General features: G+C 26.6%; 41 protein-coding genes and 1 other annotated feature. Of the genes, 35 read left to right on the top strand and 6 right to left on the bottom strand.

What is annotated here, in order from left to right; genetic code table 11:
• The first annotated feature begins 291 nt into the window (after nucleotides 1–291).
• The 5 genes from Q0Y03_RS09695 (at nucleotide 292) to pheT (ending at nucleotide 6875) form a co-directional block, all read left to right on the top strand.
• The gene (locus tag Q0Y03_RS09695; RefSeq protein WP_297713656.1) at nucleotides 292–1638 is read left to right on the top strand and encodes a TrkH family potassium uptake protein; all 1347 of its coding nucleotides are present in this window, start codon (nucleotides 292–294) and stop codon (nucleotides 1636–1638) included.
• A 10-nt stretch (nucleotides 1639–1648) separates the two neighbouring features.
• A complete protein-coding gene (locus Q0Y03_RS09700) occupies nucleotides 1649–2320 on the top strand; it encodes a TrkA family potassium uptake protein (protein ID WP_297713623.1) in 672 nt (223 codons plus the stop codon).
• A gap of 11 nt (nucleotides 2321–2331) precedes the next feature.
• A complete protein-coding gene (locus Q0Y03_RS09705) occupies nucleotides 2332–3108 on the top strand; it encodes an RNA methyltransferase (RefSeq protein WP_297713624.1) in 777 nt (258 codons plus the stop codon).
• Nucleotides 3109–3175: 67 nt separating this feature from the next.
• Nucleotides 3176–3398 (top strand) — a binding site (T-box leader).
• Between the two features lie 61 nt (nucleotides 3399–3459).
• The gene (gene pheS, locus Q0Y03_RS09710; RefSeq protein WP_297713625.1) at nucleotides 3460–4479 is read left to right on the top strand and encodes a phenylalanine--tRNA ligase subunit alpha; all 1020 of its coding nucleotides are present in this window, start codon (nucleotides 3460–3462) and stop codon (nucleotides 4477–4479) included.
• Between the two features lie 17 nt (nucleotides 4480–4496).
• Nucleotides 4497–6875: a phenylalanine--tRNA ligase subunit beta gene (gene pheT / locus Q0Y03_RS09715; RefSeq protein ID WP_297713626.1), complete on the top strand. Its 2379-nt coding sequence runs from the start codon at nucleotides 4497–4499 to the stop codon at nucleotides 6873–6875.
• A gap of 38 nt (nucleotides 6876–6913) precedes the next feature.
• Here the strand turns inward: pheT and Q0Y03_RS09720 are convergent, their stop codons facing one another.
• Nucleotides 6914–7798, bottom strand: a complete 885-nt coding sequence (locus Q0Y03_RS09720; protein ID WP_297713627.1) for a phosphatidylglycerol lysyltransferase domain-containing protein — start codon at nucleotides 7796–7798, stop codon at nucleotides 6914–6916.
• A 142-nt stretch (nucleotides 7799–7940) separates the two neighbouring features.
• On the opposite strand from Q0Y03_RS09720, the gene Q0Y03_RS09725 reads away from it, so the two are divergent.
• The 11 genes from Q0Y03_RS09725 to Q0Y03_RS09770 all read left to right on the top strand — a co-directional run bounded on the left by Q0Y03_RS09725 (nucleotide 7941) and on the right by Q0Y03_RS09770 (nucleotide 17914).
• Nucleotides 7941–8438 (top strand): hypothetical protein, encoded by a 498-nt coding sequence (locus Q0Y03_RS09725; protein WP_297713628.1) that lies wholly within the window; start codon nucleotides 7941–7943, stop codon nucleotides 8436–8438.
• Nucleotides 8439–8598: 160 nt separating this feature from the next.
• Nucleotides 8599–10092, top strand: a complete 1494-nt coding sequence (gene glpK / locus Q0Y03_RS09730) for a glycerol kinase GlpK (protein ID WP_297713629.1) — start codon at nucleotides 8599–8601, stop codon at nucleotides 10090–10092.
• 53 nt (nucleotides 10093–10145) lie between these two features.
• Nucleotides 10146–10790: a pentapeptide repeat-containing protein gene (locus Q0Y03_RS09735; protein ID WP_297713630.1), complete on the top strand. Its 645-nt coding sequence runs from the start codon at nucleotides 10146–10148 to the stop codon at nucleotides 10788–10790.
• A gap of 119 nt (nucleotides 10791–10909) precedes the next feature.
• Nucleotides 10910–12073: an SAM-dependent methyltransferase gene (locus tag Q0Y03_RS09740; protein WP_297713631.1), complete on the top strand. Its 1164-nt coding sequence runs from the start codon at nucleotides 10910–10912 to the stop codon at nucleotides 12071–12073.
• A 206-nt stretch (nucleotides 12074–12279) separates the two neighbouring features.
• Nucleotides 12280–13665, top strand: a complete 1386-nt coding sequence (locus tag Q0Y03_RS09745) for a peptidoglycan binding domain-containing protein (protein ID WP_297713632.1) — start codon at nucleotides 12280–12282, stop codon at nucleotides 13663–13665.
• A gap of 334 nt (nucleotides 13666–13999) precedes the next feature.
• Nucleotides 14000–15634: a ribosomal protection-like ABC-F family protein gene (gene abc-f / locus Q0Y03_RS09750; protein WP_297713633.1), complete on the top strand. Its 1635-nt coding sequence runs from the start codon at nucleotides 14000–14002 to the stop codon at nucleotides 15632–15634.
• Between the two features lie 148 nt (nucleotides 15635–15782).
• Nucleotides 15783–15935, top strand: a complete 153-nt coding sequence (locus Q0Y03_RS09755) for a hypothetical protein (protein WP_297713634.1) — start codon at nucleotides 15783–15785, stop codon at nucleotides 15933–15935.
• A gap of 5 nt (nucleotides 15936–15940) precedes the next feature.
• Complete coding sequence (locus tag Q0Y03_RS09760; protein ID WP_297713635.1) at nucleotides 15941–16213, top strand: hypothetical protein; 273 nt, start codon at nucleotides 15941–15943, stop codon at nucleotides 16211–16213.
• Between the two features lie 165 nt (nucleotides 16214–16378).
• Nucleotides 16379–17209, top strand: coding sequence for a deoxyribonuclease IV (locus tag Q0Y03_RS09765; protein WP_297713636.1), 831 nt, complete (start codon nucleotides 16379–16381; stop codon nucleotides 17207–17209).
• A 93-nt stretch (nucleotides 17210–17302) separates the two neighbouring features.
• On the top strand, nucleotides 17303–17491 hold the full coding sequence (locus tag Q0Y03_RS15560; RefSeq protein ID WP_363318735.1) for a DUF6062 family protein: 189 nt from the start codon (nucleotides 17303–17305) through the stop codon (nucleotides 17489–17491).
• A gap of 21 nt (nucleotides 17492–17512) precedes the next feature.
• Nucleotides 17513–17914, top strand: a complete 402-nt coding sequence (locus tag Q0Y03_RS09770) for a hypothetical protein (RefSeq protein WP_297713637.1) — start codon at nucleotides 17513–17515, stop codon at nucleotides 17912–17914.
• 91 nt (nucleotides 17915–18005) lie between these two features.
• Here the strand turns inward: Q0Y03_RS09770 and Q0Y03_RS09775 are convergent, their stop codons facing one another.
• Nucleotides 18006–18827, bottom strand: a complete 822-nt coding sequence (locus Q0Y03_RS09775) for a tyrosine-type recombinase/integrase (RefSeq protein WP_297713638.1) — start codon at nucleotides 18825–18827, stop codon at nucleotides 18006–18008.
• 300 nt (nucleotides 18828–19127) lie between these two features.
• Between Q0Y03_RS09775 and Q0Y03_RS09780 the strand changes: the two genes are divergently transcribed.
• Complete coding sequence (locus tag Q0Y03_RS09780) at nucleotides 19128–20141, top strand: hypothetical protein (protein WP_297713639.1); 1014 nt, start codon at nucleotides 19128–19130, stop codon at nucleotides 20139–20141.
• Nucleotides 20142–20170: 29 nt separating this feature from the next.
• Here Q0Y03_RS09780 and Q0Y03_RS09785 read toward each other — a convergent pair whose 3' ends face one another.
• Nucleotides 20171–20602 (bottom strand): hypothetical protein, encoded by a 432-nt coding sequence (locus tag Q0Y03_RS09785; protein WP_297713640.1) that lies wholly within the window; start codon nucleotides 20600–20602, stop codon nucleotides 20171–20173.
• A gap of 136 nt (nucleotides 20603–20738) precedes the next feature.
• Between Q0Y03_RS09785 and Q0Y03_RS09790 the strand changes: the two genes are divergently transcribed.
• The gene (locus Q0Y03_RS09790; protein ID WP_297713641.1) at nucleotides 20739–21353 is read left to right on the top strand and encodes a hypothetical protein; all 615 of its coding nucleotides are present in this window, start codon (nucleotides 20739–20741) and stop codon (nucleotides 21351–21353) included.
• A gap of 25 nt (nucleotides 21354–21378) precedes the next feature.
• Here Q0Y03_RS09790 and Q0Y03_RS09795 read toward each other — a convergent pair whose 3' ends face one another.
• Complete coding sequence (locus Q0Y03_RS09795) at nucleotides 21379–21768, bottom strand: PadR family transcriptional regulator (RefSeq protein ID WP_297713642.1); 390 nt, start codon at nucleotides 21766–21768, stop codon at nucleotides 21379–21381.
• Nucleotides 21769–22294: 526 nt separating this feature from the next.
• Here Q0Y03_RS09795 and Q0Y03_RS09800 point away from each other — a divergent pair.
• The 15 genes from Q0Y03_RS09800 (at nucleotide 22295) to Q0Y03_RS09870 (ending at nucleotide 40338) form a co-directional block, all read left to right on the top strand.
• Nucleotides 22295–22978 (top strand): hypothetical protein, encoded by a 684-nt coding sequence (locus tag Q0Y03_RS09800; protein ID WP_297713643.1) that lies wholly within the window; start codon nucleotides 22295–22297, stop codon nucleotides 22976–22978.
• Nucleotides 22979–23026: 48 nt separating this feature from the next.
• Nucleotides 23027–23797 (top strand): ATP-dependent Clp protease proteolytic subunit, encoded by a 771-nt coding sequence (locus Q0Y03_RS09805; protein WP_297713644.1) that lies wholly within the window; start codon nucleotides 23027–23029, stop codon nucleotides 23795–23797.
• Nucleotides 23798–23921: 124 nt separating this feature from the next.
• A complete protein-coding gene (locus Q0Y03_RS09810) occupies nucleotides 23922–26303 on the top strand; it encodes a DNA translocase FtsK (protein WP_297713645.1) in 2382 nt (793 codons plus the stop codon).
• A 73-nt stretch (nucleotides 26304–26376) separates the two neighbouring features.
• Nucleotides 26377–27714 carry a 30S ribosomal protein S12 methylthiotransferase RimO gene (gene rimO / locus Q0Y03_RS09815; protein ID WP_297713647.1) on the top strand — a complete coding sequence of 446 codons (1338 nt, stop codon included), beginning with the start codon at nucleotides 26377–26379 and terminating at the stop codon, nucleotides 27712–27714.
• Entirely contained in the window at nucleotides 27698–28285 is a 588-nt protein-coding gene (gene pgsA, locus Q0Y03_RS09820; RefSeq protein WP_297713648.1) for a CDP-diacylglycerol--glycerol-3-phosphate 3-phosphatidyltransferase, read from the top strand. Before rimO ends, pgsA begins: the two co-directional genes overlap by 17 nt.
• Nucleotides 28286–28455: 170 nt before the next feature.
• The gene (gene recA / locus Q0Y03_RS09825; protein ID WP_133016864.1) at nucleotides 28456–29493 is read left to right on the top strand and encodes a recombinase RecA; all 1038 of its coding nucleotides are present in this window, start codon (nucleotides 28456–28458) and stop codon (nucleotides 29491–29493) included.
• Nucleotides 29494–29776: 283 nt separating this feature from the next.
• Nucleotides 29777–31303, top strand: a complete 1527-nt coding sequence (rny, locus tag Q0Y03_RS09830) for a ribonuclease Y (RefSeq protein ID WP_297713658.1) — start codon at nucleotides 29777–29779, stop codon at nucleotides 31301–31303.
• Between the two features lie 163 nt (nucleotides 31304–31466).
• A complete protein-coding gene (locus tag Q0Y03_RS09835) occupies nucleotides 31467–31727 on the top strand; it encodes a stage V sporulation protein S (protein ID WP_005212907.1) in 261 nt (86 codons plus the stop codon).
• Between the two features lie 143 nt (nucleotides 31728–31870).
• On the top strand, nucleotides 31871–32131 hold the full coding sequence (locus Q0Y03_RS09840) for an HPr family phosphocarrier protein (RefSeq protein WP_042398687.1): 261 nt from the start codon (nucleotides 31871–31873) through the stop codon (nucleotides 32129–32131).
• A gap of 260 nt (nucleotides 32132–32391) precedes the next feature.
• Entirely contained in the window at nucleotides 32392–33822 is a 1431-nt protein-coding gene (purB, locus tag Q0Y03_RS09845) for an adenylosuccinate lyase (protein WP_297713649.1), read from the top strand.
• A gap of 134 nt (nucleotides 33823–33956) precedes the next feature.
• The gene (locus tag Q0Y03_RS09850) at nucleotides 33957–35795 is read left to right on the top strand and encodes a hypothetical protein (protein ID WP_297713650.1); all 1839 of its coding nucleotides are present in this window, start codon (nucleotides 33957–33959) and stop codon (nucleotides 35793–35795) included.
• Between the two features lie 118 nt (nucleotides 35796–35913).
• Nucleotides 35914–37839 carry an ABC-F family ATP-binding cassette domain-containing protein gene (locus Q0Y03_RS09855; RefSeq protein WP_297713651.1) on the top strand — a complete coding sequence of 642 codons (1926 nt, stop codon included), beginning with the start codon at nucleotides 35914–35916 and terminating at the stop codon, nucleotides 37837–37839.
• An 84-nt stretch (nucleotides 37840–37923) separates the two neighbouring features.
• A complete protein-coding gene (locus tag Q0Y03_RS09860; protein ID WP_297713652.1) occupies nucleotides 37924–38535 on the top strand; it encodes an acetate uptake transporter in 612 nt (203 codons plus the stop codon).
• Nucleotides 38536–38645: 110 nt separating this feature from the next.
• Nucleotides 38646–38834 (top strand): hypothetical protein, encoded by a 189-nt coding sequence (locus tag Q0Y03_RS09865; protein ID WP_297713653.1) that lies wholly within the window; start codon nucleotides 38646–38648, stop codon nucleotides 38832–38834.
• 532 nt (nucleotides 38835–39366) lie between these two features.
• Nucleotides 39367–40338 carry a tyrosine recombinase XerC gene (locus tag Q0Y03_RS09870; protein ID WP_297713659.1) on the top strand — a complete coding sequence of 324 codons (972 nt, stop codon included), beginning with the start codon at nucleotides 39367–39369 and terminating at the stop codon, nucleotides 40336–40338.
• 117 nt (nucleotides 40339–40455) lie between these two features.
• On the opposite strand, the gene Q0Y03_RS09875 is transcribed toward Q0Y03_RS09870, so the two are convergent.
• Nucleotides 40456–40839, bottom strand: coding sequence for a hypothetical protein (locus Q0Y03_RS09875; protein ID WP_297713654.1), 384 nt, complete (start codon nucleotides 40837–40839; stop codon nucleotides 40456–40458).
• Between the two features lie 156 nt (nucleotides 40840–40995).
• Here Q0Y03_RS09875 and lexA point away from each other — a divergent pair, with 156 nt between their 5' ends.
• Both lexA and Q0Y03_RS09885 read left to right on the top strand, forming a co-directional pair.
• A complete protein-coding gene (lexA, locus tag Q0Y03_RS09880) occupies nucleotides 40996–41604 on the top strand; it encodes a transcriptional repressor LexA (RefSeq protein ID WP_226891448.1) in 609 nt (202 codons plus the stop codon).
• A gap of 65 nt (nucleotides 41605–41669) precedes the next feature.
• The gene (locus Q0Y03_RS09885; protein WP_297713655.1) at nucleotides 41670–42581 is read left to right on the top strand and encodes a DUF3267 domain-containing protein; all 912 of its coding nucleotides are present in this window, start codon (nucleotides 41670–41672) and stop codon (nucleotides 42579–42581) included.
• Nucleotides 42582–42631: 50 nt separating this feature from the next.
• Here the strand turns inward: Q0Y03_RS09885 and Q0Y03_RS09890 are convergent.
• Nucleotides 42632–42754, bottom strand: a 123-nt coding sequence (locus Q0Y03_RS09890) for a methionine gamma-lyase family protein (RefSeq protein WP_297713660.1), incomplete at its 5' end; no start/stop codon positions are given.

Consider the following 42754-nt stretch of genomic DNA (forward strand, 5'->3'; position numbering starts at 1 on the left):
ACGACTTAGGCTTGAAAAGCCTAACGCGTCAATATATTAAAATTCATTAAACTTAAAGAACCGCCGTGTACCAGACCGGTACGCACGGTGGTGTGAGAGGTCGGTAGATAAAATAATTATCTACCTCCTACTCGATTAATATTATAATTTAGAATATTATATAAATTTTAATATGGAATATCTATCAAAAATAATATAAAGGTGGTAAAATACATGTTGAACTTAATGATAATAAAAAGTGAGAAAAAGAACAAAATAATATTATAATTAGTGAATTTAGGAGGTGATATGATGAAATGGAACTTCAAGAGAAATTTTAAGCTTAAGGGAGTTCAAGTTTTAGCTTTAGGATTTATATTGGTAATATTGGTAGGTGCATTAATATTAACTTTACCTATATCCACCACTAGTGGAGAAAGTGCTAATTTTTTAGATGCCTTATTTACTGCCACATCGGCTGTTTGTGTTACTGGGTTAATAGTTGTAGACACAGGTACATATTGGAATATGTTTGGACAAACGGTTATAATGATATTAATAGAAATTGGTGGATTGGGATTTATGTCTTTTACAACATTAATTGCTATTATTTTAGGAAAAAAGATTACTTTGAGAGAGAGATTGATATTACAAGATGCTATGAATACCTTTAATATACAAGGATTAGTAAAAATGGTTAAGTATGTGCTAGTATTTACAGTATCTGTGCAATTTTTTGGTGCATTATTATTTTCTACACAATTTGTTCCTGAATATGGATTAGGAAAAGGATTATTTTATAGTATATTTCACTCTATATCTGCTTTTTGTAATGCTGGATTTGATATTTTAGGTAATTTTAGCAGCTTAACATCTTATAATTCTAATGCAGTTGTAATATTGGTGGCATCAGCATTAATTATAATTGGTGGATTAGGATTTACTGTATGGAGTGAATTATATAGTAGTAAGAGCTTAAAAAAAGTTTCTCTTCATTCAAAAATGGTAATATTAATGACTACAGTGCTAGTTTTAGGGGGAACTGTATTAATGTTTTTATTTGAAAATAATAATGTTAATACTATAGCAAATATGTCTTTTATGGATAAAGTTATGAACTCATTTTTTGCATCAGTTACACCAAGAACAGCTGGATTTAATAGTATTTCTACAGATGGAATGACTACGGCTGGACAGTTTTTAACTATAATTCTTATGTTTATTGGTGGATCTCCAGGATCAACAGCTGGTGGAATAAAGACTACAACTATAGGAATCTTGATTGTAACTATAATATGTGTGATACAAGGAAGAGAAGATTCAGAGGTATTTAAGAGAAGATTTAGTAAAGATTTAGTGTATAAAGCATTTACATTAATATTTATTGGAATAAGTTTAGTAATAGTTGTTACTATGCTATTATCTTATACAGAAAAAGGAGCAAGTTTCATATCATTATTTTATGAAACAGTATCAGCTTTTGGAACTGCAGGATTAACTTTAGGTCTGACTTCTGAATTAAGTAGTGTAGGAAAAGTATTAATAATGTTTATGATGTATTTAGGTAGAGTTGGACCATTAACTGTAGTATTATCTATAACAAGAAAAAAAATAAACTCAGGTATTAAATATCCAGAAGGAAAAATTTTAATAGGTTAGGGGAAGAAACATGGCAAATAATAAGCAGTTTGTAGTTATTGGATTAGGTAGATTTGGAGAATCGGTTGCTAAGACTTTGTATTCTTTAGGACATGATGTTTTAGCAATTGATATGGACGAAGATTCTGTACAAGAAATTTCTGACTCTGTAACGCATGCAGTTCAAATGGATGCAACTGATGAAAGTGCATTAAAAACTTTAGGGTTAAGAAATTTTGATGTTGCTGTAGTTACTATTGGATCTAATATACAAGCAAGTGTAATGGTAACTTTATTAGTCAAAGAATTAGGTGTTAAGTATATAATTGCAAAGGGTCAAAGTGATTTACATGCAAAAGTATTATATAAGATAGGTGCAGATAGAGTTGTACTACCTGAAAAAGATATGGGCGTAAGAGTAGCTCATAATTTAGTTTCAGCTAGTATACTTGATTTTATTGAATTATCTCCTGATTATAGTATTATGGAGTTAAGAGTTCTTAATGAATGGAATGGAAAAACGTTAAAAGAATTAAAATTAAGAAGTAATTACGGAATAAATATTATGGCAATAAAAAGAGGGGATGATATAGATATCTCTCCAAAAGCAGAGGATATATTGTCAGAAGATGATATTATAGTTGCTATTGGTTCAACTGATGATTTAAGTAATCTAGAGGAAATTTTAATTAGAAAAAAATAAGAGGTGAAACTTTGATAGTCATTGAAAGTAAAGACAACACGTTATTTAAATATACGAAAAAGTTAAAGGAAAGAAAGCATAGAACAAAAGAAAATAAATATATTATAGAAGGATTTAGATTGGTTCAGGAAGCCTTTAAAGCAAAGTGCAATATAGAGTATATAATAGTAAATGAAGGTGGAAAAGTAAAACTAGAAGAGTATTTAAGTCAGTATATAAATAATATTAAAATTTATGAAATGAGAAATGAATTATTTTCTCAATTAACTTCAACAGAAAATACTCAAGGTATAATTGCTGTAGCTAATATAAATAATTTAATAAGTGATATAAATGGCGACTTTTATTTATTGTGTGATAAGGTTCAGGATCCTGGAAATTTAGGAACAATTATTAGAACTGCTCATGCTGCAGGAGTAAATGCAATTATATTAACAAAGGGTACAGTTGATATATATAATGATAAAACTATTAGATCGACAATGGGCTCTATATTCTATATACCAATCATTTATGATAATGATTTAAACTTATTAAAAAAGTTAAAGAGTGAAGGCTTTGATTTAGTAGCTACATCTTTAGAAGAGTCAAAAAATTTCTTTGAGGAAGATTTAAGTGGAAAAGTTATATTGTCTGTTGGAAATGAAGGAAATGGTATAAGTGAAGAGATTTTTGAACTTGCAGATAAAAAAGTGAAAATTCCTATGCCTGGTGGAGCAGAGTCATTAAATGTAGGTGTTGCAACTTCTATAATATTATTCGAAAAAGTAAGACAAAGTTTATTGTAAAATAAATTTTAAAATAAAGTATTGAAAAAAATATTGGTTATTTGTATAATAAATTGTAAATAAATATTGAAAGACAGTGAATGAGAAAGTAGATATAATGGAGTATACAGGGAGAAAAGACCTTAGACTGTAAGTCTTTTTATATAAAGTTATATTGAAGTTCCCTCAGGAGTCCTAACTGTGAAATGATAGTAGTAGTTAGCGGTTAAAACCGTTATTTAATTAAGATGGATATTTTATTAATAATAAAATATCAATTAGGGTGGTAACGCGGATATTTCGTCCCTTTTTGGGACTGAATATCCTTTTTTTGCGCCAAATTTTAGGAATTAATAAGAAGGGAGAATAAAAATGCAAGAAAAATTGTTAGCAATTAAAGAAGCTGCTTTTAATGAAATATCTGCTGCGGAAAATAGTGGAGCATTAGAAGAAATAAGAGTAAAATACCTTGGGAAAAAAGGTGAGCTTACTACAATATTAAGAGGAATGGGATCATTAAGTCCAGAAGAAAGACCAGTAGTTGGTAAATTAGTTAATGAAGCAAAAAGTGAAGTTGAAGCGAAACTAGAGGAAGCTGTAAAAGAAATAAAGGAAAGAGAAAAAAATGCTAAACTTGCAAGTGAAGTTATTGATATATCTCTTCCTGGAAAAAGAAAGGTTATTGGTAAGAGACATCCTTTAGACTTAACTTTAGAAAGTATGAAAGAAATATTTATTTCAATGGGGTTTACAGTAGAAGATGGTCCAGAAGTTGAATTAGATCATTATAATTTTGAAGCCTTAAATATTCCTAAGGATCATCCAGCAAGAAGTGAACAAGATACTTTTTATATAAATGATAATATAGTTTTAAGAACTCAAACTTCTCCAATTCAAATTAGAACTATGGAAAATCAAGAACCTCCAATAAAGATGATATCTCCAGGTAAGGTTTATAGATCAGACGCTGTAGATGCTACACATTCACCAATATTCTATCAAATGGAAGGATTAGTAATTGATAAAGGAGTTACTTTTGCAGATTTAAAAGGTACTTTAGAATTATTTGCTAAAAAAATGTTTGGAGATAAGGTTGTAACTAAGTTTAGACCACATCACTTCCCATTTACTGAACCTTCAGCTGAAATGGATGCAACTTGCTTCGTTTGTGAAGGAAAAGGATGTAGAGTATGTAAAGGAAGCGGTTGGATTGAAATATTAGGATGTGGAATGGTTCATCCAAATGTTTTAAGAAATTGTGGAATTGATCCAGAAGTTTATAGTGGATTTGCTTTTGGATTTGGTGTAGATAGAATGGTTATGCTTAAGTATGGTATTGATGATATAAGAGCATTATACGAAAGTGATATGAGATTTTTAAATCAATTTTAATTAGGAGGTAAAGTAATATGAAAGTACCATATAATTGGTTAAAGGATTATGCGGAAGTAAACGTAGATCCGCATACATTAGGAGATAAATTAACTCTTTCAGGATCAGCATTAGAAGAGGTTATTATACAAGGTGATAATATAAAAAATGTTGTTACTGGTAAAATTACAAAAATAGAAAAGCACCCAGATGCAGATAGATTAAATGTTTGTCAAGTTAATATAGGGCAAGAAGAGGAAATACAAATAGTTACAGCTGCAACTAATATGAAGGAACAAGATATAGTTCCAGTTGCTCTTCACAAATCTATTTTAGCTGATGGAACTGAAATTAAGAAAGGTAAAATGAGAGGTGTAGTATCTAACGGTATGTTCTGTTCTGAAGAAGAACTTGGAATTGCTGGAGATGAGCCAGTTCATGGATTAATGATTTTACCAGCTGATGCTCCATTAGGAATGGATATTAAGGAATACTTAGGGTTAAATAAGGCAATATTAGATTTTGAAATAACATCTAATAGACCAGATTGTTTAAGTATCATAGGAATGGCTAGAGAAACAGCTGCAACGCTTGGAACATCTTATAAAATGCCAAATTTCAACTATGAAGTTAAATCTTCAAAAGATATTAATGATGAATTAAAAGTTGAAGTTAAGGATGAGTTATGTAGAAGATACATGGCTAAGGGTGTTAAAAATGTTAAGGTTGAGCCATCACCAGGTTGGATTCAAGAAAGACTTTTAGAAGCAGGGGTTAGACCTATAAACAATATAGTTGACATAACTAATTTTGTTATGTTAGAGCTAGGTCAACCAATGCATGCTTTTGATGCAAGACAAATAGAAAGTAAGACTATAGTTGTTGAAAGAGCTCAAGATGGAGAAAAGTTTACAACTTTAGATGAAATAGAAAGAGAATTAGATTCAAGCATCTTAATGATTAAAGATGGTTCTAAGTCTGTAGCTATAGCTGGAATTATGGGTGGATTAAATTCAGAAATTCAAGATGATACTACAGAAGTAATCTTTGAATCTGCCAATTTTGAAGGCACTAACATAAGAGTTAGTTCTAAAAAGTTAAATTTAAGATCAGAAAGTTCTTCAAGATTTGATAAAGATATAGATCCAAACTTAGCTAAACTTGCAATAGATAGAGCTTGTGCTTTAATATGCGAGTTAGGCTGTGGAGAAGTTATGGAAGGAACTATAGATGTTTATAACAATATAAAAGAAGAAGGTTCTATAACTGTAAATTCTAATTGGATAAATAAATTCTTAGGAACTGAAATCTCAAAAGAAGAAATGAAAAAAGCATTAGATTCTTTAGACCTAAAGACAAATGTTGAAGGCGATGATTTAGTTATAACTATTCCAACATTCAGAATAGATATTGCTATAAAAGAAGATATTGCAGAAGAAGTTGCTAGAATTTATGGATATGATAAGATTCCTACTACTATATTTAAGGTTTCAACAGAAAGAGAACCAAAATATAAAAATGAATTATTAACAGACAAAGTTATAGAAATAATGGTAGGTAGTGGTGTTAACCAATCTATTAGTTATTCATTTGTATCTCCTAAGGTATTTGATAAGGTTAATATACCAGCAGATAGTGAACTTAGAAATGTTGTTAAAATAAAGAACCCATTAGGTGAAGATTATAGTGTAATGAGAACAACTACATTACCTTCAATGATGGAATCTTTAGGAAGAAACTATTCAAGAAACAATGACTATGTAAGATTATTTGAAGTTGGTAGAGTATACTTACCAAATGAAGATGAAAAACAACTACCTACAGAAAAAAATGTTTTAACTATAGGTATTTATGGTGAATGTGACTATTTAGATCTTAAAGGAATAGTTGAAAATGTAATTGATGGATTAGGAATAGCTAAAGCTAAATATGTTAGAGAAAGCGAAAATCCAAGCTATCATCCAGGAAAAACAGCTGCTCTTATGGTAAGGAATAAGAAAGTTGGTGTATTTGGAGAAGTTCATCCAGATGTAACAGAAAATTATGGAATAGATGTAGATTGTTATGTAGCTGAATTAGACTTAGATGCTTTATTTGAAGCTTCAACTACAGTAAAAACTTACAAGCCATTACCAAAGTTCCCAGCTGTAACTAGAGATATAGCATTACTTTGTGATGATTCTATATTAGTTGCTGAAATAGAAGAAACAATAAGAAAAGCTGGTGGAAACTTAGTAGAAAAGGTTCAATTATTTGATATATACAAAGGTGCTCAAATACCAGAAGGAAAGAAATCTATAGCTTATGCTATTGCATATAGAGATGAAAAGAAAACTTTAGAAGATAAAGATATATCTAAAGTTCATGATAAGATTCTTAAAGCATTAGAACATAAATTAGGTGCTGTTTTAAGATAATAAATAAATTTAAAGGAAGCCGAAAATATCAGCTTCCTTTAAATTATTATTAATGATTTTTTTAGTAAATATAATGGTTTATATGAAAGTTTAGATTTTCTTAAACCTTCACAACCACAATCCTCTTGTCTATTTATATACTTTGTTTTTGAAAAATCTCTTCTTATAAACTCTCTATTTATGAATGCGTAGATTCCCTTATAATCAATGTTACATCTTTCGACATGAATTATAGCAGTATCATTTAAAATTTCTCCAATTGAAAAGCCAACTAAAGAATTTTTGACGTAAACACAAATAGAATATAAGTTTAGATAATTAAGATTATAAAGTAAGTCAGTTATCTCTTTAGTTTCTATCTGAAGTTCTCCACAAAGAGAAGTTCTTTTTGAATGCCAATTTGATAATAATTTTAAGCAGTCATTTATTTTTTCTTCGCTATCAATAGAAGTAACTGTATAGTCATATGAATTTATAAAAGAGTTATAATGATTTTTCTTTTGATGATATTTTTTACCTTCTAAGTTTAATAAGTCATTTGTTAAATAGATATATTCAAAAGTATCTCTATTTTCAATGATTTTAAAAGGTAAATTAGTTAGTGTTTTTAAATCATAAATAAAGCTATCTTCTATATCTCCTAACAAATAAATAGTATCATTATTAGGTAGTTTTTTTAATTTAAGAATTAACTCTTGAAGTGTTGCTTTGGTGTAACCTATTGGCATCATAAAAAATGATCCATAATTAGTTTCCTTTTTTATTATTAAGCAATTGTTTATTATGGAGTATTTAGTTTTACATAAATCTCTCCATAAATATAAAGCAGTAAATGAGTATTCATAAGAGTTATTGTTGAAATATTTTAAATAATTATTAAATAAATCTTTATCACTTAGAGTTAACTCTTTAAAGTTTTCCAATTTATCATCCCCTTGTTGTTTATAAAAGTATATATATTATTTTATTTTTATTCTATAAAGATGTGTAAAAATATAGGTATTAAATTTTAGCTAAAGAATATAATTTTATGAATAAAACTTTAATATTAAAGGAATGAAATGAATGAAATTAAAAAACTTAGTTTTAAGCTTATCAAAGGATGATATATTAAATTTAATAGCTTTACAGGATAAAACAATAATTAAAAAGTTGGATTTAGGAAATACAATTAATGCAAGTGGAATTTATAAGTTAGTCGGGTTAAATATTGAGTTTGATACATCAATGACAATATCTACTTTTAAAAATAATATAATTTATATCGATATTAATAACTTTCAAATTTCCGGAAAAAGTTCTTCTAATCCATTAGTTAAGGGATCTATAGCACTTTTGACTAAGTCTATAAATGATATAGAAGGAATGAATTTAAAGGATAAAGTGTTAACAATAGATATTGAAAAAATGGTGAAAGCTTATTGTACTGACACATATGGAATTAAATTAGATAAGTTAGATATTAGTACATTAAAGACTAGTAATGGATGTTTTGAATTTGGAATTAATATATTAGATATAAATTTAGGTAACTTAAAAAATCTTAATAAATTAAAAAAATAAAATTTTAAAGGCTATATTACTTTATTTTAAAAATATTTATTTATATAAAATAAAGTAATATAGCCTTTTATTATTATAAAATAACAATGATAAAATCTTTATACTAGTATTAAAATATGCTATTATTATCAATATTAATATTTAATTAGGAGGTAAGGGTATGGATAAGTATATTTTAGCTTTAGATCAAGGCACTACAAGTTCAAGGGCTATAATATTTGACAAGGAACAAAACATATATGGAATAGCACAAAAAGAATTTAAACAGATATATCCTAAAGAAGGATGGGTTGAACATGATCCCATGGAGATATGGGCATCTCAATATGGTGTATTACAAGAAGTTTTAGCAAAAACTAATATTGAATCAGAACAGATATCTGCAATAGGTATAACTAATCAAAGAGAAACTGCAATAGTATGGGACAAACAAACTGGTGAGCCTATATATAATGCTATAGTTTGGCAATGTAGAAGAACTGCAGATATTTGTGAAAAATTAAAGAGTGATGGATTTGACAAGTATATTAAAGAAAATACAGGATTATTAATAGATGCATATTTTTCAGCAACAAAGGTTAAATGGATACTAGATAATGTAGAAGGTGCTAGAGAAAAAGCTGATAGGGGAGATTTGCTTTTTGGAACAGTTGATACATGGTTACTTTGGAAACTTACAAATGGTATGGTTCATGTAACCGATTATACTAATGCTTCAAGAACTATGCTTTTTAATATTAGAGAGTTAAATTGGGATAAAAAAATATTAGAAAAGCTTAATATTCCAATATCTATGTTACCTGAAGTAAAAAGTTCCTCTGAAATATATGGATATGTTAATTTAGGTGGAAAAGATAATATTAAGGTACCGATAGCTGGGATAGCAGGGGATCAGCAAGCAGCTCTTTTTGGTCAAGCAGCTTTTAATAAAGGTGATGCTAAAAATACATATGGAACAGGATGTTTCTTGTTAATGAATACTGGTGAAGAATTAGTTGAAAGTAAAAATGGACTTTTGACCACTATAGCAATAGGATTAAATGGTAAGGTGAATTATGCTTTAGAAGGTTCTGTTTTTATGGGTGGAGCAATAATTCAATGGCTTAGAGATGAGATGGGAATGTTAACTGATGCTCAAGATTCTGAATACTTTGCTAAAAAAGTAAAAAATAATGGTGGAGTTTATGTAGTCCCAGCATTTGTTGGACTTGGGGCACCTTATTGGGATATGTATGCAAGAGGATCCATATTTGGATTAACTAGAGGTTCAAATAAAAATCATATAATTAGAGCAGCTCTTGAATCTATTGCTTATCAAGTGAGAGATTTAATAAATGCTATGGAAGAAGATTCAGGATGTAAAATAAATACTTTAAAAGTAGATGGAGGAGCTAGTAAGAATAAGTTACTAATGCAATTTCAGTCAGATATAACTAATATTGAAGTATGTAAACCTATAATAACAGAAACTACAGCACTTGGTGCAGCGTACCTAGCTGGATTAGCTGTGGGATATTTTAATAATCTTGAGGAAATAGTAGAAAATTGCTATACAGGTGAAAAGTATGAACCTAATATGGATCTTGAAGATAGAGAAAATCTATATAATGGATGGAAAAAAGCTGTTAGTAGAGCACAACATTGGGAAGAGTAAATAATCACTGGTGGAAAAATAATCATCTGATATAAAAGTGAGGAGAAAATTTAATGCCAAAATTAATAAAAATACAAAATCCTAAATTTATTGATGATATTGAAAATATTATAGATATAAGGGATGAATTTGTATATAGTGAAAAAATACAAAATAAACTTATAGAAAATATTGATATAGAAAGTAAGAATGATATAGGTATTACTATAGATTCATGTATATTCAATAATATAGCTTTTATAGATTGCAGCTTTGAAAGAGTTGATTTAATAGATACAATATTTAAAAATTGTGATTTATCTAATGTATCATTTATTGGGAGTAGCATACATAGGACTCAATTTATAAACTGTAAATTAATTGGAGCAAGATTTGATGAATGCAATTTGAAAAATGTTTTATTTGAAAATATATTAGGAAAATATTCTAATTTTTCTTTTAGTAAAATAAACAGTGCAAACTTTGTAGATTGTAACATGACTGAAGCCGTATTACAAGATGTTAAATTAGAAAAAACAGTATTTGAAAATTGTAATTTAACTAACGGATTTTTTAATAAAACATTTCTAGGGAAAATAGATTTAACTACTTGCGATATTACGGGTATTGATGTAGATATTCCTAATATATATGGAGCGACAGTAACAACAATGCAAGCTTTGGATTTAAGTAGATTATTAGGGCTAAATATAAAATAAGGTTAATACTAGCTATTTATTATTTAATAATTCAATTTAATGTATATCATTAATAATGAAAAAATGATATTATATAAATTAAAATTAGATTATATTATTCATAAACAAGGTGGATGTAAATGGAAGAGTTAAAAAAAGCATTAGACGAAATATTTAAGGATAACATAATAAAGATTGTTATAAGTAATAAGGTTAATAAGGAAGTTAAATACAATAAGATAGTAGTTAATTTGAAGGAAACAAATAAAGGTAGATTTTATCAAATAGAAAAATTTACAGATAAGCAAGTTTTTCATGAAAATATAGATATAGAAAGTGTCAATGAAAAGGTATATGAATGTTTAAATGGAGATTATAAGCAACTTTCAGCATGGTCAGGTAATTATACATATGATATGAAGATATCTAAAAAAGGAAAAGTATTTTTAGGAAAGAAGAAAAGTGGTAATTCTAAAGTTATTAAAAAAGGTCATAATAAAGAAAAAAATTATATATTAAAAGAAGGTATGGTTATTGAACCACTTATAGATTTAGGGATATTTACTAAAGAAGGTAAAGTTATTAATTCTAAATATGATAAATATAAGCAGATAAATAGATTTATTGAAATAATTGATGATGAAATTAAAAAGAATGATTATAAAGAGTTAACAATATTAGATTTTGGATGTGGTAAATCATATTTAACATTTGTCTTATATTACTATTTTGTAAAAATAAAAAACATAAATGTAAAGATGATAGGTTTAGATTTAAAAGAAGATGTAATTAAAAAATGTAATGAAATAGCTCAAAGATATAACTATGATAATCTTCATTTTGAATTAGGAGATATTAATGGATTTAAGTATAACAATAAGGTTGATATGGTAATAACATTACATGCTTGTGATACTGCAACAGATTATGCATTATATAATGCTATTAAATGGAATAGTAAAATGATTTTCTCAGTTCCATGTTGTCAACATGAATTTAATACTCAAATGAAAGCAGATGAATTATCAATATTAACTAAGTATGGTATAGTTCAAGAAAGAATAGCTGCTTTAATGACTGATAGCGTAAGAGCAAATCTATTAGAGTGTGCAGGATATAAGACTCAATTATTAGAGTTTATAGATATTTCACATTCTCCCAAAAATATTTTAATTAGAGCTTCAAAATCAAATGTATCAAAGGAAAAAAGAGAAAAATCCCTTAAAGAAGTTAATAATTTAATTGAAACATTTAATTTTAATCCAACATTATTTAATTTACTAAAAAATGATAAACTAATTTAATAAATATACAACTATCATAAAACACTTTATAAAAAGTAAATAAAGTATAAAATATTTTCTTATATTGAACTAGTATTCTTTAAATAATAATGAAATAGTATAGATATTTCATTATTATTTTTTTATTTGTTTTAAAAGATAAATTAATTACATAATAATAGAGTGTACAAGCATTTTAAGGAATAATATTAGGGGGAATGGTTACTTTGATTAAAAATAAAAAAAATAGTATAACCTTTATTATAATTATTGCTATTTTTACTTTATTAATAATATATCTTCTAATTTCTATTTATTTTAAAAATCACTTTTTTATAGGTACATATATAAATGGTGTAAATGTATCTTTTAAAACTGTAGAAGAGGCTGATACTGAATTACTAAATGAATCTTATAACTATGTTTTGGAAATTAGGGAGAGAAATGATGTAGTAGAATATATTGAAGGAGATAAAATTAATTTTGAGTATAAAGGAAGTAATAAAATAGGTGAGTTAAAGAAAAAACAAAATGGATTTTTATGGCCTAAGTTTTTATTTATCCAAAATTCATATAATATAAATAATGTTTATACATATGAAAAAAGTTTGCTTGATGAGGAATTCAATAAATTATCATGTTTTGTTAAAGAGAATATTGTTGAGCCTTTAGATGCCTGTTTTCATTATAATGGTACGGAATATGAGATAATTAAAGAGGTATATGGAAATAAAGTTAATAAAGATTATTTACATGCTTATATACTAAATTCTGTTTTAATAGGAAGAGAAATTATTGATTTAGAAGAAATAAATGCTTATGAAAATCCAGACTTTACATCAACAAATGAGATGGTTATAGAAGCTCAAAAACAATTAAATACATTTGTATCTACTAGAGTGTATTATAATTTTGATAATGAAGTAGAGATTTTAGATGGAAGTATTATTAATGAGTGGTTAGAAATAGATGAATTTATGAATGTTGTATTTAATGAAAAGAAGATTAAAGAATATTTAAATGATTTAAGTATCAAATATGACACTTATGGAAAGACACGTAGTTTTAAAACTACTACTGGAAAAACTGTAGAGGTAGCAGGTGGAAATTATGGTTGGAAAATTGATAAAAGTAAAGAGTTTGATGAATTAATTAATAATATAAAAAATGGTGAAACTATAAAAAAGGAGCCACTATATATACAAAAAGCATGGGGAACTAGAGAAAATGATATTGGGAACACTTATGTAGAAATAAATTTGACTAATCAATATTTATGGTTCTATAAAAATGGAGAATTAATTGCACAGGGAGATATTGTAACAGGAAACGTAAGTAGGGGAAATGCAACACCACAAGGTACTTATATATTAAATTATAAACAGAAGGATGCAACATTAAAAGGTGCTGGATATAGCTCAAATGTTAAGTATTGGATGCCATTTAACTGTAATATTGGTATACATGATGCAAGTTGGAGAGGAGCTTTTGGAGGTTCTATTTATAAGAGTGATGGTAGTCATGGTTGTGTAAATGCACCTGAGTATTTGGCTAAAAAAATATATGAAAATATAGAGTCAGGAACTCCTATTGTTTGTTATAAAGAAGAATAGAAAGTTATAAAAAAATATGTACATTAGTATAAAAAAATAATATAATAAAAATGTAATGAATTTTAAGAAAGGGAAAGGTATAGTAGAAATGAGAATGTAATCATCTTTAAAAATTAAAACAACCAAATAAAAAATTTAACCTTAAAAAGGTTTATTTGTGTTGTGTAAGTTTTAGAGAGTGATTACTAAGTGATACTATAACTTAACTGAATTATTAAATAAAATAAGTCTATATTATTATAGGTTTATTACTGATGGATTAAAAATCAATTTTAATAATGAAAATATAGTTTTGGTTCGTAATTATCTCTCTAGTAACAGGAGGGATTTTTTTATGCAATTAATTAAAATAAATAAATTAAAAAAGTATTATGGAGATAGATTGATTTTAGATATTGATAAATTAGAAATATCTGATGGAGATAAAATAGGACTTGTGGGGATAAATGGTTCTGGAAAAACTACATTGTTAAATATAATTTGTGGTAAAGAAAGTTATGAGAAAGGTAATGTTTTTCTAGATGCTAATTATTCATATATTAATCAATTAGATGAAGAGATTCATATTGAAGAGAGTAAAATATCAAAAGAATTAAATTTACCAAATGAATATAAGAGTTTTTTTAGTGGTGGAGAAAAGGTTAAAGCTAGAGTTGCAAAGGCATTAAATAATAGTAGTAGAATTATTATTGCTGATGAGCCAACCTCTAATCTTGATGTTCAATCTATTAAATATATAGAAGAGAAATTTATAAGATTTAATGGAGCAATATTATTAGTCTCTCATGATAGAGGTTTTTTAGATAATATTTGTAATAAAATAATTGAGATAGATAAATCTAAAGTTACTATATTTAATGGTAATTATAGTAGTTATATTAAACAAAAAGAAGAGAGGGTTAATAGAGAAAATTTTGAATATAATCAATATATAAAACAGAAAAGAAGATTAGAGGAATCTATAGTAACAAAAACATCTTTGAGGGATGGAATGAAAAAGACACCTAAGAGATTTGGTAATTCTGAAGCTAGGCTTCATAAAATGGGAAATCAGAGTGCTAAAAAGAATATGGATAACTCAATAAAAGCTATAAAAACAAGAATTGAAAAATTGGAAGAAAAAGAAAAACCTAAAGAAAAAGCAGTGATAAAAATTGATATTTCAGAAGGAAATGAATTTTATTCAAATTATCCTATTGAAATAAAAGATATTAATATTTCATTCAATAATAAGATAATTTTAAAAAATGCTAGCTTTAAGCTTAAGAAAAATATAAGAGTAGCTTTAATTGGAGAAAATGGTTGTGGAAAAACTACTTTATTAAAATCAATAATGGATAAGAATGAAAGTATAAAGATAGCTAATAGAGTTAAGATAGGATATTTTCAACAAGATTTAATGATTTTAAATGAAGATAAAAGTATTTTAGATAATATTTTAGAAAGTAGTTCTGAAAATGAAACTTTTATAAGGATAGTTTTGAGTAGATTTTTATTTAGAGAAAGTGATGTATATAAGAGAGTTTCTGTTTTAAGCGGAGGAGAAAAAGTAAGAGTAGCTCTTTGTAAGATACTTTTAAGTGATAATAATTTGTTGATTTTAGATGAGCCTACTAATTATCTTGATATTCAGTCAATGGAAGCATTAGAAGAAGCTTTAAAAAATAGTAATAAGACTATGATTATCGTATCTCATGATAGAAGATTTATTGCTAATGTATGTAATGAAATATTATGTTTTGAAGATAACACATTAAAATACTATCCTTATGAGTATGATCAATGGATCAAGAGGATTGAAGAACCTAAAAGTAGCAAAGAGGAAAGAAGCAATAATGAAAAAAAGATAGTTTTACAAAATAGGCTTTCAGAAGTTATTTCACTAATTTCAATTGAGTGTAATGATGATAAAAAATTAGAATATGAAAAACAGTATTGTGAACTTCTAAGTGAATTGAGATTATTATAATTAAATATAATTACAACTTGATGTATTATATCATTATTTACTATGATATAATACATCAAATTATTTGTGTAATATTTTATTAGTATACATAATAAAATATATTATACTAAATTATAAAATTAGAATCTCATTAAAGGGGTGGGGATTTATGGGGAATAGAACAGAAACTATAATTTTAAAATTATCAAGAAATGATGAGAGAAGAATTAGAGATAAAGCTATAAAAGATAATAAAAGTATAACTGAATATATAAAACAGATATGTATATATAATCCTTGGATTGAAAACTATGAGGAATAAGAAATATGGACTTTATAAGCGTTAGTATATTACATAAGTTATTTATTGTTATTTATAGTTTTATAATAATTTATGGATTTTATTTTGATATTAAAGAGAAAAATAAAATTGAAAAAAGAATAAAAGAAAAAATATATGATCAATATAAAACAGAAATATTATTAGAAATAGATGAAGATGAAAAATACATGCTAAGGAATTTAGCTTATGATTATGGATATAATTCAATAGAAGAGTTTATGATTGTAATATTAAATGAAGAAATAAGATGGGAATAAGTTATTTAATAATAATTATTATCTATTGATAGCATTCTAATATTGTAGTATATTTAGATTACGGAAACATTTTACTCATATGAAATCATAGTTGTAATTTGAATTTACTAAATTAAAAATTTAAAATTTCATTTAGTATAAATATATAATATTGGAGGTTTACAAATGTTAAACATAGGATGTCACCTATCTACTACGAAAGGATTTAAAAATATGGGAAAGGAAGCTTTATCTATTGGAGCTAATACTTTTCAATTTTTTACTCGTAATCCTAGAGGTGGAAAGGCTAAAGATATAGATGAAAAAGATATTAATGATCTTTTAGAAATAATGAAAGAAAATAATTTTGTAAAAATACTAGCACATGCTCCATATACTTTAAATGGATGCTCGGCAGATGAAAATACAAGAAAATTTGCTACTGAAATGATGGCAGATGATTTAATTAGAATGGAATATCTACCTAATAACTTATATAATTTCCATCCAGGTAGTCATGTTAAACAAGGTGTTGACGTTGGAATAGATTATATTGTAGAAATGTTAAATACAGTATTAAAACCTGATCAAACAACTACTGTTTTACTTGAAACAATGGCTGGAAAAGGTACAGAAATAGGAAGAAGTTTTGAAGAAATAGCACAAATTATTGAAAGAGTAGAGTTAAAGGATCATTTAGGTGTATGTTTAGATACATGTCATGTTTATGATGCTGGATATGATATAGTAAATGATTTAGATAATGTTCTAGAAGAGTTTGATAGAATAATAGGATTAGATAGATTAAAGGCTATACATTTAAATGATAGTAAAAATCCTTTTAAGAGTCATAAAGATAGACATGAAAAAATTGGTGAAGGAACATTAGGTCTTGAAGGAATAAGTAGAATAATTAATCATCCAAAGCTTAGACATTTACCATTTTTCTTAGAAACTCCTAATGAATTAGATGGATATAAAAATGAAATAGAGTTATTAAAAGGACAATATAAATAAAATAAGATAAGATAAATGAAAGTATTTTTATAAGTGCCAGCTTAGGTAAATAAGAAATGCTTTCATTTTTTATAATATACATATATAATAAAGGTGAGAGGTGAGTCAATATCTTATAAACTTAGATATAATCCAGTTTTGTTTATAATTATAAAAATTAGCAAGGTTTATTTATGTGATATAATTAAAAAATTTGATTATAGATATAGTAGTGAACCTTGGTATAACTCTAAAGATTCTATATATAGGGCAAGGGAAATATTAAGAAGAGGTAATATTTAAATATGTTTTAGGGGGGGTTATATGTTTAAATTAAATTTAAAAGATGAAGATATTTTAATGAAAATAATAGTTAAAAAAATAGCAACTAAAAAAGATGTTGTTACTAATTTTGTAGGTAATCTTTTGACTGCTGCAGGGGGAGATGTTGCAGATACAGTGTACTTAATATTAACTAAAGATATTCTTTATTTAGAATATAAAGGACATGCAAGTCTTGGATATGCTGAAGAAACAAGAAATATTGAAAAGATATTGTTGGATGATTTAAAAGAGTTTTCGGTAAGATCTAATAAAAATGAAGAACTAATAGAAATAAATACTGATAAAAAGCACTTTTTATTTATTAGAGATAATATAAAAGGAAATGATTTGGCTTTTGCTATGTCTAAAGTAATAAAGGATATTAAATATCAAGAAAATTAATTAGAGGTTAATGAGAGAGAGTAGATAGATTTGTGTAAAAAAACAAATCTATCTACTCTCTTCATATAATTATAAAATTGCTCCCTCTGTTTTATAAGGCATAAGAGAAATCTATTTTATTACTCATTTCTTTTAACTTCTTCATACTTACACCTAAATATCTCATAGTTGTTTTTATATCGGAGTGATTTAATACATGTCTAACTAATTCTATATCATGTCCTGATTCTTCATATAGTGTATGAGCAAAAAGCTTTCTAAATGAATGAGTACCAATATTTTTATAACCTAAATAGTCAGTGATTATCTTTAATTGTTGTTGCATATTTCTTACTTTATTGGGATAAATGTAATCATCTTTATCTAGATTATTATTAACTGCATATTCTAATAATTTATTATACATTGTATCATTTAAATCTCTATTTTGCCATTTACCAGTTTTTATCTCCTTAATAGCAAATTTACTTCTATTAAAATCTGAAACCTTTAAATTAACTATATCTGAAGCTCTAAATCCTAATGTTGCTTGAAGTGCTAATGCAAAAGCTAACGATGGATTTGGCCTAAACTTTTTTTCTCTCCCTGTATTTTTATCTAAATAAGTAAAACCTTCCTTACATAGTTTTATTATAGTTTCATATTCTTCCACCTCTAAGGGTCTTGTTGCTTTATAATTCTTTTTTTTACCCTCTTCTTTTATATTTTCATCATTTTTATATAATTTTTTATTTTTTAAAATTTCTCCATCTGTTTTTTGAGCTGTTTTTTTAGAAATATTATTTGCTCCCTCTGTTTTGATAAGATTTTCTTTAGATTTTTCGGTAAACCCATTATTTTTTTCATATGCTTTCATTTGTTTATAAAATTCGTAGAATTTCATCATATCTATCATTTCATCATTTAAATTCATTTAAAATTTCCTTTCGTGTATAAATGGATTTTGACTCAAAATAAAACTGCGTATTTTATATTTTTAAACTGCGTGTTTTGTATTTTCATAAATTAATTATATCAGTAAAACGGCTTAAAATCAAGGGTTTTATAAAAAACTGCGCACATTCGGGAATGTGCGCAGTTTTTTTATAAAATAATATTGCTATTTTTTTATAGAATTCGAACTTTTTATATGTTATAATTATAGCAAAAGTTAACTAAAGTTAACTTAGTTGACTTTAGTTAACTAAGTTGAAGTGAAGGAGGATTTAAGAGTATGAAAAATAATGACAAAATTAATGAAAATCAAGAAATAATGATTGAAAATAGTAGTAAAAAAGATTTAGAGAATGAAGTGAATTCTTTTGATTTTACTAAGGAAGATAAAGATAAGATAGAAACTAAGGGATTAAAGCTAAAAAAATCTACAAAAGAAAGATTAAATTCACTTCAAGCAAGTTTTGATGATGCAGAAAGTATGGTAGTAGCATTGTTAAATCAATATGAGGTTTTTAAAGTTGAAAGTAACGATAAATTTGCAGATAGAAAAGGTGAAATTGACAGATTTAATTTTCTTATGGAGTCTATAAAGGGGTGTTTTGTTAACTCTTTAGATATGGCTGCATATATAGAAGATAAATGTATAGAAAAAATGAAAGGTGAAATAAAGAAAAAGGATAGAGTTATAGCTTTATTACAAGAGGAAAACAGTTCTTTAAGCAAAAAGATAAAAGAAAATGAAATAGAATTTAAAAATAAAGGTAGGGAATTGGAAGAAACTAAAGAAAGTTTCACTAGAGTTAACTTAGCGTTAACTACTGTTGAAAAAGAGTTAAATGAAAAGTCTAAAGTTATTGAAAATCTACAATTACATATAGCATCACTTTCTGATATATCTAAAGAGGAGAAAGTAGTTAAGGAAGAGAATAGTGAACTAAGAGAAAAGATAAAATTATTAGAGTTACAGTTATCTGAGTCTAAAATAGAGTTTCAAAAATTTGAATATCTAAAGAGCGATAATGAAAGATATATTTCTGAAATTGCAGAGCTAAGAAAGGAAAAGTATGAATATAAAGTATATAGCACTGAGTTGAATAATAAAATACAAGATATTTTACTAGAAAAATCAGATGAAATAACGAGAATTAATAATGAAAAGAATAAAGCATTAAGGGAATGTGAAGAAAAAAATGCTAAAGAGTTAAGGGAGGCAAATAATATTATTAGTAAATTAAAAGATGAGCTATATGAATTGAAGTTAACTTTTAATCAATCTATAAATACAAAATAAATTTAATAAAAAAACGCTAGGGGTGAATCCTAGCGTTTTCTATTAACTATACTAGATAGACGTAGTTCGCCATTATCTAAAACTCTTATGAACCATTTAAAATTTGAACTATTTAAATTATTTTCAAGGTTTATTATGGTTTTTTCAGACAATATTGGGATTAAGATAATATCATTTACTTTATTTTGAGTGTTTATAAAAATAGAACCTTCATAATCTGTAAAGTAAGAACAAAGAGAGTTTAAATCAAGTGTTATTGTATTTGGGAATTCTTTTATGAATGGGCAAATAAATTCCTCTCTATTTTTAGTGTTTTTAATAATTATCATTGAAAAGTTTAAGTTTTCATAATCGTTAGGTGAAAAGTATAGGATTAATTTATTATTGCTTTTAATACATTTTTCTAACAAAATCCTTTTTATATATGATGAGTTGGTGTAATTATTCATTGCAAATGACAATATAATCTCTCCTATAAATTTATTATTAATAAATATATTATGCAAAAGTTTAAAAATAGATATAAAGTTATAAAAATAATATTTTATGTGATAATGATAATACTAATATTAATACTATAAGTGAGGAGTGAGTTTTTTGCCTATTGCACTTGTTACTGCTTTAATATCAGCTGGAGGATTAATATTAGGTTCGGTAATTGGAGCTATTTGTAGTTGGTTTATAAGTAAATTTTCACTAAATGAGCAAAAAAGAATCCAACAAGAAAATTTAAATTACCAACAGCAGTGTAGATGCGAAGAAAAATATATTAATGCAAATATTATTAGACTAGATTTTTGTAATGCGATTTATCAAAGTATAAGATATTTGCAGACGGAGGAAAAGTATAGTTTTTATAGTTCTATACCTATTTATAAAGAGTATCATAAAATAGTTGCATCTTTATGTGATGAGTATTCTTTAAGAGAATTAAGTTATATATACCAATTATACGGTGTTTTAGAAGAGTGTTCTAAAATGGTGGAATTCTATTTAAAAAGTAATTCATTAGATAATATTGCTATAAGAAATTCTTATAAAATGGTATTGGAGAAGATTTATGGTGATAATTATCTTAAGATTTTATCTAAAAATATTGATGATATTAGTTATAAAGAATTATATAGCGATTGTTTAATGAAGGAGGGGTATAGAAATATCCTTAGATCTTTAGATGAAATTTGTAATATAGGAGGTGAAATAAAAAGATGATGAATATAACTCATCATCTTTTGCTTTAATTTAACATTTCAATCATTAAATCTAAAGTATTTTTAGTTTTTTTCAAGTTATCTATGTAATCTGCTATATGATGTTTATAATAATAAACGCCTTCGTCTGTAATAGAATAAATTTTTTTGCTTCGTTTATTTAAAAAATCATCACCTGTCCACTTACTTATTACATAGCCCTTGCTTTCAAGATCGTATAAGGTTTCATAAATTGTACTTGATGATACTGGAAAAGGTAAATTTGAATTTTGAAATACATCTTTAAATGCCTCTAATACTTTATTACCAAATATAACTTCTCCTTTTGATAATTCCTTTAATATATAAAATGAATATAACATTTTTGTGTTTACAACATTTCTAGGTGCTATAAGTCTATTTCTATTGGTATTCATACATGTATCACTCCTTAGATTACCATATATGATTATAATAACAAAAAAAATAAATGATGTCTAATTATAAAGAATTATATTTAGATTAGGGAACATAAAAAAGTAAAATTGAATACTATATATTAAAGTACCAATGATAGGAGATGGGAAACATGTCAAAGAAGTGTTGTAGAAGAAACAATTGCTGCCGAAACAATTGTTGCTGTACTTGTTGTAATCCTTGCAATTTTAATAATTGCGGTTGTGGAGGTTTTAATAATTGCGGTGGCTGTGGAGGTTTCGGTAATTGTGGTGGTTTTGGTAATTGCGGCGGCTTCGGCAATTGCGGTGGCTTTGGTAATTGCGGCGGTGGCTGGGCTTGGTGGATAATTTTATTATTATTCTTCGGTGGCGGTTGCTGGTAATTTATAGCTTAGTGTACCAAAAAGTGTATCAAATTTTTGGTGCACTTTTTTAATTAATTATAAATTTATTTATATGATTATGGGAAAACTATTTTAGAAAGAAACTCTAGAGGTGTTGTTAGATGCGAAAAAATATATTTATATTTAGCTTAATATTAGTTATGCTAATATCTTTGAATTGTAATATGGCATATGCAGAACCCGATGAAAGTGCAGAACAAAACGAAAAAACAGAAAATGAGCCATACAAAACTTTAGAAGAGTTAAAAAGGGAATTGAAAGAGGAAAGGAGGCAAATAGATCAACAAAGATTAGAAGAAATTAGAAAGAAAGAACAGGAGAAGAGAGAAGGATTGGGTGAATCTGAAAATCAAGAAAAGGAAAACTTAGAAAAGAATGATGCAAATGAAAAGAAAAAAAGTGAGAGTAAAGAAAATGAATATATACCATCATTAATAGTAAGATTGAGAGGTAAACATTCAACTAAGTATTTATGCTCATATCATTTTATTATAGAAGATGGGAATACGGAAAGTGAACTTGATAAAACTAATTTTGATGATTACCAAACACTTTTAAAGAAACCTTCTTTGAAAGTTAGAACTGGAGAAGTAATAAATTTTGAATTTAGTGAGAAACCTATTAAAGTTAAAGCTTATATTTGGGATGATGAAATTAAAGAATTGGAAATGAAAAGAGGTACCATAAAAGTTCCACAATTAGATAAAAAAATAGTAGTTGGAGTTGAAGGTACATATAAAAATGGAAAAATACTTTATGCTATTGTTCTAGATGTTAGAGGCTAATGTTTATTATAAAGTATATTAAATATTACAAATGGAGGAAGAAATGACATGAATAAAGAAACTTATGAAAAAAATATTTATAAAGAGTTAAAATGTGATAGTATAAATGAAGATGAAAAGGTAGAGAGTAATGAAGATGAAAAATTAAAAAAGGAACAAGCAAAGGTTTCTGAAATAAAGGAACTCGGAACTAATAATATGACAGGACCTGATCAAAGTATTCAGATTTTACCGATAATTGGCCAAATTGAAGGTCATGTAGTTTTACCACCACAAACTAAAGCTACAAAATATGAACATATAATACCGCAATTAATTTCTATGGAGCAAAATGATAAGATAAAGGGAATATTAATTATATTAAATACAGTAGGTGGAGATGTTGAAGCAGGATTAGCTATTGCGGAAATGATATGTTCTTTATCAAAACCAACAGTTTCTATTGTAATTGGTGGAGGACATTCTATAGGAGTTCCTCTAGCAACTTCGGCAGATTATTCATTTATTACTCCATCGGCAACTATGATAGTTCATCCTGTTAGAATGAACGGGTTTGTAATTGGAGTAGCACAAACATTTCATTATTTTAAGAAGATGCAAGAGCGCATAAATAACTTTATTGTTAGAACATCTAAAATAGATAAGGATGAATTAGAAAGAATGATGTTGAAATCAGATGAGTTATTAAATGATATGGGAACTATTTTAATTGGAGATCAGGCAGTAGAGTGTGGATTAATAGATAATGTTGGTGGAATAAAAGATGCCCTAGATAAATTAGATGAGCTTATAAGAAATGATCAAGAGAAAGAAAAATAAGGCAAAATAAAAAGAAATTCCAATTAAGGAGTTTCTTTTTTATTTGAAATATGTTTAAAATATTTATAAGCTATAATATAATAAAGTTTGCTAAAAATGATGTTTTTTATATAGAGGTGATTTGATGGGAACAGGGAGTAAAAAAAGAAATACAAAAAAGAAAGGCAGTGAATCTGTTGAGAAAAAAGGTGATGTTAAAGCAGTATTGTATATAGCCATAGGAATACTATTGGCATTTTCCACTTATACAGATTTAGCAGGAGTTTTATCAGTAATATCTAGAAAAACAATGTATAGTATGTTTGGAGTTATAGTATACCTTATACCCCTATATCTTGTTTATTTTGGGATAGATACAATAAGATCTAAGGGAACAATAAAATATTCTAGAAGATTTTTTAGTGTTACAGTACTTGCTATAGTTGTATGGTTGTTTTGTAGCACTATGTCAATTCAATTTATGAGTGGATCTGCATATAATAATGAAGGTTTTTTAGAACTGATTAAAAAATTGAATTTTTCAAATAATTATTCTCTTCATGGTGGATTTTTGGGTTTTCTAATTACATATCCATTATCAAAGTTAATAGGATATATAGGAAGTTATATATTATATAGTACTTTATTTTTAATAGGTATGATATTATTAATGGATATAACTTTATATGATATATATGTAAAAATCAAAAAGATGATAGCTGGGTTTATAGGAGTTGGTTTCTCTAAAAGTGACGTTAAAATAGAGAATATTAGAAAGAAGAGAGAAAAAAGTGTTAATAATGATACTATTGAAGTTATAGTACCTGATGGAAAAAATGAAAAAGATGAATTTATTAAGGGGATAAATAATAAAATACAAATTCTTGATTTTATGAGAAATTCAGAGTTGCAGGATGTAAATCCTCTTCAAAACTTTAATTTAGATGACACTGAAGACTATACTAAAAATAGCACTGTTGATAGTGAAATTAATACTTTGAAAAAGAATAGTAAAAATTTATCTCATGAAGATAAAGATGTTGTAAGTAAGGAGATAGAACACTCAATAAATGAAATAGGTGAAACTACAAAGAAAGATTACTTATTTCCTAGTATGGATTTATTAAATATAAATTCTAAACTAAAATTAAAGAATGAAGATAAAAAAGATTTAATTGAAAATGCAAATAAATTAGAAGAAACTCTTTCTAACTTTGGAGTAGAAGCTAAAGTAGTACAAGTTACTAAAGGCCCTTCTGTTACTAGATTTGAATTACAACCAAGTCCAGGAGTTAAAGTATCTAAAATAGTTAACTTGCAAGATGATATTGCTTTAGGCTTGGCGGCAAATGGGGTTAGAATGGAAGCACCTATTCCAGGAAAAGCAGCTATTGGTATTGAAGTGCCTAATAAAAAGCAGTCTCCTGTATTTTTAAGAGAAGTTCTTGATTCTAAAGAGTTCACAAATACTAATAAAAATTTAGCTTTTGCTTTAGGAAAAGATATTACAGGAAAATGTGTAGTTGGTGATTTAAGTAAAATGCCACATATGTTAATAGCAGGGGCTACTGGATCAGGAAAGTCTGTTTGTATAAATTCACTTATAATAAGTTTATTATATAAGTATTCTCCAGAACAAGTAAAACTTCTTATGGTAGATCCTAAAGTTGTAGAATTAAGTGTTTATAATGGAATACCTCATTTGTTAATTCCAGTTGTAACAGACCCTAAAAAAGCTGCAGGAGCTCTTAATTGGGCGGTTAATGAGATGAACAAGCGATATAATTTATTCTCTCAAATGAAGGTAAAAAATATAGAATCATATAATAAGCTTTTTGACAAAGGTGAAATACAAGAAAAATTACCTTATATAGTAGTAATTGTAGATGAACTTTCAGATTTAATGATGGCATGTCCAAATGATGTAGAAGATTATATTTGTAGATTAGCGCAAATGGCTAGAGCTGCAGGTATGCACTTAATTATAGCAACACAAAGACCATCTGTAGATGTAATAACAGGTGTTATAAAGGCTAATATTCCTTCTAGAGTTTCTTTTGCTGTTTCATCTGGAACAGATTCAAGAACTATATTAGATCAAGTTGGAGCGGAAAAACTTCTTGGTAGAGGGGATATGCTTTACTATCCTATAGGAGAAAATAAACCAGTTAGAGTTCAAGGTGCATTTATTTCTGAAGAAGAAGTTGAAAATGTAGTTGAATTTATAAAACAATCTGATGAAGATATAGATTATTCAGAAGATATATTAAATCATATAAATAATGAAGTTATTACTGAAGCTGTAATAACAAATGAGGGTGATGAGTTATTAGAAGAGGCTATAAAAATAGTTGTTGAATACCAACAAGCTTCAACGTCTTTTATACAAAGGAAATTGAGAGTTGGGTTTAATAGAGCATCTAGAATAATGGATGAATTAGAAGAACGTGGCGTTATCTCTGAAAAGGATGGAAGTAAACCAAGGCAAGTATTAATTGAAAAAGAGGATATATATGATAACCAATAGTATAAAATACTTGTAAATATAAGATAGTTAAATTACAATAAATATTATTATTTGAACTTAGGAGGAAGTTATTTTGGAAAAGTATAAAGTTGGAATGGTCAGTTTGGGCTGTGATAAAAATAGAGTTGATTCAGAATTAATATTAGGATCTATAAATAAACATTATGAGATAACTAATGATGCAAAGGAAGCAGATATAATTATTGTTAATACATGTGGATTCATAGAAAGTGCTAAACAGGAATCTATTGATACAATTTTAGAGATGGCAGAATATAAAAATAAATATAAATGTAAAATGTTAATTGCTACAGGATGTTTAACTCAAAGATATGGAGATGAGTTATTAGATTTAATTCCTGAAATAGATATATTAATGGGTGTTAATGATTATATGAAATTACACAGATTAATATTAGACTTTATAAAAGATCAGAAAAGAATTTCATCAGCAACATATAGTGATGAAGGAATTAACGAAGGAATTAGATTGTTAACAACTAAGCAACATACGGCATATGTTAGAATTGCTGAAGGATGTAATAATTTCTGTACTTATTGTATAATACCTAAAATTAGAGGGAAGTTTAGAAGTAGATTAGAAAAAAATATTTTAGATGAAGTAAAAATGTTAGTTAATAATGGTGTTAAGGAAATAATTTTAATTGCTCAGGATTTAACTGATTATGGAGTAGATATTTATGGCAAAAGAATGCTTCATGATTTAATATCTAAAATATCTAAAATAGAAGGTGTTGAATGGATAAGATTATTATATTGTTATCCAGAGGAAATTACAGATGAATTAATTGAAGAAATTGCAAAAAATGAAAAAGTTGTTAAATATCTAGATTTACCAATTCAACATATAAGTAGTAGTGTTTTAAAGAAAATGGGTAGAAGAACTGATAAGGAAGCTATTATTAGTAAAATTGACACTTTAAGAAGTAAGGTTCCAGGGATTGCTTTAAGAACCTCTTTGATTGTTGGATTCCCTGGTGAAACAGATGAAGATTTTGAAGAACTAGAAAAGTTCTTAGAAGATTATAAGCTTGAAAATGTTGGGGTGTTTGCATATTCACAAGAGGAAGATACTCCAGCGGCAAAAATGGATTATCAAGTTGATGAAGAGGTTAAGTTACAACGTCAAAACAGACTTATGGCGGTTCAAAGAAATTTAGTTAAAACCCAAAATAAATTGAAAATAGGAAATATTTATGATACTATTATAGATGGAAATAATGGAGAATATTACATTGGAAGAAGCTACGAGATGGCTCCTGAGATTGATGGTCTTATTTATATAAAGAAAGAAAAATCATTAAATTTAGGTGATATAGTAAAAGTTAAGATTCATGATGTTATGGAGTACGATTTAATGGGAGAGGTTTTAGATGAATTTAGCAAATAAATTGACAATGATCAGAATATTTTTAGTGCCTGTCTTCTTAGTTTTTATAACTGTAAAAGAAATTCCATATGGATCAATAATAGCAACTGTGGTATTTATTATAGCATCAATAACTGATCAATTAGATGGACATATAGCTAGAAGTAGAAATCAAATAACTAATTTTGGTAAATTTATGGATCCACTAGCGGATAAGTTACTAGTAACAGCTGCATTAGTTTCCTTAGTTGAACTTAAATTAGTAGCAGGTTGGGCTGTAGTTGTGATTCTAGCAAGAGAATTTGCGGTATCAGGATTAAGAACACTAGCAGCATCAGATGGTATAGTTATTGCAGCTAGTTGGTGGGGAAAAATTAAAACAGTGACACAAATGATTGCTATATTGTTATTGTTATTAAAGGTAAATATAAATACATCAGCAAATGCAATAAACTTTATAAAAAATAACAGCTTTTTAAATAGTTTCTTTACTTACGTACCAGAAACTATAATGTTTATAGCTGTGTTAATAACAATAATTTCAGGAATTGATTATTTTGTAAAAAATAAGCATGTAATTTCTATGAAATAGAAGTTTAAAAATAGTTTAAATGGATATAATTTTTAAAGAAAGGTTCCTTCTATGTTTTTATAGTAGGAACTTTTAATATAGCAAAAATATAATAAATGTTGACTATAAATCAAATATAAATTATAATTTAATTATAGTAGAACAAATGTTCATGAAAGGGTGGTTATTTTATGGCAAATATAGATGAAAATAAGTTAAAAGCAATTGAGAATGCGATGAGTCAAATTGAAAAACAATTTGGTAAAGGTTCTATAATGAAATTAGGTGAACATAGTACTTTGAATGTAGATTCAATTTCAACTGGCTGCCTTGATTTAGATATAGCTTTAGGAATTGGTGGAGTTCCAAGAGGAAGAATAATAGAAATTTATGGGCCAGAAAGTTCAGGTAAAACAACAGTGGCATTACATGTAGCTGCAGAAGCTCAAAAATTAGGAGGAGCAGTAGCTTTCGTAGATGCTGAGCATGCTTTAGATCCTAGTTATGCAAGGAATGTAGGAGTTGATACAGAAAATCTTATAGTATCTCAACCAGATACTGGAGAACAAGGTCTTGAGATAGCAGAAGCTTTAGTTAGATCTGGAGCTATAGATGTACTTGTAGTTGACTCAGTTGCAGCTTTAGTTCCAAGAGCTGAAATAGAAGGTGAAATGGGAGATTCTCATGTTGGATTACAAGCTAGATTAATGTCTCAAGCATTAAGAAAATTAACTGGTACTATTAATAAATCTAAATGTGTAGTTATTTTTATAAATCAATTAAGAGAAAAAGTTGGAGTTATGTTTGGAAATCCAGAAACGACTACAGGAGGAAGAGCTCTTAAGTTCTATTCAAGTGTAAGAATGGATGTAAGAAGAATTGATTCAATAAAGCAAGGTGATGAAATTGTTGGTAACAGAACAAGAGTTAAGATAATGAAAAATAAAGTAGCTCCTCCATTTAAACAAGCTGAATTTGATATAATGTATAATGAAGGTATTTCTAGAACAGGAAATATTGTTGATGTTGGTGTTAAAGAAAATATTGTTCAAAAGAGTGGTGCTTGGTTCTCTTATGGTGATATAAGATTAGGTCAAGGTAGGGAAAATGCTAAGCAATATCTAAAGGAAAATCCAGAAGTTGCATTAGAAATTGAAAACAAAATAAGAGCAAAGTATGAATTGCCATTAATGGAAGATAAAAATATAGAGAAAAAAGAAAATAAATAAGTTATAAACGACCTATATAATTAATATTAATTATATAGGTCGTTTATATATCTGTTTAAAAGGGGAATACTAAAAAAGAGAAGTGTATATACCTATAACTTCTTATAGGTATATACCAATCAACTAATCTTGACATAATTTTGTTTTTAAGGTAAAATAATAACAAATACTGGTTTATCATATTCATAGGGACAGTGAGAATAATATGGCACCTAGACGTTCTCTATTCATTTATAAATAGAGATTTATACGAGGAGGTGTTAGTTTGGATAAGATATTACCAATGATATTGGTTGATATTTTGTTATTAGTAGTATTCGGTTTTATCGTATACAAAGCTATACAAAAGGCCACACAAAATAAAGTTTTATTTTTAGAAAAAGAAGCTAATGATTTAGTAGAAAAAGCTAAAAGAGAAGCTGAAGCGACTAAAAAAGAAGCTATTTTAGAGGCAAAAGAAGAAGTTCACAGACTAAGAAATGATTTAGACAGAGATTCTCGTGAGAGAAGAAATGAAATTCAAAGGCTTGAAAGAAGAATTCTTCAAAGAGAGGAATCTTTAGACAAAAAGAGTGATCTTTTAGAAAAGAAAGAAGAGACTATCAATAAGAGATTGCAAGAAATTGATCAAATGGAAGAAAATATTCAGCAGTTATATGTAAAAAGAAGAGAAGAATTAGAAAGAATTTCAACTTTAACATCTGAAGAAGCAAAAGAGATACTTCTTGGAGAAGTTAGAAAAGAAGTTTCTCATGATGCAGCTTTAATGATTAAAGATATTGAATCAAAAGCTAAGGAAGAAGCTGATAAAAAGGCAAGAGAAATTATAACTACTGCAATTCAAAGATGTGCAGCTGATCATGTATCTGAATCAACAGTTCATGTTGTTGCATTACCAAATGATGAGATGAAAGGCAGAATTATTGGAAGAGAAGGTAGAAATATAAGAACACTCGAAACATTAACAGGAGTAGATTTAATAATTGATGATACTCCAGAAGCGGTTATTTTATCTAGTTTTGATCCTATAAGAAGAGAAGTAGCTAGAATAGCACTTGAAAAATTAATTGTAGATGGAAGAATACATCCAGCTAGAATTGAAGAAATGGTTGAAAGAGCCAAAAAAGATGTTGAAAATGATATTAAAGAAGAAGGCGAACAAGCGACTTTAGAAACAGGTGTACATGGTTTACATCCTGAAATTATAAGACTTTTAGGAAGGTTGAAGTATAGAACTAGCTATGGTCAAAATGTTTTAAAACATTCAATAGAAGTTGCATACTTAGCAAGTGTAATGGCTTCAGAATTAGGTCTTGATGTGAATTTAGCTAAGAGGGCCGGATTGTTGCATGACATTGGTAAGGCAATAGATCAAGAACAAGAAGGACCTCACGCTTTAATTGGAGGAGATTTTGCTAAAAAGTATCATGAATCACCTTTAGTTGTTAATGCAATTGCAGCTCATCATGGTGATGTAGAAATGATGTCTTTAGAAGCTGTTTTAGTTCAAGCAGCTGATGCAATATCAGCAGCTAGACCTGGTGCAAGAAGAGAGACACTAGAAGCTTATATTAAGAGATTAGAGAGACTTGAAGAAATTGCAAATTCTTATGAGGGCGTAGATAAGTCATATGCCATTCAAGCTGGAAGAGAAATTAGAATCATGGTTAAACCAGAACAATTAGACGATGCTGGTTCTATTGAATTAGCTCGTGATTTAGCTAAAAGTGTTGAAGAACAATTAGAGTATCCAGGGCAAATTAAGATTAATGTAATAAGAGAAATAAGAGCTGTGGATTTTGCTAAATAAATAAAAAATACATTTTGTAATTATACAAAATGTATTTTTTTAGTTTATAAAAAATTTTTTTAATAAAAGAAGGAACTTTAAGTATTTTGTAGAATATATAATCATATAAGTGATTATACGTCATTAGATGTAAACGGTTTTAAATTAGGAGGTAGTAATATAAATGGAAGTATTAAAAGTATCAACAAAATCAAACCCAAATTCTGTGGCAGGTGCTTTAGCAGCAATTATAAAAGAAAAGAATATTGTAGAGATACAAGCTGTAGGTGCTGGTGCGATAAATCAAGCGGTAAAGGCTATAGCAATTGCAAGGGGGTTTGTAGCACCAAGTGGAAGAGATATAGTATGTGTACCTGCATTTACAGATATTGAAATTGATGGAGAGGAAAGAACTGCAATAAAACTAATAGTTCAACCTAGATAAGTAAATAAAAAACATATTTGAAAATTAAAAAATTCAACTTTTTTATTAAAAAGTATTTTAGTATTGAAATTCTTTAAAAGACAGTATATAATGTAATCGTTAGATATATAATATAATATATTATACGTAAAGAGGTGTGTTTAATGGTATCTAAAGAAGTAATAGTAAACAATGGAACTGGTTTACATGCAAGACCAGCGACTTTATTAGTTAAGAAAGCTTCATCTTTCAAATCTGATGTAAGCATTGAATTTAACGGGAAGAAAGCTAATGTTAAAAGCTTAATCGGTGTTTTATCATTAGGAGTTACTAAAGGAGCTAACATCACAGTAACAGCTAGTGGTGATGATGAAACTTTAGCAGCTGAAGAAATCGCTAAATTAATCGAAACTTTAGAAGACTAAAATAAAAAAAGTGCTTTATGCACTTTTTTTATTTTTCTGTTTTTATGTATTAAATTCAATTGTTATTTGAGCCTAATAAAACAAGAATATAGGATAGCTTATGAAAAAATTTAACTTACATATAGTAAATCCTATGTATTATATATACATATAAAATAATATGAAAAATTTTTAAAAATTATAACTAACAAAATAAATAAAAATATGGTATAATACGAATTATATAAAATAAATAACAAGTAATATTCGGAGGTATTTAAATGACAAATTTATACAACTCGCCATTAAACTCAAGATATGCATCAAAGGAAATGAGTTATATATTTTCTGATGATATGAAATTTTCAACTTGGAGAAAGCTTTGGGTTGCTTTAGCTGAAGGAGAAAAGGAATTAGGATTAAATATTACAGATGAGCAAATAAATGAATTAAAATCTAATATAAATAATATAAATTATGAAGAAGCAATAAAAAAAGAAAAGGAAGTAAGACATGATGTTATGAGTCATGTTTATGCTTATGGATTACAATGTCCAAATGCAAGGGGAATAATACACTTAGGTGCTACTAGCTGCTATGTTGGAGATAATACTGATATAATAATAATGAGAGATGCTTTATTATTAACTAAAAAGAAAATAGTTACTGTATTATATCATCTTTCTAATTTTGCAATGAAATATAAAGATATGCCTACTTTAGGATTTACACATTTTCAACCTGCTCAATTAACAACTGTAGGTAAAAGAGCTTCATTATGGATGCAAGATTTAGTTTTAGATATAGAAAATATAGACTTTTTAATATCTAAATTAAAATTAAGAGGAGTAAAGGGGACAACTGGTACTCAAGCTAGTTTTATGAATTTATTTGAAGGTGATGAAAGTAAAGTTAAAGCATTAGATACATATGTTGCTGAAAAAATGGGCTTTGATAAAAGTTATGGAGTGACTGGTCAAACATATCCAAGAAAAGTTGATTCAATAGTATTAAATACATTATCTGAAATAGCTCAAAGTGCTTATAAATTCAGTAATGATTTAAGATTATTACAAAGTATGAAGGAAGTCGAAGAACCATTTGAAAAACATCAAATAGGATCATCAGCAATGGCGTATAAGAGAAATCCTATGAGAAGTGAAAGAATAGGTGCTCTTGCAAGAACAGTAATTGTAAATGCGATAAATCCTGCGATAACAGCTTCTACGCAATGGTTTGAAAGAACTTTAGATGATTCTGCTAATAAGAGAATATCTGTTGCAGAAGCATTCCTAGCATTAGATGGTGTATTAAATCTATATATTAATATTGCTGAAAATATGGTTGTATATGAAAAGGTAATAGCTAGTCATGTTAATAATGAATTACCATTTATGGCTACAGAAAACATAATGATGGAATCAGTTAAAAAGGGGGGAGATAGACAAGAGTTACACGAAAAAATAAGAGTACATTCTATGGCTGCTTCTCAAAGAGTTAAAGGTGAAGGATTAAATAATGACTTAATTGAGAGAATTATAGCAGATGAATCATTTAATTTAAGTAAAGAAGAAATCTTAGCTATTATAGATCCACAAAAGTTTGTTGGAAGAGCTCCAAGTCAAGTTGTTGAGTTTATAGAAGAGTATGTAGAACCTGTTATAAAAGAAAATAAAGATGCTTTAGATATAAAGAGTGAAATTAATGTTTAATTATTAATAGAAAAACTCGCCTTAGGCAAATATTATGCCTAAGGCGAGTTTTTCTATTAAATTATCATTGAGAGTAATGTAATTAGTGAGAAAAACATATCTTATAGTAATAATAGTATAAGGGGAATATTACCATGGATAGGGTTTACAGACTTATGTTAAATAATAAAGCTTTTGATGATATTGTTGAAAATTTAATAAATAAAAAGTATGTTGCAATAATAAAGAAAAATGAAGAATTTAGTGATATAATTAACTATTTTAATGATTTTATAATAAATGAATTTGATAAGAAAAGCTTATCTAAAATAATTAGTGAAATTATAAAAGATGATAATGATGAAAAATTAGATATTAAAAAAATGACAGTTTTAAGAAGACAAATAAATAATAATGCAGAAAACATTATAAAAATATTCTCTACATTTATTAATAAGGACTCAATAAACTATTCCTTAAATGATTTATATTCAATCACTCATAAAATTATTGAATTTAAAGATAAGGAGTTTGAATATTATTCTATATTAAGTAAATCTCCGATAATTTTAGAGGGTAATAGTTCTGAAATAATTAAAGAAGTTAATTATTTAATAAAAAATAATTATGTAAATAGTTTTCTTAAATATAAGAAATTTAAAAATAACAAGAAATTTGATATAATAAAAGATTATATTAATAAAGATGATATTAATAAAGTTATAAAAAAGTTAAGTGAAATTTTAAATAATAATTTCGCATTTATACCCCCAATTTATTTTAATGAATATACAAGTGATTTTGAAAATGAGAAAATATATTATAACAATTATAGTAATGAGCAAATTAAAGATATAGCAAAGAATATAAATTATAAACATAATAAAGAAATTCTTGATAAAGCAGAAAGTTTAAAATGGTATAAGTGTTTAGGAATTAAGAAACATAAAGAGATGGCTACTAGAAAGAAAGAATTGTATGAAGAGTATAAGGAAAAAGAAAATTTGATATGTAATCAATACATTGAAAATATAGAATATCTACAGATGTTTTTAGAATCATTTTCTTTTGTAAATAAAGTTTATAAAGGTGAAGTTTTAGAAGAAATAAATAAACGTATTACAAATCAAGAGGAATTGTATAATTATATATATTATATTAAAGAAACATTATCTGTATATAAGGATTACTTAGTATTGAAAAGTAATATTAAGATGTTGAGTAAAACTTCAATGGAGCTTTTGGAGTATATATATGAAAAGTTAATTAATAAAAAAGAGTTAAATAGTGTATTAGAATTTGTGCCTAATTACTACTGTTATAAGATTATAGAGGTTATAGAAAATAATAAGATAAATATAATAAATTCTTACGATAAAGTGTATAAGAAAATAATTAAGTTAAATGAAGCATTAAAATCATATAATAAAATTTTGTTAAAAGCATTAAGAGAAAATTGTACTATGGAAATTAAGAGATTTTCTATTGAAAATAATATAAAGATTCATGAATTAGATATTGATAAATTAACTAATGAAAAGTATGATAAGGAAAATATTTGTTTCTTATTAAAAATGTTTCCTATTATAATTTTAGATGAAAAAGAATATTTTGAATATAAAGATAAGATAGATAAAGCTTTTAATTTAGTTGTTCAACAATCAGATTTGATAGATATGTCAGATAGTAGATGCGGAAAAGATGGTGAGATTTGTAATGAAAAACTAGATATAAGTATAATTAAAATGCTTAATAATTTGGGGTATAGCATCTTTCAAAAAGAAGATGATATTTCAATTATATATGTAGATTTTGAAAAGGCAAAAAACAAGGTTATATATATAAATAATAAAGAGGTTTTTGATTATAAAGAATTAATTAAAATAATAGATTTAATTAATTTAGGATATAAAATAATTTTTGTATGGTACAGAAACTGGTGGATAAATAAAAATGAAGAGGTTGAAAAAATACACAAATTATTAAATGAATAATTAAGATGATGAAAATGGCAGCTATAAGAGGTTGCCATTAATTTAGTATTAAATTTGAACTATATTATTAAAATATGATAAAATTAGTGAATGAAATGAATAATCAAAGGAGAAAAAAATGAATTTATTAAATGTTGAAAATATTAATAAAACTTATAGTGAAAAAATATTATTAAATAATGTATCTTTTGGTATTAATGAAGGAGATAAAATTGGTATTATTGGTCTTAACGGTAGTGGAAAATCTACTTTGTTAAAGATTGTTACTGGCAAGGATGAATTCTTTGATGGAGTTATAACTAAAGGAAAAGGTGTGAGAGTAGAATACTTAGAGCAAAATTCAGAGTTTGATTCAAATGCAACAGTACTTCAACAAATATTTAAAGGAGATACTTCAGAGATGAAATTATTAATGGAGTATGAGGAATTGTTAGAAAAGGTAAGTAGTAATGGTTTCAATGAAGGGGATAATAATAAGCTAATTAGAATACAAGAAAAAATAGATGCCTTGAATTTATGGAATTTAGAAAGTGAAGTAAAGGTAATATTAAATAAGCTTGGAATAACAGATTATACTATGAAAATGAGGGTTTTATCTGGTGGGCAAAAGAAAAGAGTGTTTTTAGCTTCAGCTTTGATTAAGCCTTGTGAATTATTGGTTCTTGATGAACCTACAAACCATTTGGATTCTGATTCTATAGAGTGGTTAGAAGAATATTTAAACAATCGTAAAGGTGCTTTATTAATGATTACACATGATAGATATTTCTTAGATAGAGTATCTAATAAGATATTAGAATTAGATAGAGGAAATATATATCAATATTTAGGTAATTATAGTGATTTCTTAGAGAAGAAAGCTGAAAGATTAGAAATAGAAGCTGCATCTGAGGAAAAAAGACAAAAGTTAATTATTAAAGAATTACAATGGGTAAGAAGAGGAGCTAAGGCTAGAACAACAAAACAAAAAGCTAGACTTCAAAGATTTGATGATTTAGTTAATCAAGAATACATAGCGCCAAAACCAAGTCTTGAGATGTCGTTTATAGGAACTAGATTAGGTAAGAAAATTATTGAGCTACATGATATAAACAAAAGTTATGGTGAAAAGAATCTTATAAATAAATTTAATTATACTATCTTAAAAGAAGATAGAATTGGGATAATAGGGGATAATGGTGTTGGGAAAACAACATTATTAAATATAATAAAAGGTTCAATTAAACCTGATAATGGAGATGTAGAAGTAGGGGAAACTGTAAAAATAGCAACATTTACACAGGATGATTCGCATATGGATTTATCTATGAAAGCTATAGATTATATAAAAGAAGGTGGAGAGTGGATACCTACAGATGATGGAAGCAAAATAAGTGCATCTCAACTAGCTGAACGATTCTTGTTTGATGGAACAATGCAGTATACAATGATTGAAAAGTTATCAGGTGGGGAAAGAAGGAGATTACATCTTTTAAGAGTTCTAATGGAAGCTCCAAATGTTCTTATATTAGATGAGCCTACAAATGATCTTGATATAGAAACTTTAAAGATATTAGAGGATTTTATTGATGAATTCGTAGGGGTTGTAATAGTTGTTTCTCATGATAGATATTTCTTAGATAGAATTTGTAATAAGATTTTCTCTTTTGAAAATAAAGGATTAATTAATATATATAATGGAAATTATAGTGATTATCTAATAAATAAAGAAATTAAGTTTTTAAGAGAGAAAGAGGAGCAAAACTCTAAAGAAGATAATACTAAGAAAAAGGAATATGTGAAGAATAAGGATGAAAGACCTAAATTTACATTTAAAGAACAAAAGGAATTTGAGAATATTTATAACGATATTGAAGCTATAGAGATAAAAATAGCTGAGATAGAAGAGGAAATGAATAAGAATTCTAGCAGTTATGGGTTGTTAAATGAATTAGATCAAGAGAAAACAAAATTAGAAGAAGAGTTGTTAGAGAAGTATGAACGTCAAGAATATTTAGAGGATATAGCTAGAAGGATAGAGGAATATAATAACAATAAGTCATAAAATATTGACAATATATTGAGTTTCTGATAATCTTGATTAGGTCATAATAAACGTTGCTTAATAAGCGTTACATAGGAGGAAAAAATGGAAAACACACAAAAACTAAAAATTGTTGTTGCTGATCCGTCAGCATTAGGATTATTTGGACTAGCTATAATAACTTTGGTTGCTTCATCTCAAAAGTTAGGAATAACATCAGGGGTATCTTTAGTATTACCATGGGCTATATTCTTAGGTGCAACAGCTCAATTATTTGCATGTATAAATGATTTTAAGCATGATAATACTTTTGGAGCAACAGCCTTTGGTGCTTATGCATTCTTTTGGTATTCAATGGGATTCACTTGGTTAATTCAAAATGGAGTATTTGGAGAAAAGTTAGCTCAAGCTGCAGATACTAAGCAATTAGGTTTTGCGTTCTTAGGGTACTTAATATTTACTGCATTTATGACAATAGGCGCTATGGAAACTCACAAAGTATTATTTATAATATTTGTTTTAATTGATTTCTTATTCATAGGATTATCATTAAATTCATTTGGTATTATGCCGGAAATTTCACACGAGTTAGCTGCATGGTCTGAATTATTAATTGCAATAATGTCATTCTATGGTTCAGCGGCTGCTGTGTTAAATAAACATTTTGGAAGAGTATTTTTACCAGTTGGAAAACCTTTCGGGATTTTCAAAAAGTAAAATATGTATTTATAAGGTTGAGGAAAGGTTTATATTAACTTTTCCTTTTTTCTTTATAAATTTAATTTGATGATGTATACTAAAGATATAATTACACAAAGGAGTAAGATATGAAAATTAAGATTATTATTAAGGGACAAAAGGAACCTATAATATATAGTGGAGATCGTATTGATGTTCTTGATTTTGAAATGAATGGAGAAATGTATAAGCAAATACGATATTTTAGAAAAGGATTTTCTAAGTCAGAATTATTGAAATCTAATTTAGTTACTAAAATTGTAGAAATTGAAAAATAAAACGTATTTTTATATGCGTTTTATTTTTGTTAACAAAAATAAATATATCTATTGAAATAAAATTTATAATTTATATTTTTATAAAATGTATAAACTGTAGAGTAAAGAAAAAGTTGAAATTTAAAATATGACAGAATCGAAATCTGAAATTGATAAAAATTTAAAGAATTCAATTATAAAAATGAATTCTTTAAGGGTATTTTATGAAAATATAAAAATAAAGGTGAAGGTTGGAGAAATAAAAATCTAATATTATAAAAATAAATATAAAATATTAAAAAATTAAAGAAAAAACTCTAAAAATAATTTCGCTAAATAACCATTTAGCGAAATAAATCTTGTTGTTAGCATAAAACTCCTATGATATAATGAAATTAATGCTAAATTGCATATAAGGGGGATTTAAATGACTGAAATACATAATTCAAGTTTAAAAAAGACTAAAAGTAAAATTGATATAAATTCAATTATTAAAGATGATGAAAAATATATAAATAATATTAAAAATAAATTTGGTATTGAAGTTCAAGAAATGAATAAACTTCCTAAAGTTATTATGGATTTTTTAAATTACTTAGAAACTATTAAAGGTAAATCAAAAAACACTATTGAAGCTTATAAAATAGATTTATGTTTGCTATTTAAATATTTGAAGGTATATAAAGGTTATTACATACCAGATGATATAGAGTTTGAAGATATACCTATAAATGATCTAGGAGAAGATTTTGTAAGAAGTATCGTTCTGACAGATCTTTATTCATTTTTATCTTTTGTAGAAAAGCAAAGAGGTAATGGAAATTATGCTAGAGCTAGAAAAGTGGCTACATTTAAATCTTTTTTTAATTATTTACAAGGGAAATCTAAAATAATAAATTCTAATCCAGCAGCAGAATTAGAATCTCCTAAAATAAATAAAAGGCATCCAATATATCTTACATTAGATGAAAGTGTTTCACTACTCTCCTCTTTAGACATTAGTAATTGCAATTATTTAAGAGATTATTGTATATTAACTTTATTTCTTAATTGTGGAATGCGTTTATCGGAATTATGCTCAATAAAAATAGATAAAATAAAGGGAGATACTCTAACTATAATAGGTAAAGGTAATAAGGAACGTACTGTTTATTTAAATGATGCATGTATATCATCTATAAATAATTATCTTTCTAAAAGAAATGATTCTAAAGTTACAGATGAAAATAAAAAATATCTATTTCTATCCTCTAGAAATACTCCGATAAACAAAAGGACTGTAGAATTATTAGTAAAAAAACATGTTAAAAATGCTGGATTAACAAATGATAAGTATACACCTCACAAACTTAGACATACTGCAGCCACTTTAATGTATAAACACGGGAATGTTGATATTAGAAGTTTGCAAAGTATATTGGGTCATGAAAATATATCTACAACACAAATTTATACCCATGTAGATGAAGAAATTCTAAGAGAAGCAGCTAATTCAAACCCTCTTGCCAATATAAAAAATAAATAAAGAACGTATGTTCAACGCTCGTAAAAAGTTCATTTTGATATTAAGTAGATAAAAAAATACATTATAAATTAAAAGAAACTCAAAAATAATAAGAGTTTCTTTTAATTTTAATATTTTCTATTTTTTCATTTTTCTTATGCCTGGATAAATTTCTTCAGTTAATTCTTCTAATTCTGTATCGTTATCTACTCCAAGTTCATCGAAGTAAACAATATTATCAAAAGCATCAACATAATCTTTGTCATCGTCTAAATTATTTAAAATATCGTTGTAATTTTCTAGTGTAAGTTCTTCTTTAGAATCTTTTTCTTCTTTTAATGCATCTAAAGCATTTTTTAATTCTTCTTCAATAAATGCATTTTCTTCAATTGTTTTAGCTATATCATCAATATTGATGGCTCTAATGTCAATACCATCTTCCTCTAAACATTTTCCACAATTATCACAGATTTTTTTAGAAAATAAATCACAATAATCATCTTCAGTATATTTATAAGTCATAAAATCACCACCTAATTCTATTAACCTTATTATTCTATCAGTTATTTTATTATATTTCAATAATAAATATTGTTTAAATATTATTTATTATTATAAAGAACATAAGTTTGATATTGTAATTGGTATATGTTATAATAGATTTAAATAAGTGAGGTGTTGAAAATGCGTGAAGTAAGCGAAAAACAAAATGAAATATATGAATTCCTAAAAACTTACACCGATAACAAAGGATACCCTCCTTCAGTAAGAGAAATTTGCGAAGCTGTAGGATTAAAATCTACATCATCAGTTCATGGTCATCTTAAACGTTTAGAGAGTAAGGGATTGATAAAAAGAGATCCTACTAAACCAAGAGCGTTAGAAATAATAGATAATTCAGTGAAAAGAGAGATGGTTAACATTCCTATAATAGGAAAGGTAACTGCCGGTTTACCTATATTAGCAAACGAAAATGTAGAGGATATATTCCCTATTCCACTTGATTATGTCAGTCATAATAAAGAATTATTTATGCTTAATATAAGTGGAGATAGCATGATTAATGCAGGTATATTCGACGGAGATTTAGCTATAATAGAAGAATGTAAAACGGCAAATAACGGTGAGATAGTTGTTGCATTAATAGAAAATGAAGCTACTATAAAAAGATTTTATAAAGAAAAAAATCATATTAGACTACAACCAGAAAACGATAATATGGATGCTATTATAGTTGATGATTGCAAAATTTTAGGTAAATTAGTTGGGCTATTTAGGACATATTAATATTTAAGGAGTCATACAATATTGTATGACTCTTTTTATTTTAAATGCGAAGGTGTGTGATTAATATGAGAATAGCTCTAGGTAGGTTTATTAAGAAATCTGGAGATTATGATAGCGAAAATATAATATGTCCTATAGAAGATTATGATAGAGATAAGTATTTAAATAGACGAATTCTTATAAGAATACTATTTATTCTTTTATATGGATATGGGTTTGGGTATATGCTAGCTAGCTATTCTACAACTATTCAGGATATTAAAATAATTATTGTAAATTTTATAATCTTTTATATTCTTAGTTTCTACTTAATTCAAATTCCACATGAATTTATTCATACTTTGTTTTATAAGAAACCTTTTAAAAATACCAATAATAGTTTAGTATTCTTTAACAACAAGAGAATTGTTACTAGTGAATTAAAGGAAGAAATACACCCTACTCTACTATGCTTTAATTTAATTATACCGTTTATATTATTTTCTCTTTTACCATTAATAGTAATTAAGTTTTTAGGAGAATTCGATTTATACTTATACTCTCTTTCTTTTGCTAATGCTATACTCTCTTCAGATGATTTACTTAATATCATTTTACATTTTTTTGTTAAGACTAATAAAAATGGATATAAGAGGTTGTTTATTATACCTAATAATTATGATTATTTGATTGAGAATGGTATTTTATCAGAAAGTAATAATATAAAAGCTAATAATATTAAAGAAAATTTTGTAGAAAGTACTGTAAAAAGTGAGCTTGATAATGAAGAAGATAATAACGAATTGAGTAATGATATTAATAATGAGTTAGAAAGTTTAGATAAAAATGATACAAAAGAACTTAATATTGATAATAATGAAAAAACAGAAGAAGTCAACATAGATATTAATGAAGAAATAGAAATATATGCTTCTAATGGCAATAAGGTAGAATTAGAGTTTAATGATCATATTGAAGATATTGTTATACATGAATAAAATAATGATTAAAAAGAGGCCATATAATTAAATATAGCCTCTTTTTATGCTTAAAGTATGTTATTTAGTGAAATTAATATACCTATTTTAGCATGATCGAATGTTAATCCACCTTGTAAATATGCTATATAAGGCTCTCTTATAGGAGCATCTGCAGATAATTCAATAGATGA

Origin of the sequence: Clostridium sp. (genome assembly GCF_026168755.1) — a bacterium.
In the GTDB taxonomy this organism is placed as follows: domain Bacteria; phylum Bacillota; class Clostridia; order Clostridiales; family Clostridiaceae; genus Clostridium.

What these genes read in the sequence shown, in the direction of transcription:
- Q0Y03_RS09695 (WP_297713656.1), top strand. Translation starts at nt 292, where the DNA reads ATGAAATGGAACTTCAAGAGAAATTTTAAGCTTAAGGGAGTTCAAGTT.
- Q0Y03_RS09700 (WP_297713623.1), top strand. Translation starts at nt 1,649, where the DNA reads ATGGCAAATAATAAGCAGTTTGTAGTTATTGGATTAGGTAGATTTGGA.
- pheS (WP_297713625.1), top strand. Translation starts at nt 3,460, where the DNA reads ATGCAAGAAAAATTGTTAGCAATTAAAGAAGCTGCTTTTAATGAAATA.
- pheT (WP_297713626.1), top strand. Translation starts at nt 4,497, where the DNA reads ATGAAAGTACCATATAATTGGTTAAAGGATTATGCGGAAGTAAACGTA.
- Q0Y03_RS09725 (WP_297713628.1), top strand. Translation starts at nt 7,941, where the DNA reads ATGAAATTAAAAAACTTAGTTTTAAGCTTATCAAAGGATGATATATTA.
- glpK (WP_297713629.1), top strand. Translation starts at nt 8,599, where the DNA reads ATGGATAAGTATATTTTAGCTTTAGATCAAGGCACTACAAGTTCAAGG.
- Q0Y03_RS09735 (WP_297713630.1), top strand. Translation starts at nt 10,146, where the DNA reads ATGCCAAAATTAATAAAAATACAAAATCCTAAATTTATTGATGATATT.
- Q0Y03_RS09740 (WP_297713631.1), top strand. Translation starts at nt 10,910, where the DNA reads ATGGAAGAGTTAAAAAAAGCATTAGACGAAATATTTAAGGATAACATA.
- abc-f (WP_297713633.1), top strand. Translation starts at nt 14,000, where the DNA reads ATGCAATTAATTAAAATAAATAAATTAAAAAAGTATTATGGAGATAGA.
- Q0Y03_RS09755 (WP_297713634.1), top strand. Translation starts at nt 15,783, where the DNA reads ATGGGGAATAGAACAGAAACTATAATTTTAAAATTATCAAGAAATGAT.
- Q0Y03_RS09760 (WP_297713635.1), top strand. Translation starts at nt 15,941, where the DNA reads ATGGACTTTATAAGCGTTAGTATATTACATAAGTTATTTATTGTTATT.
- Q0Y03_RS09765 (WP_297713636.1), top strand. Translation starts at nt 16,379, where the DNA reads ATGTTAAACATAGGATGTCACCTATCTACTACGAAAGGATTTAAAAAT.
- Q0Y03_RS09770 (WP_297713637.1), top strand. Translation starts at nt 17,513, where the DNA reads ATGTTTAAATTAAATTTAAAAGATGAAGATATTTTAATGAAAATAATA.
- Q0Y03_RS09775 (WP_297713638.1), bottom strand. Translation starts at nt 18,827, where the DNA reads ATGAATTTAAATGATGAAATGATAGATATGATGAAATTCTACGAATTT.
- Q0Y03_RS09780 (WP_297713639.1), top strand. Translation starts at nt 19,128, where the DNA reads ATGAAAAATAATGACAAAATTAATGAAAATCAAGAAATAATGATTGAA.
- Q0Y03_RS09795 (WP_297713642.1), bottom strand. Translation starts at nt 21,768, where the DNA reads ATGAATACCAATAGAAATAGACTTATAGCACCTAGAAATGTTGTAAAC.
- Q0Y03_RS09800 (WP_297713643.1), top strand. Translation starts at nt 22,295, where the DNA reads ATGCGAAAAAATATATTTATATTTAGCTTAATATTAGTTATGCTAATA.
- Q0Y03_RS09805 (WP_297713644.1), top strand. Translation starts at nt 23,027, where the DNA reads ATGAATAAAGAAACTTATGAAAAAAATATTTATAAAGAGTTAAAATGT.
- Q0Y03_RS09810 (WP_297713645.1), top strand. Translation starts at nt 23,922, where the DNA reads ATGGGAACAGGGAGTAAAAAAAGAAATACAAAAAAGAAAGGCAGTGAA.
- pgsA (WP_297713648.1), top strand. Translation starts at nt 27,698, where the DNA reads ATGAATTTAGCAAATAAATTGACAATGATCAGAATATTTTTAGTGCCT.
- recA (WP_133016864.1), top strand. Translation starts at nt 28,456, where the DNA reads ATGGCAAATATAGATGAAAATAAGTTAAAAGCAATTGAGAATGCGATG.
- rny (WP_297713658.1), top strand. Translation starts at nt 29,777, where the DNA reads ATGATATTGGTTGATATTTTGTTATTAGTAGTATTCGGTTTTATCGTA.
- Q0Y03_RS09835 (WP_005212907.1), top strand. Translation starts at nt 31,467, where the DNA reads ATGGAAGTATTAAAAGTATCAACAAAATCAAACCCAAATTCTGTGGCA.
- Q0Y03_RS09840 (WP_042398687.1), top strand. Translation starts at nt 31,871, where the DNA reads ATGGTATCTAAAGAAGTAATAGTAAACAATGGAACTGGTTTACATGCA.
- purB (WP_297713649.1), top strand. Translation starts at nt 32,392, where the DNA reads ATGACAAATTTATACAACTCGCCATTAAACTCAAGATATGCATCAAAG.
- Q0Y03_RS09850 (WP_297713650.1), top strand. Translation starts at nt 33,957, where the DNA reads ATGGATAGGGTTTACAGACTTATGTTAAATAATAAAGCTTTTGATGAT.
- Q0Y03_RS09855 (WP_297713651.1), top strand. Translation starts at nt 35,914, where the DNA reads ATGAATTTATTAAATGTTGAAAATATTAATAAAACTTATAGTGAAAAA.
- Q0Y03_RS09860 (WP_297713652.1), top strand. Translation starts at nt 37,924, where the DNA reads ATGGAAAACACACAAAAACTAAAAATTGTTGTTGCTGATCCGTCAGCA.
- Q0Y03_RS09865 (WP_297713653.1), top strand. Translation starts at nt 38,646, where the DNA reads ATGAAAATTAAGATTATTATTAAGGGACAAAAGGAACCTATAATATAT.
- Q0Y03_RS09870 (WP_297713659.1), top strand. Translation starts at nt 39,367, where the DNA reads ATGAATAAACTTCCTAAAGTTATTATGGATTTTTTAAATTACTTAGAA.
- Q0Y03_RS09875 (WP_297713654.1), bottom strand. Translation starts at nt 40,839, where the DNA reads ATGACTTATAAATATACTGAAGATGATTATTGTGATTTATTTTCTAAA.
- Q0Y03_RS09885 (WP_297713655.1), top strand. Translation starts at nt 41,670, where the DNA reads ATGAGAATAGCTCTAGGTAGGTTTATTAAGAAATCTGGAGATTATGAT.